Origin of the sequence: Actinomadura sp. BRA 177 (assembly GCF_013372625.1) — a bacterium.
In the GTDB taxonomy this organism is placed as follows: domain Bacteria; phylum Actinomycetota; class Actinomycetes; order Streptosporangiales; family Streptosporangiaceae; genus Spirillospora.
On record NZ_JABXFD010000082.1, the window covers coordinates 1 to 47,657 of the forward strand.

Below are 47,657 nucleotides of genomic sequence, written 5' to 3' on the forward strand. Positions count from 1 at the left end.
CGGAAGGCCAGTGCCGGCGGCCCCGCGGGGGCGGCGGGGCGGGGCGCGGCGGGCGCTCTCGCCGCGGCCTCCCGCAGCATCCATTCGGCGTCCGGCCGTGCGGCGTCCCGTAAATCGACGGACGGTACGAGCCGGAGCAGGCCGGGCGGCTCCCCTTCGATCAGCAAGGGGACGAACCGGTACGGCTCGTACGGGGTGGCCCGGTGCAGCAGGTGGTCGCGGTCGGCGAGCCCTTTCTCGTCCGCCAGGTAAGCGGGGCTGACGAGGGCGAAGACGCGGCCGCCGGCGTCCATGTGCGTTCGCAGCTCGTCCGTCCGAGGACGTTCACCAGGCAGGTTCAGGCGGACGTCGTGGCCCGCGGAGGCGAGGACGTCGCCGACCCAGCGGGCCCGCTCGGCGTCCTGTTCCGACCAGCTCAGCAGGATGGGCGCGGCAGCGGCGCCGGCGCGGGTCCGCAAGGCCTCGGGATGCGGACCGCCGGTCACCGCACCGGCAATGGCCGAGATGGGTATGCCTTGGTTGACCGCACCGGTGAAGTAGTGGTGGAGGGCGACCAGCCTGCCCCGGCCGTCGATCAGCGCCGCACCGGACGAGCCCATGGCCGTGTTGGTCTGGTAGGTCACGCGGGTTCCCGACGCGGACGACCGGGCGGCGAGGAGGGTCTGGCAGACCCGCTGCGACTGCCCCAGCGGATGCTGGACGACGGTCAGCGGCCCGGCCTTGGCGAAGGCGTACTCGGCGGGGTCCAGGCGGTAGTGCCCGCGCGGCGTGCGGGAGCCGTCCGACGCCGGGACCTCTGGGACGGGGTGTGCCAGCCGCAGGAGCGCGAAGTCGAGCCAGTCTTCGGGAGGTGGTTCGCCCTGGTGGAAACGACTCAGATCCGCGGCGCTCAACGGCGCGCCGTCTAGGTACTCGACCACGGGGACGCGGACACCGGCCTCCGCGGGGCTGACGCCGGGAACGGTGTGATGGTCGAACACGGCGACGACGCCGGCGACCGGCGGATGCGGCTCCCCCGCCCCTAGCACGTGCGCCGCGGTGAGCAGGAGGTCAACTCCTACCAGGACCCCGGTGCCCGCGGGCCGGCCACCGATCTCCACCATCGCCACGCGGTTCCGCGCGTCGGTGAGGACCTGGATCGACTCCGTGGTCTCGCGCATCCCGGCGTAAGGTGTCAATATCCCTTGCAACGCGGGCTTGGCCTGCGCGGAGGCGGGTCCGCCGGGCGGCTCGGGCCGGGGAGGCGCGGCATCGTTCACGGCCTGTCCCGTCAGCGGTTGTGGGTGCGGACCAGACGTTGGACGACGGACGCCCGCACCGCATGGTTGCTCATGCCCGGTACGCCGGCGAAGTGGAGTGCGACCGCCTTGCCTGTCGCGAGGTCAATCACCGCCGAGCCCGAGTTTCCGCCGAGCGTGGTCGCGTCGTGGGCGACGAGGCCGTCCGGCGTGAAAGAGGTCAACTGCCCGGCGGCGAGCCGTTTGCATTCGTAGACACCGTCGAAGATGCGCTGCCGGTCGGCTGTGGAGTCCCTCCAGTTGCCTCTGCCGGGATAACCGATCACGCCGATCCACCGACCGACGTCGGCCGGGGCAAGTTCCTCCGTCATCAGGGGAATGGGCGGGGGAAGCGGCTCGCCGTCCTCGCCGGTCTCGGCGATACGCAGCAGGGCCACATCGTGGAGCGAGGCGTCCGGCTCCATCCAGACGACTTCGGTCACCCGGAAACGCGACTCCTCCGGCTGGAGATGCTCGTGGTACCAGTCGAGGGTGGCGCGTATCGTCCGGCCGGAGATGTGCCGGAACGCGAACCCAGCCGTCCTCTCGGCGAACACCTCGGCCACATGCCGGTTGGTCACGACCGTCCCGGGCTCCACCATCCAGCCCGTCCCCACCCAATCGTTCCGGTGGTTGTGCAGGTCGATGCGGCCGACGCTGGGGATCACCGCCTCCAGGGCGGACCGCGCCTCTTCCAGCACCGCGGCGATCTCCTCGCTTTTCGGGAGACCGTCGGCCGCGGAACGGAATGTGCAGCGCTGAACGAGGTGCACCGGCCGGAGGAATGCCTCCACGATCGCCTCCAGCCCCGGGTCCTGCGACGCCCAGGTGCCCTCGTTCATCTGGGCGACTGCGTCGGCCGCCCGGTCGACGGTGAGGCCGCCCTCCAGCCCTTCGAACCCGGGGATGGCGGCCGCGCTCGCAGCGAGTTCGTCGAATCGGTCCAGGAACTCCTGCTCGATGGCCTTGCTGGAGAACAGCCGCCGATAGTCCATCCGTGTTCCGTCCATCCCGGGCAGGCGCCGTGTTGCACCACCGACTACGACCAATCTTTCAGACGAACCTCATGGAGACGTATCGTCCCGCCTATCGCGGCAGATTCCCTTGAAGTCACAGTTCGCACAGGTCTTGCACCAGGTCGCCAGTTTGGGCAGATGGTTGTCGCGGAGGGACTGGCCTGCCGTGGCCACCCGGGGGCTGAGGGTGGTCAGCATCGCGTCGTCCACCTCCTGGCGGTGGGACCTGCCGTCCTTGTCCAGGTTGTGGATCTCGACGAGGTCTGCGTCGGAGCCGGTGAGCTCCCGGTAGCCCAGCGCGTACATGTGGAGCTGGTCGAGCGTGACGCCTTCGGCCTGGGTGCGCTCGGACGACTTGAAGTCGACTATCGAGACCTCATCGGTGTCCAGGCGCCTGATGAGGTCGACGCGGCCGGTGACGGTGACACCGGGCGCCGGGTGGATCTCGACGGGCTGCTCGGAGTACTCGGTCTGGTGCAGCGTCGAGCCCTTCTCGCGCAGGTAGCGGCGGACGGACGCGATCGCCGCCGGGCGCAGCTGGTCGCGGGCGGCGGGGTTCGCGAACGGGAGGTTCAGGTGGCGGTCCACCAGGTCCTCGGCGTCCGAGACGTCCACGATGTCGCCCTTGATGGCGCGCTTGTGGATCTCCGCCATCATGTCGTGCAGCGACTTGCCGTAGCCGAGTTCCTTCTGGAGCGGTGAGTCGAACCCGTAGAGCAGCCGGAGCTTGAACGAGTAGGGGCACTCGAACAGGTACTTCAGGTCGGAGAAGGAGAGCACGACGTCCGGGGTCCCGTGCTTCGGGACGGGCTCCAGCCGCCGCTTGGACGCGGGTTGCTTCTCGCGGGTCAGCACCCAGTCGTTGCGCGTCGCGGCGTCGAAGAACTCGGACGGCCGGCGTCCGGTCTGCTTGCCGTTCGGGGCGAAGCTGAGCATCAGGTACTTCTGCGCCCGGGTCACCGCGACGTAGAAGAGGCGGCGTTCGTCGTCGATGCCGCCCTCGTAGCGGGCGGCGTCCGGGACGAGGGCCCTGTCGATGACGTGGAAGATGTTGAGGCCCCCGGCCCGGCGCATCGGGAAGGTGTTGCGGCGCATGGCCGGGATGAAGACGGCGGGCCACTGCATGCCCTTCGCCTGGTGAACGGTCGCGATCACGACCGCGTCGGGCTGCGCGTAGCCGTTGTCGCCGTCGGACTCCTCGTAGTACGCGGGAGCCTGGAACTCCACCCACTTCGCGAAGCCGTCGAACCGGCTCGGCGGCGCGACGGTCAGGTAGATCGCCTCGTAGTCGCCGATCGCGGTGGAGAACCGGCCCAGGTTGTAGAAGACGATCTCGCCGCGGCCGCCGCCCCGGCCACGGGACGGGACGGTCTCCTCGCGGAGCCCGATCTCATCGAGGAAGCGGAGGAACACGCCCTGCAGGGTGATCGAGTCCCAGGGACGCGAGTCGTCCCAGTCGATGGCCTCGTCGAGGACCGCGAGGCCGCGGTCGAGCGCGCGGTCGTCGCAGCCGACGTCGGCGGCACGCCAGGCGTCGCGGACGGTGTCGGCGTCCACGTAGCCGGCGACGTACCGGAAACAGGTGACGGCCGCCCTGACCTCGGGCGTCTCGAAGAGCTGGGTCAGCCCCTTGATGATGTAGGGGATGCCGCGGCGGCGGAACTCCTCCACCAGCGGCCCGGCGTCGCCGCGCACCGACCTGAACAGGACCGCGAAGTCGGCGTAGCTGAGGCCGCGTTCCGGGCCGTCGGCGTCGTCCTGGAAGGGGACGCCGAGGAGCGTCTCGATCCGGTCGGCGATCCGGCGGGCCTCCTCCTGCGGGTCGCCGAACTCCAGGGCGAGGAGGTCTCCGCGCTCGAACTTCTGGTGCCCGCCCGCGACCATGGCCTTGGCCAGGCGGACGGACGCCGGGATCTCCTCGATGGCGGCACGGGCCAGCTGCGTGATGGCGGGGCTGGAGCGGAAGTTGTCGTTCAGGGTGATCCGCTTGACGTCGGCGTAGCGGTTCTCGAAGGTCAGGATGTTGGCGACCGCGCTGCCGCGCCACTGGTAGATGGTCTGGTCGTCGTCGCCGACCACGCAGAGGTCGGCGCCGTACTGGGTGAGTCCGCGGATCAGCCGTTCCTGGACGGGGTTGATGTCCTGGTACTCGTCCACGATGACGTGCCGGACGTTCTCCCGGACGTGCTGCTGGACGGCGCCGGCGGAGGCATGCCCCTCGTCGTCCTCCAGGTAGTCGACGGCCCTCGCCAGGATCGCGGAGTAGTCGAAGTAGTTGCGCTCGTTGAGGAGCGTCTCGTACGCCTCCAGCGCCTGCGCGAGGTCCGGGCGCAGCAGGCGTCGGTCCACGTCGTCCTCCCGCAGGACGGACATGACCTGCTGGTAGAGGCGTGAGTGCACCCAGCGGCGCAGCGGCTCCCGCACTCCCCGCACGGACTTGGTGGTCGCGGTCAGCCCCGACTTGGCGCTGTACCTGTCGATGATCAGCCGGGCCTGCGGGTCATTCAGGACGTTGAACTTGAACGCCTCGGGCGCCTGGCTGTGCAGGAGGTCGAGCGCGTAGCCGTGGATCGTCCCGATGAACATCTCGGCGAGGCCGTGCATCTCGCCGTAGCGGTCCTTGATCCTGCGGTGGACGCGCTCCGCCAGCTCGCCGGCGGCCTTCTCGGTGAAGGTGAAGGCGACGATGTGCCGGGGTTCGACGTCCGGCCGGGCCAGCAGCGCGACGATGCGCTGGGCGATCACCTCGGTCTTGCCCGACCCGGCGCACGCCAGGACGAGCATGTTGCCGGTGTCGGCGTCTATGGCCTCCGCCTGCGAGTCCGTGAACTGCATGGCGCCCCTCCTTATGTACACAGACGATCCGTCGTCTTCCGTACACAACTCTGAGACTAAACGATGACTCATGTCAAGTGAGTTCACAGATAGGCCGGGTATGTAGACATGGGGACGCTGTGTGTACGCTGACCCGGGACGGAAGGGAGAGGGGCAGATGACCAGGGACGATCGGGTGACCGCGGCGGAGATCGCCCGAACCGTGGGCGTCGGCCGGGCGGCGGTCTCCAACTGGCGGCGGCGGTACCTCGACTTCCCCAAACCCGTCGGCGGCACGCCGTCCAGCCCCACCTTCTCGTGGGACGAGGTCGAAGCCTGGTTGAAGGCGAACGGCAAGCTGTCGCGGCCGGCGGAACGCCCCGCCGACGCGGACGTCGACACCGCCTCTCCCGCGCCGATCGACGATTCTTCGCTGGCCAAGATGGTGGCCTCTCTCGTCCCGGCGCTCGACACGGGACTCATCGTCGACCCGGCGTGCGGGCCGGGCCGCCTGCTGGTCGCGGCGGCGGCGACCGTCAAGGCGGGCGTCTCCTTCGCCGGCCAGGACCCCGACAAGGCCGCCATTGAGATGGCACAGGACGGCTTCGACGACGCGGCGCGCGTCCCGGTGGCGCTGGAGCCCGGGGAGCCGTTCACAGGCGATGCGCTCGCGGAGCTCCGGATGCGCGCGGACGTGGTCGTCTGTGCGCCGCCGATCGGGGCGCAGGGATCGGCCCGTCCCGTCCCGCTGGACGCGCTGACGCTGGATCCGCGCTGGGAATTCGGCCTTCCCTCGTCCGCCGACCCGGTCGGGGTGTGGACGCAGATCTGCTACTCGTATCTGAAACCGGACGGGATCGCGATCCTCCTCCTGCCGGCCGCGTTCACGACCAAGGCCGCCGGCCGCCGGATACGCGCGGAGCTGGTGCGCAGAGGAGCGGTCCAAACCGTTGTCGAACTACCCCGCCGGTTCTCGCTGCGAATCAGCGGCGGACTTCACATCTGGGTGCTGCGACGCCCCAGCGGCCCGCCGGACCACCAGGTCCGGATGGTGGACCTGTCGGAGGCCGACGACCTCCCGGAGCGGCGATCCGAATGGGCGGCGGTGTTCAAGGACCCGGCGAGGACGAGGACGGTCGGCGCGATCGACCTTCTCGACGACGAGGTCGCCATCATCCCGACCCGCCACGTCAGGCTGCCGTGGTCGGACATCGCCCGGCGGCACGCGGAAAGGGCCTCCGCCGTCGAGCCGCTGCTACGCAAGGTCATCGCCGAGACGCCGGCGTTCCAGCCTGTGCAGAGCAGAACCGACCTCCCAATGATCAGCATCACCGAACTCCAGCGAGCCGGGGCGGTGGAGCTGCTCAGCCGCGACGCCGGAATCCGATCGGGCGATGTCGTCATTCCCGCCGATGCCGATCCCCTCGTCGTCAGCGAATCCAAGGATCTGGACGAGGTGCACCGCCGCGGCGGCCCCGTCGACATCATCAGATGCGATCCCGAGCAGATCGACCCGTTCTTCATCGCGGGCTTTCTGACCCGCCAGACGCACGATCGCCCGGGAACGTCCTCGACCGGCGCGTCCTTGCGGTCGACGGTACGGAAGGCGCGCGTCCCGCGGATACCGCTGGCGGAGCAGCAACGCTACGGAACCGCCTTCCGGTGGATCGGCCAATGGTCCATGCAGTTCGACATCGCATGGCGGGCCGGACAGGAGGCCACCCGCTGGGCGATTCACGGCCTCACCGCGGGTGTCCTGGACCCGGACCCGGCTGCCGAGTACTGACGCCAGGCGAGGCCCCCGTCACGGGCCGAGCCGCTCCAAGCGGTCACGTACCCGGATGGCCGACGGATGGTCGGGGCCGGCCTCGCGGCTCAGATCGTCGTGCAGGTCGGCCAGTGTTTGCCGGGCCGCGTCGTGATCCCCCACGGCGTCCTCCAGCTCGCCGACGCGGCGCCGCAGTTCCAGGACGCGAGGGTCGTCGCCGGAGCGGACGGCGAGCTGGTCGGCGAGCAGCCCGCGCAGGAGCCGCAGCGCCAGCCCGTCGTCGCCGAGCCTGGCGTGGCAGTCGGCCTCGCCGAGGCGGCACTGCACGACCCGCTCGTCCTCGGCGCCGAAACGCTCGGCCAGGTCGTCGCCGAGCCGCAGGAAGGCGCCGGCCGCTCTGCGGTCACCGGCGTCCGCGAGGATGTTGGCGTAGGACATCCGCAGTTTGACGGCGTCGGGGTCGTCCACCGGGAGAGGCCGGCCGCCCGGTTCGACGACCGCTTCGAGGGCCTGGGCCGCCTCGGCGTGCCGCCCCTCCCTGGCCATCGCGGCCGCCTCCCGGCGGGCCCGGCTCATCTCCGTCCTGCTCACCCGTGGCGCGTCGTCAGTGCCCGGCGCCCGCTTCGCCGCGTCTCCGGCGGAGCGGTGCAGGATCCTGGTCAGCACGTCGGCGTACATCCGGCGCGGGCTCGCCTCCTGGTCCGCCATGCCCGGCAGCGGACGCGCACCCGACACGTACTGGAGGAGCCTGCGATGCACGACGGCGGCGTCCACGGGCCGCTTCGCCGGGTCCTTGGCGAGCAGCTCGGCGACCAGGTCCGCGAGGTCGGGCGGTACCTCCGCGCGGAAGTCGCCGAGCGGGGTGGGCTTCGCGCCGACCTGCTGTTCGAGGATGGCGTACTCGGTATCCCCGACGAACGGCGGACGGCCCGCGATCATCTCGTACAGGACGCAGCCGAGGGTGTACAGGTCGCTGCGCGCCGTGGCGGTCTCGGACCGGACCTGCTCGGGCGGCATGTACAGGGCGGTGCCGAGGATCGCGCCACTGCGGGTGAGCTTGCTGACGTCCGGATCGTGCAGCAGGGCCAGCCCGAAATCGATGACCTTCACGGCGCCGTCCCGGCACAGGATGAGGTTGCTCGGCTTCAGGTCGCGGTGCAGGACGCCCTTCACGTGCGCGGCGGCGAGCACGGCGGCGACCTGTGCGCCGATGGCGGCGGCCCATCCGAGCGGCACGGATTCGGTCTCGGCGATGACGTCGTCCAGCCGGACGCCGTCGACGTACTCCATGACGATGAACATCCGCCGGGCGTGGGACGCGTCCTCGCTGACGCCCGCATCGTGGATCGCGGGCGCGCCCGGGTGGCCGAGCCGCGCCATGACGCGCGCCTCCCGCAGGAACCGGCGCTCGAGTTCGGCGAGGTCGTCGGGCACGTCGGTCAGCCGGACGAGTTTCACCGCGACGCGCCGGCCGAGCACGGCGTCGTGCCCGCCCCACACCTCCCCCATGCCACCCCGGCCGAGCGGCGCACGGTCGAGCGTGTAGCGGTCGTTGAGGACGATGGGGCCTGACGTGGTCACGCCGCCGAATGTACTGCGAATGTCAGCGGTGGTCAGCGTCCTTCGTCGGGAAGCCATAGCTCGGGGCCGAACCGGCGGAGCCGTTCGCGGCGTTCCTCGTAGCCGGTCATGGCGCGGTCGACGATCCGCCAGAACTCGGGGCCGTGGTCGGCGCGTTCCAGGTGCGCCAGTTCGTGGACGAGGACGTAGTCGATGAGGGTGGGCGGGAGTTGCATCGTCGCCCAGTGGATGTTGAGCCGTCCGCTGGACGAGCAGGATCCCCAGCGGTAGCCGAGCGGCATGACGCGCAGGCCGGTGACCTCGACGCCCACGCGGGCCGCCCACGGCTCGACGCGTTTCGCCAGCCAGGGTTCGCCGACCCGCTGGTACCAGCGGACGAGGTCCCGCGCGCCGCCGCCTTCGGTGAGCAGCAGCCTGCCCCGGACGAGCTTCACGGGCGTCTTGTCGTCCACGACCTTCAGCCGGTAGGAGCGGCCGAGGTAAAGGAACCCTTCGCCGGAGACGATGCGGCGCTCGGGGTGCGGTTCGCCGAGTTCGCGGTGCTGCGCGAGCTTGCCGTAGAGCCACGAGCGTTTGGACTCGACCATCTTGGCGAGTTCGTCGCGGGTGGTGGACGGCGGGACGACGGCGGTGACGGAGGCGTCCCGTTCCACGGTGAGCCGGACGGTGCTGCGGCGTGCGCTGACCGCCACCGCCACGTCGAGCTCGCCGACGCGCAACGTCCCCGGGAAATCACTCACCCGCCCAGGATGTCAGGTGACCCCGTCAGCGCAGTTCACTGGACACGCCGCCGCCCGGTCACGATCGCGGTATGCGTTCGCGGTTGGCCTTGATGACCTCGAACAGCTGTCCGGCGAGCTTCTCCACGTTCTTTTCGTCGGCGAGGTGCCGGCCGTAGAGGATGCCGCAGATCTCACCGCGAAACTCCTCGCGGTCGGTCTCCTTGCTGGAGTGCCAGTAGTCCTTGCGGTGGATGACCTCGATGGCGCGGTGGTAGACGTCCTGTGCCGCGTCCACGCAGTCGGGGATGCGCGGGTCGTCGTCGGAGGTGGCGACCTCCTGAGCGAGGACGCCGTAGAGCGCGCTCTCGACGGGGCTGAGGCCGTGCGGGTTCTCGGGCGCGTCCTCCCGCAGCTCGGTGATGAGGCCCTCAAGGGCGAGGATCTGCTGGTTCCAGTCGTCCTTGAGCTGCTGGAGGATCTCCTCCAGGCGTTCGCTGAGCTGCTGGTAGTAGGCCGGGTCCTTGGCCTTGTTGACGGTGATGTGGTGCCGGATGGCGTGTTCCATCTCGGACGCCTTCGCGCGCGACCCGCCGGGCAGCGCCTCGACTTTTTCCGTGAAGTCGGGCGCGGTCAGCGCGACCGGCGGCAGCATCTGCTCGATGCCGAGCGAGGTGACGTGCTCGTCGATCAGGTGCTTGATGCGCCCGCCGTACGCGGCCGGGTCGAACTCGCCGTCGTCCACCCGGTACCGGCGGGACGCGGTGATCTTCACGACGGTGAACCGTTTGAGGTCGGCCTCGAACGGCTTCACTGCCGGGTCGGGCAGGACGGCGTTGTAGGTCTTCGCGAAGAGCGCGAAGTCGGCGTTGAACTGGTCGCGCAGCTCGGTGTCGGCCAGCTCCTCGACGCAGCTTTCGACGTCGTCCGGGTTGCGGAACATCAGCCGGACGCGGTTGCAGCGCGGTTCCAGCTTCGCCATCTCGGCCTTGACGTCCTTCAACGCCTGCTCGACGTCGGCGGCGTCGTCCTCGTCGTACGACTGGTGCGCGTAGACCTTCAGCGCTTCCACGAGGTTCTGCGCGACGCCCTGGTAGTCGACGACGTAGCCGTACTCCTTGCCGTCGGCGGTCCGGTTGACACGGGCAACGGCCTGGAGGAGGTCGTGTTCCTTGAGTCGCCGGTCGAGGTACATGACCTGTTCGATCGGGGCGTCGAAGCCGGTGAGCAGCATCGCGTTGACGATGACGAACCCGGTGTTCGATTCGTTGAACGGCTTGAGGAAGTCGGTGACGCGGGCGTCCTGCTTGGGCTTGTTCGTCCACTCGGCGAGTTCGGCTTCGTGCTCGGTGTCGCCCTCGGAGATGACGGGGGCGAACTCCATGCGCTTCAGCAGCTCGAGGTGGTGGTGGGCGCCGACGAGGTACTGCTGGCGGGGTTTCAGCTCTTCGAGCGGCTTGTCCAGGACGCGTTTGGGGAGGGCCTCGACTTCGGCGACCAGCTCATCCCGGGCCGCCATCAGGGCCTCGCGGTACTGGACGGTGGTCTTCCGGTCGAGCGCGACGACCTGCGCCTTGAAGCCTTCGGGAAGGACGCGCTGGACGTAGTGGCGGAGCATGTGCTTCGCCTTGGCGGCGACGAGCTTCTCGGCCACCGACACCTTCGACTTGGTGGCGTGCCGGCGTTGCAGCTGGTCGCGGTCCTCCGGGGTGAGTTCGTCGAACATCTCGTCCACGACCTCGTCGAGGTCGCGGCCGTCCTGCACGGCGCCCCGGACTTTCAAGCCCTCGTACAGGATGGGGACGATGACGCCGTCCTCTTCGGCGTCCTTCAGCCGGTACATGTCGATGTACTCGCCGAACAGTTCCAGGCTGGTCTTGCGCCGGCCCTTCTTCGTCATGATCGGGGTTCCGGTGAACCCGATCCGGGCCGCGTTCGGCAGCGCGACCTGAAGGTTGGTGCCGAGGGAAGCGGTGTGCGACCGGTGCGCCTCGTCCACCAGGACGACGATCGAGTCGTCGGCGTTGGCCTCTCCGAGCGAGGTGTCCGCGGCCATCCCCGATCCCGGCGCGCCACCGCTCCCCTGCTTCTGGATCATCACGAAGACCAGGCCCGGCCCGTGCTTGCCGAGGATCGCCCGCGCCCGCGCCGAGGACTTGGCGACGTCCACGGTTTCGTTGCTCAACTCCATGGTGCTGCTGAGCTGCCCCTGGAGTTGGGTGCGGTCGGTGACGACGACGACCTTGAAGTGTTTGAGGTCGTCGCTCGCGCGGAGCTTGCGGACCAGGAACGTCATGGTCAGGCTCTTGCCGGACCCCTGCGTGTGCCAGACGATCCCGCCCCGCCTGTCCCGCTCCCCGTCTTGCTTCTTCGTCCTGCCGCCGCGCAGCCGCCGGACGGCCCGGTCCACAGCGCGGAACTGCTGGTAGCGGGGAGCGGCCTTGATGGTCTTGCCGTCGTCGGTGACCATGAACGTCACGTAGTTGTGGACGACGTCCAGCAGCCGCGCCTTCTCGAACAGGACGGCCGCGAGGATCTCCTGCCGGCTCACCGCGTCGGCCGGCTTGTCGAAGCGGTCGCCCAGGTCCTCCCGCGTCATCGGATACGGGTCGCGCCACGGGACGTAGTGCTCGTAGCGGGCGGTGATCGTGCCGAGCTTCGCGTCCTCGCCACTGCTCACAACGGTCAGTTGGACGGTGTGGAAGAGCCGCTGATTCCCGAGCCTGACTTCGCCCTTGGTCTGCTCGGAGTACCGGAGGAGCTGCCCGACGGCGTTGATCAGACTGCTCGTCTGCGGCTTCTTCGCCTCCAGCACGACGAGCGGGATGCCGTTCACGAACAGGACCACGTCCGGGATGATCGGGTGCCCGTCGTTGCCGGGCACGTCCACCCGGAACTGATTGACGACCGTGAATTGGTTTTTCTCGGGGTTCTGCCAGTTGATGTACTGGACGGGACGGCTCTTGCCGCCCTCCCAGCCGACGACCCCGTCCACCACGGTGCCTTCGAGGAGAAGCTTCGTGGCGGTCTGGTTCGCCTCGATCAGGTTGCCGGACGCGGGGATGCGCTTCAGTTCGTTGACGGCCTGGTCGATGCGGTCATCATCGAGCCAGGGCTGGCCGTCCGGGTCGAGGTTGATCCGGTAGACGGCATCTCGCAACCGGTCTTCAAGGAAGACCTCATCAAAGCCGGCCCGCCCGGAGTCAAAGGGATTGAGCGGCATCACCGATTCCGGCGGAGCCCCTTGGAGATGGCCCCAGCCCATCCTCTTGAGCTGCTCGATGAGCGGGCGCTCGACCAGCCGGTACTCCCAATCCACCATGACGCCACTCCCGCCTCGAGAAGAGGATCATCGCTTCGTCTACAGACGTCCGCCCTAGCAGACCAGGACGAACCCCGCCGCCCAGGCAGGTCTCAAAGGCTCTCCACCACGGCTTCGGCCTCCGGCACCCGCACCCGCCCCGTCAACAAATCCTCCGCCAGCCCGTCCTTGATATTCAGCAATGCGCTCCGCACTGCCTCTTCGGCACTTATGCGGGCACGAGACGCGCCAACGATGTTGAGGATACGATCCTGTGTCGCCAAACTCGGTATCTGAACTTTCAATCCTTGAACAACGGAAGAGCTGATCTTCACCATGCTTTCCGAGGTACCTTGCGCCATACTTTGAATCTGACGCCGAACCTTCCAACTCTGAAGCACCAGCTCCAAATACTGGGTGCGGCAATTCCTTGTGGGTATCAGACGCATCATTAGGTCTGGATAAATGCATGGGCTGCCGACACTGCGAAAGATTCCGACAAGGCCGACCAAGTCACGAGTGTTAGCGCGACTCATCAACAGGTCGCCATCGCGAAGCATTGCCGCATCATTTCGACCTTCGTCAGCCGGAACATTTTTTAGCTGCCGAGGCTGGAACCCGCGCGGCGTCAGGCAGCCCAACCCAAGCGCAACCATTCCGGTCCACTCATCTACCTCTTTTGGTGAATACCCATTCTTTGGCGAAGAGGATAGATAACCGGCGAGCACATTAGAATCTGCGTCCACCTCGCTAAGCAGGCCAGCTGTCAATCCGTCATGGACAGCAACAAGCTTCTCAATCACCTGGCGTTGACGCCCGATCTGAGCATCGAGAGCATCGAGAATCTCTGCGATCCGCCGCTGCTCCTCCAGTGGAGGCACTGGGATCGACGTTCTCGCCAATTCAACGCGTGATAGTTCTATTTGATTGGTTGACCCTGTGTAGCAGTGCGTCTCCAAGTGACGCTGACCCCATGGAGAACGAAGGGCGAGGTTAAGCCAGCGGGGATCAACCTTGGAAGGTTTAGCACGTAGTACAGTTACATGACCGTCGATCATGAACGACCCAGAGTGATCGAAGACACAACTCCTACCAATAGTGCCTGTTCCAGTGGAGTTGAGGAGAACATCACCCGGCTGTGCCCACAGGACGCCTGTCACACGAGCGTCATGCGCCCGAGCCTGAGTTGCATCAAAACCCGCATTCTGCACGCAGCGCTGGCCAATAGCGTTAATAGAACTGTAGGCAACATAGGATGGCGCAGTGCCACGCGATAGCTTTAGACACAGTTCCCCAAAGGGAAGCTCTGTCCAATTTGCAAAATTTGGCACGCCCATAGAATGATCAGACATAGCCGAGCTCCTTCAGGTATTGCTCCACCCGAATGGCAGCCGCATCACAATGAGCTTCGAGGTCATGAAGGGTGACGCCATATCTTTCCCCCCACGCACCAAATACATTCTCCACACCATGGCGTCCCACAGAGGCACGAGAGTCGAGACGATCAGCGAGTGACTCTCTGAAGACTTCAAGCACGAGAGAGATTCGGGAACTCCCATCCAAGGTGGCAGCGGCCGCAGTAAGGCGAGCGATAAAAGCTCCCTCGACCGTAGCGAGTTCACGTCGAACCTTCGTCGCCTCATCCCTGAATCGCTTCACTTCAGCCGTGTTCAGGAACGACTCGGACAGGTCAACGCTCTCGTCCTCTTCGGTCACTTTAGCGGTGGCAGACTTATACCTCGCGCTAAGCTCAGCATACTTGGACTCGGCCTGTTCTAGTTCGAGCAGATAGTCAGGGAGCAGAGCTGGCACCACCCGGTGGTCGCGCGCCTTACGTTTCTCGGCCGCTATCTTCTGTTTATCCCAGTACTCGGCTCGCTCCTCGTCCAACTCGAAGGCCGTGCTGATAGTGGTCAACCATCCTTCGACCACCCCTTCGAAGCCGTGAACCGAGAGCGTCTTGAGGTCGTGCTTGTTCTCACCCCACCAGGCGGCAACGACGCCGGCCAGTTCGTGGCGATCGATGAGGCCGAGGGGTTCGAGTTCAGCGATGAAGGAGTCGAGGAGTTCACGGCGGGCGTCCATGACCGCGTGGGATTCTGGTAGTTCAGTCAGGCGCTTGCTGTGGCGGCTCCACCAGTCCTCAAACGCCCCGTGTAGCCGCTTCTCAGCGGGCTCGGCCAGCTCGGAGATGCGCTCGGCTGTGCGCTCCCAGCCCTCGGGAAGGAAGTCGTAGTAGTCGGCATCCCGCTCGGAGAACAGGGTGCTGGGATCGACGCCGAAGGCTTGGAAGAGGTGAGCCTTGTCCGCCACTTCCTTCTTCGGGACACCGCCGTGAAGGTGGGCACGGACGTCCTGCGGCTCCGGCGGCGGGGTGTTGTCGACGTACCGGCGGATGTTGAGGTTGAAGTCGTTCTCGCGAAGCTCCGAGATGCCCACGACTCGGGCGAAGCCGGGAATGTCGCGGTACTCCTCGAAGGCCGAGACGATCTTCTCGGTGTGCTCTGGCTCCAGGTAGTTCTGGGCACGGCCAGCGGTGTACTCGCGGTCGGCGTTGATGAAGAGGACCTTGTTACGACGCTCCTCCGGACGTTGGGCACTGCCTCGTAGGACGAGGATGCAGGCGGGGATGCCGGTGCCATAGAAGAGGTTCGCCGGAAGGCCGATGACCGCTTCGAGGCGGTCATCCTTGATGATGCCCTCGCGGATCTCCTTCTCTTTGCCACCCCGGAAGAGAACGCCGTGGGGCATGACAGTTGCGCCGATGCCGTCCGGCATCAGGACCGAGAGCACGTGCTGGGCGAACATCAGGTCCGCCTTCTTACCCATCTCGGGGGCGAAGCCGTACTTGAAGCGCTCCGGGTGCTCCATGCCCGAGGTGCTGTAGTTCAGCGAGAACGGCGGGTTGGTTAGCACGCGGTCGAAGCGCATCAGTTCGCCGCCCTCCTTGTGGAGGGGGTTGGCGAGGGTGTCATCGTTGCGCAGGTCGGCGTTCAGTACGCCATGCAGGATCATGTTCATTTTGGAGATGGCCCACGTCCCGCCGTTGTACTCCTGGCCGGCGAGGGTCAGGTTCCGGGCGTCATGGCCGTGCTCCTCGACGTACTCCTTGGCGTGGATGAGCATTCCGGCCGAGCCCGAGCACGGGTCGTAGATGCGCATGTCGGGGCCGGGTTTGACGAGGCGGACCATCATCCGGACGACTCCGCGCGGAGTGTAGAACTCGCCGCCCTTCTTGCCGGCCGAGTCGGCGAACTGGCCGATCAGGTACTCGTAGGCTGCGCCGAGCAGGTCGGGGAACTCGAAGTCCTCGTTGCGGAGGCGGTACCGGTCGAAGTGGTCGACCAAGCTCTGGAGTCGCTTGTTCGGGATGGTGGACTGGCCAACCTTGCGGGTGAAGTCGATGTGTTCGAGGACGCCTTCGAGCGCACCCGTGTTGGCCTTCTCCAGCGCGTCCAGGGCCTTGTTCAGGAGGCTACCGACGCCTCCGGCCCGCGAGTTGTCCTTGATGTACTGCCAGCGGGCCTCTTCGGGGACGAAGAAGCTCTTGCCCCGGTAGATCCACGGGGCGTTGGTGGCGGCCTCGGCCTCCTCCTCGGAGCGGCCCGCCTTGATCTGCTCAGCCTTGAGGCGCTGGCGGACGGAGTCGAACTCGTCCGATGCCCGCTTCAAGAAGAGCATCCCGAAGATGTACTCCTTGAACTCCGAGGCGTCCATCTTGCCGCGAAGGATGTCGGCTGCCCCGAACAGGTGTCGTTCCAACTGCGGCAGGGTCAGTCTCGCCACGGGGCAGTCTCCTCGGCTTCGGTCAACTCCAGGGCACAGCACGTCACCAGACCAGCGACGCCGCACTAGTCTCCCAGCCCCCTGTGACACTCGGCGAGGACTTTGCCCAGCCTCGAAGCCCACCCGTTACGAACGCCACAGCGATCTGGCTGTGAACTTAGTTTATACCAGTCGTCCAGTATCTCCTCAACGCCGGGAGTGTCCAGCGCCGCGTCCACCAAGGTCCACCCGGTGCGTTCACTTGCGGCGTGTTGTTATGCGACCGGCGATAACAACAACACGCCGCAAGTGAACGAGGTGCTGGCCCCGGCTACCGCACCAACGCCGTCCGACATAGCACGACACGCCGCACCTCAGCCCGAGGTACGGCGTGCGACTGTGGTGGATCAGAGGTCGTAGGCGCCCCGCTTGATCTGCGAGACCATCGCGGCCCACACGTCTCGTTCGAGGGACAGGACGTCGCCGTCCGGGTTCTTGGAGTCCCGCACGGCCTTCTTCGAGCCGACCCATGCGACTTCGACGCAATCCGACTGGGTGGGCTGGCTGTAGGAGCTTTTACGCCACGCGGCGCGTTGCATGTCTGCGCTCTTCACTTGAGCCCTCTCTTAGCGGTCACAACCGGGATGCAACGGCGTCGATCATGGGGACGACCTCCTCTGGATCGGTCGCCTTGGCCCGGAGGTAGTCGAAAACCAGGCTATAGCGGGACAGGTCCGTCGCCTCGTCAAGATACAACTCGCCTGTGAGGTGTTCCAGGTAGATCGCGCTGACCGGGGTTGGGCCGTCGAAGTCCAGAATCACGAAGGGAACGCCCATCGCCGAGTGCGATCCGGCGCTGAACGGCAGTACCTGGAGCGTCACGTTGGGGAGGCGGGCAGCCTCGCGGAGTCGCTCGAGTTGACCGGCCATGATGTCGGGGCCGCCGACCAGCCGGTGGAACACCGCCTCGTCCAGGATGGCCCACAGGTGCGGTGCGTCCTGCTCACCGAGTCTCTCTTGCCTGGCCGCGCGGGCCTCGACTCGCCGATCGATCTCATTCCGGGGCAGGGCTGGACGCACCGAGGACAAGAGCGCCCGAACGTAGCCTTCGGTCTGGAGCAAGCCGGGCACCAGTTGGCTCTGGTAGCTCCTCACGCCCGAGGCTTCGGCCTCAAAGCTGACGTAGGGACTCGCGATGATGTCCGAGTAGTTGTGCCACCAGCCTTGCTTCCGCGCCCTCCGAGCCAGGTCCATCAGAGCTTGGCGCTCCTGCTCGTCCGTCACGCCGTACTCCTCGACCAGGAGGCGCACGTCGCTCGGCGTGACACGCGTTCGTCCGGTCTCGATGCGGGAGATCTTGGCCTTGGACCAATCGAGCCGCTGCGCGACATCCTCCATCGACAGGCCGGCCACCTCTCGCAATCGAAGCAGCTCCCTGCGCAGTTGCCTGCCGCGGAATGTCTCCATCCTCGCCGTCATGGGTGAAGTCTCCCGTAGTCGTTCGGGTCAACCTGAAAAGAATCTTGAAACGTCTCGATGTGAAACGTTGCACATCGTCTCGTTACCGGCAACACTATCAGCGACCTAACACACACCGAACGCGATCAGGCGGAAGAGGTCTACGTCTGCCCCGAATCGCTACGGCTGTGGACGAACTGGACTGACGGGAGGCATGGCTCGATGGAGGTCAAGGGGGCGTGGGGGCTGGTGACCGGGGGGCTGTGCGCGTGGCGGCTGCCCGAGGACGAGAGCGGGCCGGCGACGGCGCGGCGGCTCGTCCGCCAGACGATGTCCGAACTGGCGCTCGACCGGGACGTGATCGAGGACGGCAAGCTCGCCGTGTCCGAGACTGCGACGAACGCACTCCGGCACGCCAGATGCTCGCGAGGCGACCGTCCGCCCACCCCGCCGGAACTGTGGATCTGGGCGCGGACCGTCCCATCGCCCCAGCTCATCGTCTCCGTCTTCGACGGCGCGCGAACCACCACACCGCACACCTCCAAGGCCGGGCTGCTGGACGAGCACGGCAAGGGCCTGGAACTCGTCCGCCAAGTCACCGCCGCCTGGGGCAGCAACCCCACCCGCTCCCGCCTCGACACCACGTCCGTCCTCGGCAAAACCGTCTGGTTCGCCCTACCGCTCCCCCACGACTGGCCCGGCCTGCACTACCGCGTCCACCCCGGGACCGCCGCACACCACCTGCTCCTCAACCTCACCCACCGCGGATTCAAAGGCCAACGCAACACCACCGACGACGGCCTCTCCGTCCTCATCCTCCCCACCCTCAACGTCTGGGTCCACCGCCGCACCTTCTGCTGGTGGTCCACCCCGCACCGCTACCTCCGCCGCCCCCTCATCGACCTCCAAGAAACCACCGAACTCCTCACCCACCACCTCGACGCCACCACCCCCACCTACGCCCCCACCCGGCGATAGCAACGGAAGAGCCGCGACGCGTTCAGCCGATGCCGCGCATTGTCGGTCAGCGCGATTCGCCGGGCCGCCGCCACCGGCCGCGACTGACCGATGATCTTTCAGGCAGGCCGCGTCCTTACCGTCCTGCTTTCTTCACCGGCATGTCCTCGATCCCCACATCACTACCAGTGCTCCCGCATGATGTTTTGCCGGGAAGAATCCTGGATCGATCCATGTGTCTATTTTTCCACATATCGGCACGCGACGCGGTTGTGCGACGTCGACAAACCGGCATTAGGTCGCGCCGTTATCTCATCTACGTGGCAGCGAGCCATGCGCGCCGCTAATCTGTCGGAAGCGCCCCGAGAGAGGGCCTTTCCAGGAAGGCAGACCATGAAACTGGTCATGCTGTACAAGGATCAAGGTTCCGGCGGGAACGGATGCCCGTCCGTCTACCTGGCGGAGAACGGAGACCTCGTCGTCCAGGGGCACGCGGTGGACGACGGCACCTTCGCCGAGCTGGCCAACGTGCTGCCGGGTGAGAACGCCGTCCGGATCGCGCCGGACGTCCTCGAGGGAGCCATCGAGCGGCTGCGCGCCGTGCGGGAGGAGCGCTAGGTGGGACGGGTCTTCCACTCACTCGCCGACAAGGAATTCAACAGTCTCTTCAGTGACTTCGAGTACACCGCTTACCGCCTGGAGTCCCTGCAGAGCTACGACGTCTCCTACGAAAAGGACGAGTTCTCACTCTTCCTCGCCGGTCAGGAGCGTGGAGAATTCCCGGGAATCGCCGACTGGATCGAAGGCAGCGTGCGACCGGCGAAGAAAGCCGGAAAGCGCATGCACCGAGTCCATGTCGTCGAGGAGCCGCTGTCCGATTACGTCCGGTTCGAGTGCGCCTGGTCGTACGAGCACACCGTGCCGGCCGGAGAGGACGTGCGGATCATCCCGGTGCGGCGGGGCGAGTGGCCGGAAGGGCTGCCCCACTACGACTACTGGCTCTTCGACTCCTGCCGCCTCGTCACCATGCACTACGAGGACGACGGGGCGTTCGCGGCGGCGGAGATCGTCGACGATCCCGAAAAGATCGTCCAGGCGAACTACTGGCGGGACCTCGCGGTGAACCGTGCCGTCCCGTACCAGGAGTTCGCCGCCCGGTACGACGGACGGTTCCTGCCGACGTCCGGCTGATGTCCAGCGAGGACCCGATCGCGGCGAACCAGTTCGAGGGAGACGCCGGCACCGTCGTCCAAGCTCAGAGCGTCCAGGGCGGTATCCGCATCGGCGGAGGCCGAGACCTGCCGCCGCCGCGGCAGCTGCCGCTGGACGTCTCCGGCTTCGTCAACAGGGAGGCGAGTCTCCGGGCATTGGACGTCCTGCTCGCGGACAGCACGACGGAGGCGACCGTGCCGACCGGACCGGCGGGCACGGCCGCCGACGGCGTCCCCGCCGTCGTGGTATCCGCCGTGTCCGGCGCGCCGGGTATCGGCAAGACAGCACTCGCCCTGCACTGGGCGCACCGGTCCCGGTCACGGTTCCCCGACGGCGACCTCTACGTGGACATGCGCGGCCACGGCCCCGGCCGTCCGATGACGGCGGGCGAGGCCCTCGACGGATTCCTGCGGGCCCTCGGCGCACCGCCGGAGGCCATCCCCGACGACCCGGGCCAGCGGGCATCCATCTACCGGACGCTTCTCGACGGCAAGCGCATGCTGGTCGTCCTCGACAATGCCGCGTCGTCCTCCGACATCAGGCCGCTGCTCCCGGCGTCGCGCGGGTGCTTCGCGCTGATCACCAGCCGAAGTACACTCGCGGGGCTGGTGGCCAGGGAGGGAGCGGCGCGCGTGACCTTGGACGTACTGTCGCCCGAGGAGTCCGTCGCCCTGCTCGCGACCGTGCTCGGAACGGACCGAATCGCGGCCGACCCCCTGGCCGCCCTCCGCATCGCCGAACTCAGCGGCCACCTTCCGCTCGCACTGCGCGTCGTCGCCGAGCACGCGGCGGGCCGACCGGAACTGTCCCTCGCCGACCTGGTCGCCGAACTCGAGGACGAACGGCACCGGCTCGACGCCCTGGCGACCGAAGAAGACGAACTGAGCGACGTGCGCGCGGCGTTCTCCTGGTCCTACCGCGCCCTGAGCGAACCCCGGCGCCGCGCCTTCCGGCTCCTCGGCCTGCACACCGGACCCGACATCGGCATCGGCGCCGCCGCGGCGCTGCTGGACACCGACCCGGCCACGGCGCGCCGCCGGCTGCGCGGCCTCACCGCCGCCCACCTGCTCCGCGAGACCTCGAACGACCGCTTCCACCTCCACGACCTGCTGCGCGCCTATGCCCGCGAGCGACTGGACGCCGAGGATCCCCAGCGAGAGCGGACGCGTGCCGTGCGGCGGATGTTCTCCTGGTACCTGCTCACAGCCGACGCCGGACGGCGGCTCATCCTGCCCTACTCCCACGCGGTCCCGCTCGTCCCCGCCGAGGGCATCGACGTGCCCCGATTCGGGGGAGCGCAGGAGGCCGCTCGGTGGTTCGAGGGTGAGCGGCCCAATGTCCTCGCCGCGCTACGTCTCGCTGTCGACCTCGGGCAGTACGACATCGCCTGGAAACTGCCCGTGGTCGCCGACGGCTTCTTCGAACTCGGCTCATACTGGTCCGACTGGGAGGACGTGCACCGGCTCGGGCTGCGGGCTGCGCAGGAGCTCGGCGACGCCCTCGGCGAGGCGTCCAATCTCTTCTGCCTCGGTGACGCGGGCTGGCGCGGCGGCCGGCACGACGAGGCGCTCACCGACTACCGGCGGGCCGCCGAACTCAGCCGGGAACTCGGCGACGCCTGGCTCGAGGGCTTCGCATCCCGCGGCATCGGCCTGATCTATGAGGAACGCCACGAGACCGAGGCGGCGGCCGAGCATTTCCGGTCGGCGCTGCGGGTCTTCCAGGAGAACGGGATACGGCGCGGCGAGGGCATGGCACTGCTGAGCCTCGGCCACTGCGCCGCCGATACCGGTGAGGCCATCGAACTCGGTGAGCGCGCCCTGGCCGTTTTCGCCGAACTGGGCGACGAGTGGAGCCGAGCATGGGGGACGCTCCCGCTCGCGTCCGCCCTTCTCGCCCAGGGGCGGGCATCGGACACCGAACCACGGCTGCGGCACGCGGTCGAGACCTTCGAACGGTTCGGTGACCGCCGCAGCATGGCGATGGCGATGGCCTCACACGGTGAGGCGCTTCTCGCGATGGACGACGCCTCCGGCGCGGCCGCCCGCTGGCGCGCGGCCGCCGCGATCTACGACGAGCTCGGCGACGACCGGGCAGAAGAACTGCGCACGCGGGCCTCGGACCTTGAGCAGGGGCAGGGGCAGGGGCAGGCCGATGGTCGCTGACCCGACCGTCCGGACCGGTGCCCGGGCGCTCGCGGAGCAGTGCTTCACCGCGGTCTGCGACGTGCACGACGCGGTCTTCGCCCAGCCGCCCTTCGCATGGGCACCGCAGATGGCGACCGAGAACAGCGAGTACCTGCGGCGGCTGATGGACGATCCGACTTTCGGATTCGTGCTGGCCGAACATCGCGGCCACCTGATCGGTTACGCCTTCGGTCACCGCCTCCCGGCCGACCACGGTTGGTGGAATGACTTCACCGAACCACTCCCCGACGACCTCACGGCCGAATGGGACGGCCGCACCTTCGCCCTGATCAGCCTCGCCCTGCTGCCGCCCTGGCGCGGCCTCGGCATCGGCGGGCGCCTCGTCCGAGAACTGCTCGCGGCACGGAACGAAGAACGCGCCATCCTCTCGGTGCAGCCGACCGCCGTCGCCACCCAAGCCTTCTACCGTCATCTCGGATGGCACAAGGTGGGACGCAAAGGCCCCTTGGAGGGTGTCGTCCCGCCCTACTGGGACATCTTCATCTTCACCGTCGCCCCGCCCCCTTCACATCGACAGTGAGGGGCAGTTCCGCACCTCATCGGCTCAGCCTTCGGTGTCCTTCGGGTGACGAGGGGAGGCGTAGACGAGCCATACGATGCGCTTCTCGTCGTCGACGAGGTAGCGCACCCGGCCGCCGCTGGTGACCTCGTACTCCCACTGCTCCAGGTCACGACCATTGTGCCCGCGAGTTGCGAGATCTCCGCGAAGCCGGTGCTGGCGTTGATGGTTGGCGCGGGAGCGCGGCTCGGAACGAAGATTCTCCAAGCATCGCCGACTGTTGGCCACGGCAAGCCGGCAAAGCTCGTCCCAGCCGTTGGCGGCTTCGCCCGTTCCGAACCGCACATCCCACTGGTCATCCGGAGGCGGGACCGTGACGCGATCCCCCCGCTTCGGACTCACGGGTGGACTTCCACCTGGCCGAAGTCACCGCTGGCGGGCAGAACCGCATCCGCGTGCTGCTCAGGGTCAGCCTTGATGCGCGCGGTGGCACGCCAACCGGTGATCACCTCGTTGATGGACGCGTCAAGGTCGAGCTCGGCCGCGTCCGAAAGCGCATCGACCAGCTCCACGGTGAAAGCGCGCACCTCATCGGTGCTGAGGTGGCGCACCCAAGGGAACACGTCCGGCATGGCGAGAAGCAGCTCGCGAGCGCCCGGGTCGTGCTTCATCAACGCGATGAAGATCCGGGAGGCCGTGGCCAGCGTCTCGTCACGCCGCTCTTCACGATCGGCCGCCGTCAGGAAGAAGTCGGGTGCATCACGATGGGTGACGCGCACCCGGCCCAGCTTGGAGGCACGTTCGGCGACGGCCCGCGGGTTGCGGGACAGGTCGGAGAAGGTGACCGAGTCTGGATGGATCGTGGTGCTCATGACCGCAGGTTATCAGATCGTATTCTGAAGTCGACTGGCCGAGCTCACCGTCCATCGCTTGAACACCGCCCGGAACCTGCTCCCTACTCCCTGAGGAACTGGTCTCTCTGTTCAACCGCGAGCCCTAGCAGCTCCCCAGCGATCGGGCCGGCCGCGTCACGGCTCACATCAAGCAGATTGATCACCTGGCGCCGAAGGTTCCTGCGGAGGTTCTGCTGAAGATGCTCGTTCCCTGGGAAGTGGGGAGGACCGACCTGGTCCCTGATCTCGACCGCGAGCCGTCTGGCGACCTCGACCAGGCGGTCCCGTGTGATGGGCCCCTGAGCGCTGATCTCGGCGGCAAGCTGCTCCTCGAGAACGCTGAAGATACGTCCTTCCGTTTGCGGGTCGAGGTCGAGCGCAAGGATCTCCGCGTCGTCCACAACGATCTGGTCTACCAGGTCGCCGAGGGCGTCCGCGAGTTCCCGCCACTGCTGGTCCAATTGGGTGAGCAGGAGGTCGAGTTGACCGCTCAAGCGCCCGATACGGCCGGGGTCGCTGCGCCGGCTCTCCTCGATGAGCCGTCGTAGGGCGTACTCGTACTCGCGCGCTCGGGCGCGGTCGCTGCGCAGCGCGTCCACGCGGTCCCGGAAGCTCGCGCCGGTGATCTCGACGGGCGGAACCTGCTGGACGTGCACGTTGGCGCGAATGTGATCGTCCAGCAGTTCCCGGAGGAGCGGGCCATACTGGTTCGGGTCGGGGCGGCCGGTGCCGGTATCACGGAAACGCCGTCGCACCCGCCACTGGAGCAGCCCGACATCCTTGGCGAGCTCCAGTTGAGGGCCCACCTCACGGCGTGGTAGCAGGCGTTCGACGGCCGACAGGAATGCCCGAGCCGCGCCGTCGAACCGGGCGCGCAGGGCCGGATCCTCCAGCCGCGCGAGCAACTCTTCCTGAGCGTCCGGATCGCGGGCCTCGGATTCGCTGATCCCCAGCTCGGCGAGGGTGTCCCGCATGGTCTGCGCATGTGCGGCGAGACGGGGCAGCTCGTAGCCGAGCAGGTCCTCCCGCATTCCTTCCAGGTCGTCCAGCTCGTACTCGGCGAGCGCTTCGTCCAGGTGGTCGGCAAGCGCGACATAGTCCACGACCAGGCCGTAGGGCTTGTTGCGCGCCGGCCGGTTGGTCCGGGCGACTGCCTGGAGCAGTTCGGCCCCGCGGACGGGCCGGTCCACGTACAGGGCTTGCTGCAGCGGCGCGTCGAAGCCGGTGAGCAGCATCCGCTGCACGATCAGGAATCCGACCGGGGTCTCTTCCCGCGGCCGTCCGGAGAACATGGTGTCGGGTTCCAGGCCGCCGAACCGGCCGTCCCACGGACCGTCCGGGCCTTCGTTGGGGTCGATCGGGGGCGGCTCCAGCGGCGCCGACGGCGACCACGGTTCCTCCGCATCATCATCCCGCTCGCCGGCGACCGGACGCGGCAGCGGCAGCAAGTAGCGGGCAACGTGGGTGTCGTGGGCAGAGCTGTCGGTCCATTGGCGGAACTCCGGCGGGTCCCCGGCCGACGGTGAGATCACCGGGATGAAGTCGAGTTGCCGGAGCGGATACAGGTGCCGTGCCGCGGCGGCGAGAAGGCCCTCGTCGTATCCGTCGTGCGGGCCCGGCCTCGCCAGGTGCTTCTCGGCTGCGCGGACCAGGTCGTCCCTGGCACTCAGGAACGCGTCCCGGTAGCGGACGGCGGCGCGGCGGCTGACCGCGACCACCTGGGCCTTGAAACCGGCGGGCAGCACATGCTCGACCCAATGGGCGAGCATGTCACGGGCCTTCGCCCTGATCAGGTCCGTGGACTCCAGGACGTCCCGGAGGTTGAGCGGCACCTCGTCCGCCGCGTCGAGCTGGTAGGCGGCGTCCAGCCCCGCGCGGTCGACCAGCGAGGACGACACATACCGTCCCTCGTAGCGGATCGGGACGGTGGCACCATCCTGTTCGGCCTCCCGCAACGTGTAACGGTCGATCTCCGAGCCGAAGATCTCCGTGGTGGTCCGGCCTCCGGACCGGACGATCGGCGTCCCCGTCAGGCCGATCTTCACCGCGCGGGGCAGCGCGGCGGTCAGCCGGGCGTGCCACCATCCGGTATGCGTCCGGTGTGCCTCGTCGATCAACAGCAGGATCTGGTCGCTGTTGTTCAGCACCGAGTCGAACAGGCCGCCGAACTGGTCGTCCGCTTCCTGACCCGCGCCCGCGTCCGTCCTTGCCTGCTGAATCATCAGCTGGATCACGCCGGGCGTGGTGCTCGTGAGCAGCCGGCGCGCGGCGGCGCTGCTCTCGGCCACCAGCGGCATCTCCCCGCTGAGCCGCAGCACCGGGGTGAGCTGCGTCTTCAGCGCCCGGCGGTCCGATACTACGACGATCTTGAAGGTGCGCAGGCCGTCGGTGTTGCGCATCTTCCGGATGAGGAACACCATCGTCAGGCTCTTGCCGGAGCCCTGTGTGTGCCAGAGCAGGCCGCCACGGGCGCGGGGGTCCTGCTCGCCGACGAGCCGACGCACGGTCTTGCTCACCGCACGGTACTGCTGATGGCGGGCGACGAGCCGGACGGTCCTGCCGTCCAGCCACTGGAACACGCTGAAGCTTCGTACCAGGTCCAGGAGGCGTTCCCGCTGCAGCACCCCCAGCGCGAGCGTGTGCAGCGTGGTGGGCTGCTGCCCGGCGGGGAGGTCGAGCCGGGCGGCCGCGGTCTCCAGAGTGTCCGGATAGGTGCTGCGCCATTCGGCGAAATGCTCTGGAAGGGACGTGACCGTGCCGAGGGCGGCGCGCTCGTCGTCGACGGCGACAAGGAACTGGACATAACGGAACAGCTCCGGCACCGATCGGTCGGGCAGCAGACGGCGTTCCCCCGACAGAACCCGCAGCCGGTCGATCGCACCGGTGACACCGTCGGTCTCTTGTGGGCCGGATGCGGCACCGACCACGAACGGGATGCCGTTGCACAGGACCACGAAATCGAGCTCGACCGCCGGGATCCCCGCACTGCGGCGGCGTATCGGCACGTGGGTCGCGACGACCCAGTCGTTCGCGTCCGGGTCGTCCCACTCGACCAGCTTGACGGCCCGACTTCGTCCATTGTCCAGCCACGGCGGGGCGTCCACGGCCACACCGGAGTGCAACAGTTCGAAGAACTGCTCGTTGCCCGTGACCATGTCGCGGTCGATCCGGGCAACGGCGTCCCAGACCTGCGCAAGTTGCGCGTCGTCGAGCCAGAGCTCGCCGCCGGGCCCCGGGTTGATGCGGCGCACCGCGTCCAGGAAAGCCGCGCGGTCGATGCCCTCGGCCAACCCCTCGCCGCTCAACGGCCCGGCCTCGTCGGGTGAGCAGTCGACGGGCGCCGGCCAGCCGAGGCGGTCGGCAAGCAGTGCGGCAAGCCGATCGGTCGCCAACGTTTCCCGGCTCACGCACGCCCCCTTGGAGATCCCCCGGGTAGGTTAGCTACTCCGGGGCAGACCTTTCGGGCATTCCTCGACTTTTGCGGCGAGGGTAGGCGAGTTCGCTCAGGAGGCCCCGCACCCGGTCAGTGGCCGCATCTCGGTCCACCTCCAACCGCTCCAGCGAGACCTCGTACTTGACTGTGAGGGAACGGTAGCGGTCGATGACGGTACGCAAGGCGTCCATCACACGTGAGTCGTACCGGGCGACCAGATCCTCACCCATAACGGTAAGGACGATTTTCCGGGCGTCTTGTTCAGAGATGTCGGCGACGGCTTCCGCGAACTTCGCGGGCAGCTCACGCTCCAACTGCTCGAGAACCTTGAGGGCCGCTTTCCGCTCCCCCTCCAGGCGCTCATACTCGGGCGACTGAGCTGGGGACGTCTCTTCGCCCGCTTCCGTGTGTTCCTCTTGAGCCGCCTTCAGGGACCTGAGGTGAGCATCCAGGGCCACGAATGCCTCATCGGCCTCCCGCAGCACGTCTCGGAAACCGGGTAGGAGGGCAACAGTCAGCGGGTGCTCGCGAGCATCCCGCAAGTCCGTCGCGTGACTGCTCGATCTGCGTCCGCCTTGGGTGCGCCGTGCAGGGAACAGGGCCGCCACGGACGCGGCCCAGCCCTCCACGACCCGGCGGGGTCCGCCCGCGGCGAGCGCCTGCACCTCCTCCATGTGATCGACCCACCATTGCGCGACGAGCCCGGTCAGGACGAACTCGCCGATCACCCCCTGCGAACCGAGGGCTTGGGCGAACGTGACGATGAGCCGCTCCTTGACCGCCATCGACCCTTGGTTCATCGGCTCAAGCAGGACGTCACCTTCCTCGGCCCACCAGGTGGCGCAGCGGTCATGCAACTCGGTCACGGTAGGGGCGGCCAACTCCTCGATCCTGGCCACTGCCCCAGCCGGACCATCTGACGGCACGTCCAGGTATCCGTCGTCCAACGAGACGAAGAAGTCACCGACGTCCAGTCCGAATGTGCCGAAGATGGGACGGAGCGGCTCGACCTCCGCGGCCGGAACGCCTCCATAGAGGTGTGCGCTGACATCCTGAGGCTCGGGCGACGGAGTGTTGTCAACCCAGCGCCGAATGTTGAGATTGGCGTCATCGGCCAGCACGTCCTCGACGGCCACGATCCGGGAGAAGCCCTCGACCTCGCGCCATTCGCGGCAGACCGCCCTGATCTTCTCGAGGTGTTCTTCGTCGAGATGGTTGCCGGCCCGACCGGGCCGGTACTCACGATCGGCGTTGACGATGAGGATTTGACCGCGTCGCTCCACCGGTTTGCCGCCAGGAGCCCGCAGCAGCAGCAGACACGTGGGGATCCCGGTGCGGGAGAACAGTTGCGGCCCGAGACCGACGATGGCCTCGATGACGTCGTTCTCCAACATGGCCCTGCGGACGACCTGTTCTCCCTTGGACCGGAACAAGACCCCGTGCGGCATGACGGTGACCGCGAGGCCGCCCTCGGCAAGAGATGCGAGCATGTGCTGGACGAACAGAAGATCAGCGGATCCGACCCCCATGCCGTACCCGAATCTGCCGTAAGCCTTCGCACTGACGGCTGCGGCGTCGTACTTGACGGAGAACTCCGGATTCGCGAGGACGCGGTCAAACCGCTCAACGCGTTTCCCGTCGACATGCCGCGGGTCGACGAGCGTGTCACCCATTTGCACGTCGGCGTCCCGGATGCCGTGGAAGACCAGGTTGAGTCGCGCGCTCACCCACTGAACGGCGGCGAGCTCCTGCCCGGCCAGCGCGAGATACCCGGCACGGTCGGGATGATGGTCGGCAACGTGGCGGCGTGCCTGGATGAGCAGGCCACCCGACCCGGCACAGGGATCGTAGACCGTGTGACCCGGTGCCGGATCGGCCAACCCGACCATCAGCCGAACAACCGAGGCCGGCGTGTACATGTCGCCGCTCTTGAACCCTGAGAAGCCGGCGAAGGTGGCCAGCAGCGACTCGTAGGCGTCACCGACGAGTCCCGGGAACTCCAGGTCGGCGTCCCGGAGCGATACCTCGTCGAACCTCCTGATCAAGGAGGTCAGCGCCTCGTCACGGAAGCGTGTGCCACCCAGACTCTTGTTGAAGTCGATATGGGAAAGGACACCGGCAAGATCAGAATTGTACTTCTCCAGCCCTTTCAGAGCCTCATGAAGCGCATTGCCCACCTGGCTCGTCACGCCGAGCAGCCCCGACCAAGCCGATTCCGGTGGAACGAAGATCACGTCGGTGTACTCTTCGGGATCGCCGGCGGCCTTGACAGCCTCGGCATCGTCACCCGTCCGGGCAAGTTCCCGATCGTACACACGGGCACTGGCCTCGTCGAAGACGTCCGAGCTTCGTTTGAGCAGGAGGAGCGCGGACACATAGTTCCGGGACGCCGCCACGTCGATCTTCTTCAACTGCGCTGCGGCATCAAGGATCAGCGAACGGACCTGGTGGAGGGTCGTGACCGGGGGCGCGCTCAACCACGCCTCCCGGACCGTCGGTCCGATCGATCGTCGACACGGAGCAACTCCATGAGCCGATAAAAATCCGTCTGCGTGTCACGTCTCAACGGGTCGCAATTATCAGCGTGGCCAGGTTCCGCAGGCTTCTGCTTAGCTTCGCAGTGCCCCTCCCAGCAGCGGTCAACGAGCTTACGCGCAAGTCGCACGGCATCGCCACGCTGTTCCCACAACGCGGTGCTCTGCTTGTCGTTCAGCCGCTTCGGATTCGAATTACTGCCTTTCCCTCCACTTTTCTTCCCGTAATGCTCGAACCCGGCCGCAGCGTTGAGGCTCCGCAAAATCTGATCGTTGCTTGACTGGGAGGGCAGACCGGGCGCGAAGTGCAGCCAGAGCCACAGATCGAAGGAGGGCGTCGAGAAGGCCACTTCGATGTTGTGTGCATCTGCCAGTCTAAAGGCGCGAGGGATGTCCGTGTTCTCGTCACGGTCGAATACGACCCAAACCTGTTTCTTGTCAGCAGCGGACAGCTGCTTCTTCGCCTCGACCGCCTGCTGGACAGCCCTCTCCGGCTTGAAGCCCTGGTTCGGCTGGCTCGCAGGCGCCAGATTGATGAAGAAGCGGCCCTCCTGTCCAGCCTCGTCGTTGAGGCAGGACAGGTAGTCCCGCTCTGTCTTCCCCTCACATACGACGGTCACAACAAGACTTCGCCTGTTCTGCCCATATTGGTCTCGTGGGCGCGATGCCGTATTTCGAGCGGGAGCGCCGCGCTTCCTATTCTTACCCTTGGAGGTCATGCGCAGACCTCTGCCTCGTCCGAGCTCAAGGCGTCGGCCGCCTCGCCGGCGGTCACTCGTGGAACACCCCCGTAGCCGCCGGCCAGGTAGCGACGGTCAAGCGGTTCGTCCTTACGAGGGCGCGCATCGGTCAGCGGGTAGAGTTCCGACCTCCCCAGCCGGTCCTTGATGACGAGGCGTACTTGGTCGCGCTCAAGCGGTGGGAACGGGTGAAGGTTGCCCAGCAGTGTTACATCCTGCGTCGCACAGATCAGCTGTGCGTGGTTCTCGTTCGCTTGCGGATCTTGAAAGATGCGCAGAGCTTCCGCCGCAAGGGTCGGATGCAAGCTGGCGTCGAGTTCATCGAACATGAGAACCGCGCCCTTGTCCAACGCTTCGATCATCGGTCCGAGGAACGCGAACCAGCTTCGAGTACCTTGAGATTCGAGGTGGAAATTCAGCGGAACGCTTTCGTTCTTGCCTCGATGCAGCAGCCGGATCCGCGTTCGGCCGTCGACCACTTCCGACTCGGCCCCGTCGATGCCCAAATCGGCGACCTTGAGGAGCTTGATGATCCGATCTGTGGTGGCTGGATCACGGAGCTTCTCCGCGGTGAACCCGCCAAGAACACTTTCTCCTTCGCCGGGCGCGACGAACCAGAGGTTCTGCCTGAACCAGGCGTGGATCGGGCTCAGGTACGGTTGATTGAACGCGGCGGCCACGGTGAGGAACAGTGCATTGGGGCGGGTCCTCGGGACAAGACGTTCCTTATCCCCCTTCAGACCCTCACCCGGGAACTTGAACGGGTCCTTGCTGTCGGCGTCCCGCTCGAACCACACCTGTCTGCGAGACCGCCCTTCGGGGTAGGCGTGCAGCCACTCTGACTCGACCCGCTCGTCGGACACCTCGAACCCGTAGACGTAGCGGTCACCGTCCAGGACGATGTTGACCTCGAACAGCGAGGTCTCGTCGCGCGCGTCCGGATCGAGAGCGAAGGGCTCGCGGGGGATGGCCGCCAGGGACGACCACTTGTCCACCGACCCCAGTACCGCCCGCCGCATCCATCTCATGGCATGGAGGACGCTGGACTTGCCGGACGCGTTGGCCCCATAGATCACTACGGTCGGCAAGTATGCCGATTCCGGGTCGGCGGCCAAGCCCGCGGGGCGGCCGGAACCTACGTTGAACCGGCTCGCGGCCGTCCAGAGTTCGAACTCGTCACGGAACGACCTGTGGTTCGCTCCGCGAAACCTCAGCAACATGCCAACCCCTTAGAGTCGGGATCTGAATCCATCCTAGCCCTGTTCATGCAGGTTTCCTACATGGGTGGCGTTCAAACAGGACCGTGTACTCTACATGCAGTCTGCTCGGCCACCTGGTAGGACCATGTCCATGGGTCTGTGGCTTCAGTGGGGCCGGATCGCGGCTTAGAAGCGGAAGCCGAAGAGGCCGCCGTCGGGCTGGTCGGTGAGGTGCGGCTCCAGGACGTGACCGGCCGGGCTGAACCCTTCGGACTCTGCCTTGGTCAGGTCGTCGGAGTTCATGGTGACGATGTACTGCATGCCCTCCTCCTCGGCCACCTCGGCACCGAGCGCGAGCGCCGCGGCGAGTTGCCGGGCGTCCACGCCGTCGTAGAGGTGGCTGTCGTGGACGAGGAAGTCGGGCCCGCGTCGGTCGCGATGCGCGATGACGGCAAGAGCGAGGTCGAAGCAGAAGATGACCATGTTGTGCACGCCGCGGCTGCTGTCGGTATCGATGTGCGCCTCAATCTGGATCTTCTGCTTGCCGGGATTGAACGCGAGATAGGGAGTGCGGGCGTCGCTGTAGAGCCGGCGCGCGTAGACGTTGAACAGCCGGTTCGCCTCGTAGGTGAGCGATGCGCGGTACTCGAGGTCTTCGGCCGTGGCGGTCTCGAGCTCGATCCGCTTGCCCTCGATCTCGCGTCGGCTGGCCTCCAGGGTCTGGGCCGCCTGGAAGCGGTGCCGCAACGCCTCCAGGCGCGCCTGCTCTTGAGCGAGGACATGCTGAAGTGCCGTCAGGGCGTCCAGTGCACCACCCTCGCTGAGCATGGTCAGCAGTGCCGACTGGCGTTCGCCGAGGCGCTCGCGTTCACCTGCTCGTTCCGCGAGACGCTCCTCAACGCGGGCGACCTCGTCGCGCAGTTGCCGCTCCCTGTTGCGCACGACCGTCTGGTGGAAGGCGCGCACGTCCTCGAATCGCCGCCGTACCTCCTGGCCCATCAGGACGCCAAGTTGCTCGTACGCCTCCTCCAGATAGCGGCCATCGGGTTCGGCGACGTCGGCGGTGGCCTCGCGCATCTCGAGAAGGTTGTGGCGGTCCACCGTGTCCTGGTCCCGCAGCCGACGGATCTCCTGCTCCAGTTCGTCGGCCTCCGCCCGGATGTTCTCGTACTCGGGGAGCACCCGGAACTCCTTGACCTGCTCCTGCAACTCCCGGACGCGCTGCTCCACGGCACCGATCTCGCCGCGCAGCTCCGCGGAGCGCCCGACGATCTTCCCCCAGACCGGATCCTTGGTCGCCTGTACCAGCTTCCTCCGGGTCGAGTCCTGTGTCGCGAGCGTCCGGTACTGCTCGGCGAGCCCGACATCGAGACCGAACAGGTGACTCAGATTGACCATCGCGTCCTGAGCGGACTGTCTGGCGTGCGAGGCGATCGGGCTGAGCAACCCGTCGAGACCCCGACGTATGGCGAAGGACAGCATCGTGCGCCCGCTGACCGGGGATTCCGGGGAGGGCACTCGGTAGAGATCACGTTCGATGGCCCACTGCCACTCCTTGAGCGACACGTCGCCGGCGAACTCGTCCGCCCAGAGCTGCTCTTCTCGTGATCGGCGAGTGACGTCCGGTTGGAGGAAGACCTTTGGGTTCGCTGGGCCGCGGCGGATCTTCACGAGATCGTGCCTGCCCGGCCAGTCCATGAGCAGCTCGAAGGTATGCCGGGTCAGTGCCTTGTGCGCCCATACCGATGTCCGCTGCGTCGTCGCGCCGAGGAGGAAGTGGAGCAGCTCCACCATGCTGGTCTTCCCGGTCCCATTGCGGCTGTCGGTGTCCGTGGACCGGCGTTCACGCTCGGCAAGGACCAGGTTGAGCCCCCGCTGGAAGTGCAGGGTCTTGAACCGCTCGTCGTCGGACCCGAGCCTATGGAACATGGGGCCTGGCCTTGAAGATGAGGAGATCGCTCTCCGCGTCCAACTCGACCAGGCCGAGCGCGTACAGCACGTCCAAGGCGAGAGCGAACCACCAGAACGGAATCGGCGCCTTGTGCCGGTTCTCCTCCCGCCAGGTGAGGAGACGCCGCCACGCCTGCGTGATCGTGACGGGCTGCCTGCCCGTGGCGAGGACGATCTGCGCGCCCACGGCGAGCAGTGCCCGCTGCGGGGCGATCCCCTTGGTCGGGACGATCATCCTTCGCTCCTGGGCTCCGGGACGGACGGCCAGCCGTCAGGCGGCAGCTTGAAAATGTCGCATTCCTCGAAGAAGTACATCAGCACGACCCGGGCGTTCAAGCTCATCCGGAAGTCCGCGCGCTCGTTGCCCAGGATGTAGCACTCGAGCTCGTCGAAGATGTCGTCCGGCGAGTCGTGTATCTCCGCGAGCATCTCGTAGTGGTCCCTGAAGGCTGCGGCCACCTCGTCGCGCTCACCCGGGTCACGGCAGTTGTCGTAGTAGGTGTGCACGCACGGGACGTACTTGAGCGCCTGCCTCAGCAGGTCCTCGACGTCCGGCGAGAAGGTGTTGTACTCGATCTTCCTGGCGGACGGCACGGGGATGTCCGACAGGCCGCGGGTGGGACGCCGCTCCTCGGCCAGGTGCTTCAGGAGCGGCAGCACGTCCTCCAGGGCGACGCCGGTGACGACCTTCCGCGCGGGGAGGGGGCCGAGGAGGTCCTCGATCCGGTGCCGCTCCAAGCGGCAGAACTCGTTGTAGAAGCGCCGGTGGCCGAAATTCTCGAACGTGATGCCGGGGTTGTCCTTCCGCAGGCCGCTGAGGGCCTTGCTCACCTGCGGGTGCATTCCTCTGCGGTTGTTGTGGACGAACACGTAGGTGTCGAAGTCGCCGCCGCGCTTCTTCATAGCCTTGGCGAAGTCCTTCTTGACCTTGTCGCCCACCTTCGCCGGCTTGTCGACCTCCGGTCCGTTGCAGGCGTAGAGCCGCCGTTCGTGGAGCATCAACCCGTCCGCGCCGAGGTCGCCGAGGTTCCCATGGGTGGCCACGGCGAGGTAGCCGTCAAATCGGGCAGACATCACGTCATGGAAGAACTCTTCGAAGGCATTGCCGTGCAATTCGGACAGCTTCGCGCTGAGCAGGTGACGCAAGATCGAACGTTCCCATAGCTCAAGCCCACATCCCAGCACCCTGACACCCTAGCGATGAGCAGCGTCATTCTGAGGGTCATGATCGAATTCATGCGATTTGTGTATCGATGACCTTCTGGACTGATAATTCGGTCGCGATCTTGGACCGGGGGCGACGGTTTCCCTGGGGGGTCGACCAGTAAACTCAGTCAACGCCGGAAGGACCGGCAGGCTGCGACAGACCGCGCGATCCCACCGCGCGTGGAGGACGGATGCCGGAGACCGACGAGCCGGCGGTGTCGGTGACCCTCGCCGAGATCGCGCGCATCGCCGGGGTGGGGCGGGCCGCCGTCAGCAACTGGCGGCGGCGCCATGACACCTTTCCCGCCCCCATTGGCGGGACCGACAGCAGCCCGCAGTTCTCCCTGCCGGAAGTCGAGACCTGGCTACGCGCGAACAACCGGTTCAAATCACCCGCCAGCCCGCTGGAACGACTGTGGCCGCGATTCGACGCGCTCGGCGACCGAGACGCCATGGGACGAGTCATCGCCGCCCTCGGGCTCGGCGACGGTGACAGGAACCTCGTAGCGCCGGAATTGCAGCTAAACCCGGCTGAAGAAGCACTGCTCGAAGACTCCCGGGTGGTGGCGCGGGAGGAGGGGACCGCCGAGGTCTTCCGGTTCCTCCTCGACCGCTGGCTGACCGCTCACGTCCGGCAGATCGCCACCACGGCGGAACCGCTCGCCGCGGTGATGGCCGAGATCGCGGCTGCGGCCACCCGGCAGGTTCGAACCGTCCTGGATCCTGCGTGCGGAACGGGGGCACTACTCCTCGCGGCGGCCCGGCAATGGGAGAACTCGCGGCTCCGGCTCGTCGGACAGGACTCGGACGCGGTTATCGCCGCAGTGGCCGCCGCCAGGCTCCGCATCGAGAATGGCAATCGGCGGGTCGAGGTCAAGGCCGAGGACTCGTTGCGCGGCGGTACGCACGCCAACGCGGTGATGGACGTCGTGCTGTGCAGCCCGCCGACCAACGAACGCGACTGGGGCCAGGAGGAACTGGCCACCGACCCGCGCTGGGCGTTCGGGCTTCCGCCGCGTTCGGAGTCCGAACTGGCGTGGGTGCAGGAGGTCATCGCGTCTCTCTCACCGGACGGGGCGGGCGTCCTGCTCCTGCCCCCCACCGTGGCGACGCGCCGGGCCGGCCGCCGGATCCGCTCCAATCTGCTGCGCACTGGGGCATTGCGAGCGGTCGTCGCACTGCCGGTCGGGGCGGCGGCCCCCTACGGCGTCGGCCTGCACCTCTGGGTGGTGCGCCGACCGCCTGAAACGGGCACCGATGATGGCGTGCTGCTGGTGGACACCGGCGACTGCCGTGCGACATCGTCCGGCACTCGTGCCGTGATCGGCTGGGAAGCCGTCCGCGACCGTGCCGTGGCCGCGCTGCAAGGCGAACAGGTGGACGCGGCCCGCGTGCTCCCCCCGATCGAACTGCTCGGCGGCGACGTGGACCTGTCGCCCGCACGACATGTCGCCGACGCGGAGCCGGCCACATCCGGCGCCGAACTCCGGAACGCGTGGACAGGATTCCACGTGCGTCTGGATCGGGTGACCGAACTCAGCCGGATGCTGTCGGCAATCGAACCGTCCTCCGGAGTCCCCTTGTCCTCGGTGTCGGTCGCCGAGCTGGAACGGGCCGGGGCGGTGACCATCCGGCCCGGCCGTCCGGTGCCGGACGAGCTGCTCGGCCGCGGCGACCGCCCCGAGGACGCGGTGCAGTTCCTTTCGATGCACGACCTCATGACCGGTGACCAGGCCCGGAACTGGGTCGACACTCGCGACCTCCCGGACACCGAGCTCACCGTCGCCGAGCCCGGCGACATCGTCGTGGTAGGCGCCCAGCGCGCCTTCGACGCCTGGGTGCAGGAGCCGGAACACGTGGTCCTCGGCCCGCAACTCATGGCCGTGCGTCCCGACCCCGAGCAGCTCGACCCCTGGTACCTGGCGGGCTGCCTGCGGACGCCGGCGAACGCGCGGCGCGCCGGCGGGCACGCGTCCACGTCGTCCCGCATCGACATCCGGCGTCTCGAGGTGCCCCGGCTGCCGCTGGACGAACAGCGGCACTACGGGGAGCTCTTCCGCGAGCTGGCCGCGTTCACGGGGACGCTGCGCGCGCTGGCCGAGACCGGGACGGCGCTCGGCGACACGCTCGGCGGGCTCCTCGCGGCCGGACACCTGCGCCCAGGCGGCTCCTAGGCGCCGGGAAGCCGGTCCAGGAGTGCCCGGATCTCGCGCCCCCGGCCGCGTTCCTGGAGTTCGAGCGCGACCTCCCGCAACCGTCGGACAAGTACGGCCGGGACGGGGACGAGGGCCAGCACGTCACGGGCGACGGCCGACCAGGCGGCAACGGCCTCATCGACGTGGTCCTCGGGTATGAGGCATTCGGCGAGGCCGATCCGCGCCTCCAGAAAGATCTCCATCCCCTCCCGGGTCTGGTTGCCGGCCGCCTGCCGCTCGGCGTCCCGGTAGCGGGCCCTGGCGCGCGCGATGATGCCTTCGAGGCGGGCCGCGTCCCCGCAGCGCAGGCACGCCCGCGCGATGGGCAGGTAGCTGATCCCCCAGGCGCGCCGGGCCTCCTCCAGCGTCGCGTCCAGCCGCTCGGTAGCCGGACCTGGTTCGCCCGCCTCGATCTCGTCGGCGGCCTGAGCAATGAGATCGTCGTATTCGTCGCGGCTCGGGCGATCCACTTCCGGACGGCGCCGTCCCCGGCCGCGGCGGGGTGCCCGCTCCGTCTCGGCGGGACGTTCACGGCCGTCCGGGCTGCGGAAGGGCAGCGTCGGGTCCGGGTCGAGCGCGGGGTTGGGGGCCGCGTCTCCGGGCTGCGGCAGATGCGGCGCCAGTACCGCGATGACCTCCTCGGCCGTCGGGCGGGACTCTGGGGCCTTCGCCAGCATCCGATCCACGATCGCGTCGATGGCGGGGTCCACGTGGTCGACGAATTCGCTGACGCGCGGCGGCGGGTCGTAGAGGTGCTGATCGTCGTAGCTGCGGTCGGACCGTTCGAGGAACGGAGGCCGTCCGGTGAGGAGCAGGAACATGACGCCTCCGGCGCCGTAGAGGTCGGCCGCGAAGGTGACGGGGTCGCTCGACCTGATCAGTTCGGGGGCTCGGTAGCCGAGGCTTCCGGGCGTGTGGCCGTCCTCGGTATAGCGGGTCGCGTCCGGGTCGGTGAGGAAGGCGATACCGAAGTCGATCAGGTAGACGTTGCCGTCCTTGGCCACGATCGCGTTGTGCGGCTTGATATCCCGGTGGACGACGCCGTTGGCGTGCGCATAGGCGATCGGTTCCAGGAGCTGTGTCATGAGTGCGGCGACGGCCCGGGGAGACAGCGTGTGCCGCCGACGGAACTCGTCCATGTGGACGCCGTCCACGTGCTCCATGACCAGGTAGGGGTCGAGACCATCGTTGCCTCGCGACAGCAGGCGCGGAATCCGGTGATGCCTGAACCGCTGGAGCAGACTGCATTCGCGTTCGAATCGGTCCTCCAGCATCTGCACATGCTTGTTGCGTCCCCTGGACCGCCGTCCCGCGCTCACGCGCGGGGAACGGAGGATCTTGACCGCGACCAGGCGGCCGGTCTTCTCCTCCCGCGCGGTCCAAACCTCGCCCATGCCTCCGCTGCTGAGGAACTCTTCCACCCGGAACCTGCCCTGGAGCAGATCGTTCGGCTCCATGTCTTCTCCCCGTGACGTGGCCTTGTCGATTTCCATCCCGATCTCGGTAAGCAGTGTGGCACACTAGGCGACGTACACACGACTTAACTAAGTTCACAGTTGACAGAGGAGCGGGCGTGAGCGAGCTACCTCCGGGCACCGAGGGTGATGCCGGGCTCGTCCGGGTCGGGTTGCCGCTGCTTCGGGACGAGCCGCGCGGCTGCCCGCACGGACGGTCGGTCCGTGCTCGGCCGCTGGTGGTCGATCCGGACCGCGTGCGCCGCAAGCCGGTCGTCGACTTCGCGCTCAAGCCGGTGATGGACGTGCTCGATCTCATCGAGCACAGGAAGAAAGAAGTCGGCGCGGCGCTCGCGGAGCCCTGGACGTTCCGGAACTGCCACCCGTCCCACCGGGCCTGGGCGGAGACCGCCGTGACGAACTACCTGGCGGCACGCACGGCCGAGGAGGAGTCCCGCCGGGCGGCGGGCCATCCCGCCACCTTCCCTGTGCGGGACGAGTGGGTGGCGATCAGCAAGCTCGCCGCGGCCGACGCCCGGGGGGCGCGCCGATACGAGCGCACCGCGTGGGGGCGCCGCTACGTCTCCGCGGACGGCGGTGTACGGGAACTGTGGCTGCCATCTGTGAACTCGGTCAAGGAAGATCGTGCTCCCGCGGAGATCGCCGCCGCGGCGTCCGTGGCACTGTCCGGCGTCGCGGCCAAGTCCGGCTTCGGCCGTCCGTACCAGGAGGTCGGCGGGCATGCGGCCGCTCCCGCCCGAATCAGGGTGATCGCGGTCGGATGCGGGGACGGCGAGGTACGAGTGCTCGCCGATTGGGATGCGCACGAGGTCTCCCGGCGGTACGAGTCGCTGGCGCAGCCGGTGCTGAGGCGTCTGATCGGACGCACGGAACTCAACGCCGGTTCCGACTGTGTGAACTGCGAGTGCCTGGCCGGCTGCGCGCAGCCGACGCGCGCGCCCGGCCTGCTGGAGGTTCCGGCACCGTCCCGGCCGCGGAGAAGGCGGAGTGTCTCGGCCGCGGATCTCCGGGTTCATGACGATTGCCCGGCCAGGTTTCACCTTACGCGCGTGCTCCACCTCAAGACGCGCCAACCGGAGAACCTTGCGATCCGCCGCGGCAGGGCCGTGGACGCCGTCCTCAACGAACGACATGGCGGGCAGCGCACCGGGCGCGGCTGCCGCGATCTGCCGCCGCCGACGGCGCTGCCCGGGCTCGCCGAAGGCGAGACGGGTCCGGCGCTGCGGATGCTGGCGCAACATCGCGGCGTCTGCCCGCTGGACGGATTGCCGGCCGGGGAGCAGGTCCGGGCCCAGCCGAGGCTTACCGCCTACGACCCGGTGGCCGACGCCGTCGTCATCGCCGATCCCGACCTTCTCTACAGCGATGCCGGGGGCTGGGTGTGGCGGGAGACCAAGACGTCCGCCGCTCCGCTGTGGGAGGGCCGGCCGCTGCTGGAGAACTATCCGCAGCTCGCCCTCGCGGTCGTCCTGATGGCGGCTGGCGTCCTGGGCGGTGACCCCCGACGATCGCGCATCGAGCTGGAGGTCCTCTACGAGCACGGGGCGGCCTGCGAGGTCATCGACCCGTTCGACGAGCCGACGCTGGCCCAAGCGCGGACCGTCGTGGCCCGGCTCGCCGAGCCCTGGGCGTCGGACGAGACCTACGCCCCGTCCCCTGGGGGCCACTGCACGAGCTGCGAGGCGCTCGCCTGGTGCGAGGCCGGGCGAACCCGAACGAACGGAAATCGAACATGACCACGAACAGCCCGGAGCCCACCGGCTGGGCCCCGCATGACGGCGTCGTCCTGCTGCACACGCTCACCAAGGGCCTCATCGACCTGGAGGAGATGACCGACCTCGACGCGTTCGCGATGCCGTACCCGGCCGAGGCGCAGCGCGCGCTGGACCGGACCGTGCTCACCTGCCTGCTGCGCGGGGCCGACCCACCGCAAAGCCTCGCTCAGTTGCTCGACTGGTGCGCGAACCGGCCGCTGTCGGACTGGCCGCTCGACCTCCCCGACGACACGGTCGGGCCGGACGACCGGCTCCTTGACGGCGATTCGGCCCGGCCGACGGAGCTGTGTCACGAATGGGCGAAGCGCGGCCCCGACACGGCCGGGGAGCACCTCGACCGGGAGGTGATCCACACGGCCCTGCGCATATGCCAGGAGTACGGCGAGGAGCAGAGTTACAGCGCATTCCGGGAACTGTTGGTCGACCGGCCCGTGCTCACGTCCGCCGAGGCGTTCGAGGTGGCCGCTGACCTGCTGATGCAGCCGGTGCGCGACCTCATCGGCTGGATCTACCAACCGGTGCCGGCAAGCTACCTGCACGACGGTGCCTACGCGACCTGCGGCCGGTGCCGCACTCTGCTCACACCAACCCGTGATGGGACGTGGTGGTGTGAGCGGGACCGCTGCCGCCGCCAGGGGCCGCCGCCGGTCGGCCGGCTGCTGTACCCGGAGGAGATCGGTGAAGTCCTCCAGCTGCGGCGGCCACTCCGCCAGTTCGTCACCGGCCCCGGCCGGGCCGAGATGGACCTGGCGCGTGCGCTCATCGAACTCGGCCTGACCGTACGGATGTGGCCGGGATTCGACAGTTACGACCTGCACGTCACCTTCCCGTCCGGGATGGTGTGGGCGGTGGACGTGAAGGACTGGGCCAGTCCGCGGCTGCTGGGGCTGGCGGCCCGTCCCGTCCGTCCGACACCGCCCTATGACGAGGCGTTCTGGGTGGTGCCACGGCATCGCGTCGCCGATCGCCCCGGGTACGTCGCCGCGTTCGAGCGCAACCGGCCGGCCGGGGCCCGGGCCGTCCGGTTGCTCACCGACGACGACCTGGTCCGACTCGCTGCCGAACTGCTGCGCCGTCACCGAACGCCCGAAGGAGACCGGCATGCGTGATCGGACCACCTGGTACCGGGGTATCGCCGCGGATCTGGGACGCCACTGGAGCGCACTGCCGCTCGAACTGCAGGAGACCAGGCCGTCCCTGTTCTGCCAGGTCGAGCTCGCACTGCGACTGCTGGAGACGGTGGCTCCCGGCGAGGCGGGTGAAGGCGCGTACACGCTGCTCGGCGGTTACCCCTTCGCCCGCGCCATGGGCTTCGCGGTGACGGAGCAGGACGAAACGGCCCTCGCCTCCGGCAGGCACCTGCTCTGGACGCTGCGGCGTCACCGCACGTGGGTCCAGGCATTGGAGACCTACCGACGTTTCCCCGAGAGGCTCCGCGCCTATGAGGTGCCGCCCAAGGAGCAGCCTCGCAGGCTGAGCCTGACGGTCGCCGACGACAGGTTCACCGTCTATGACGCCGCGCTGAACGCTCTGCCCCCATTCGCCTCCGAGAAATTCAAGCTCGCCCCGGCCGGACGCAGCAGCTTCGTCGAGCGGCGGCGGATGGCCTCGGTCACGGTTCCCGCCGAACTCGTCCGGCCGCGCCCGACCGGACACGACCTGGCGGCGAGCCGGCACGGGGACGGCTCTCCCCTCACCGTCGCCCGAGGCGACCTGCTCGAAACGGCGCGGTGGATGGACGCCCGTGAACGCGACGAAGACGTCGAAAAGCCGGGCCACTGGGAGAGCCGCCTTTCGGAAGTGCACATCGCGTTGCGCGACGACGACGGAAAGTCGTTCACAGAACGGGAGCGGTTCCGCCTCGACGGCCTCGTGCACATGGCCGGCATGGTCGGGGCGGGCAAGAGCACGCTGATGATCCTGGTGGCGGTCTGGGCGGCGCGGCTGGCCAAGCCGCTGCGCACCACTCTCGTCGTCGGTGACGTGGCGGAGCAACTGCGGCTCAGCGCGCTGCTGGCCGGGATCGGCGTGCCCGCCGTCCCGGTGCTCGGCGCGAGCACCCGGGAGAACCACGTCCAGCGGCTGCATCGGCGGCTCGCCTCGCAGGGGCAGGGCTCCCTGCTCGAACATCACGACGAGAGGTTCGACCAGATGAGCACCGTCTGCGTGGTGGACGCCCTCCGCGGTACCGAAGCGAGCCGGCCACTGCGCTACGCCGACGCGCCATGCGTCTCGCTCCGCCCGGAGGAGCCAGGTGCCGAAGAGGAAGCCGAGGATGCCCTGCCGAGGCGGTTCCGTGCACGCGTGCCCGAGCCGGAATCTCCCCGCGTCCCCAGCGAGGAGCTCGGCAAGGCCCATGGGTGCCCGCTGTGGGGCGCCTGCCCCCGCCATCAGAGCGCACGGGGACAGGTCGAGGCGCTCGTGTGGATCGCCAACCCGGCGAGCCTCGTGCAGAGCGCGGTGCCGCGGCATCTCAACGACGAGCGGCTGCGCCAACTCGAACTCGCCTGCCTCCAGAGCGACATCGTGTTCGTGGACGAGGCGGACGCGGTGCAGATGCGACTCGACCAGATCTTCGCCCCGTCCGCGACGCTCGTCCAGCCGGGACCGGACTCGTGGCTCGACCAGTTGCACACCCACAAGATCGAGGAGCTGTCACGGCGGGCGAGGCTCCCGCTCACCGACGTCGAGATCAACCGGTGGAACTCGGCGCTCGGCGTGGTGAGCACCGCCACCGACGTCCTGTACCGGACGCTGATCGCCGACGAGGAACTGCGGCAGTGGGCCGACATGGATTACTTCAGCCCGTGGACGCTCCAGGAGAAGCTGCTGGCCGATTGGTTCCAGAAGCGGACGGCGCCGGAGGAGACCTACGGCGTCCCCGACGAACACGCGCTGTTCGAGGCGTATGAGAACGACGTGGTCGAACCCGAGCCGGTCACGGCCGTTGCCGATGCCCGGCGGCGCGAGCTGACCGAACTGTTCGATGCGTTCCGCGACGATCCACTCGGGCGGCGCGGCCCCTACGGGACCGCGACCGACGGCATGATCGACCTGGCCCGAGACCTCCTGCACAGCGACTCGATGAAGGAGACCCGCGCCCGCACCAGGACGTTCCTGGAACGACTGCTGGACGACACGCCCGCGCCAGTCGGCGACGGGGACTGGGTGGAGACGACGTCCCGGCGGCTGGAGTTCATGCTCCTGCTGTCCGCGCTCAACCACCGGCTCGACCGGCTCACCTTCCTGTGGCCGCAGGTCGAGGCGGCCCTGCGGCTCGACAACACGGGCAACGAGCTGGCCCGCAGGCCCCCGCTCGACTACGCACCGGTCATTCCCGAGTCGCCGATGGGCAACGTCCTCGGCTTCCAGTACCTGCCAGACGAGCGGGAACGGGACGAGGACGGGCGGCACAGCGGAACCCTGCGGTTCTTCCGATGCGCGGGCGTCGGCCGCGAACTCCTGCTCGCGCTCCCCCAGCTCGGCGGCGGCCCCGGCACCGGGCGGCCCGGGCCCCATGTGGTCCTCATGTCCGGCACGAGCTGGTCCGGCGCGTCCACACGCGCGCACGTGACCGCACCGGTCAGCGTGGTCCTGAAGCCGTCGGAGCGCGCGCTGGCGGCCGTCCGCCGTACCACGTTCTCCACCCGTTTCCTCTACGACGGCGAAGGCCACGCGATGAGCTTGTCCGGGACGCCGCCGAAGGCCCGTCCCACCGCGGCGCGCGCCCTGGCCGCCCGGCTCGGCGGCCCCGGCCGGGCCGGATCCGCCAGCCCGCTCGCCCAGGAACTCATGCTCGTCGAGGACGACACCCGCCGCCGCGCGATCCTACTCGTCGGCAGCTACAAGGAGGCCGGCGCGGTCGCGGCCGAGCTACATGCCATGGAACGGTGGTACGGCCGCGTGCGCGTCCTCGCGGCCGACGACTCGGACCTCGACGCTGCCACGCCCATTACCGCGGCGCCCGCGGACCAAGACGGGCCCGTCGGCGTACTTCGCCGCGGCGACCTGGCGACCTTCGCCGAAGACCCGAACGCGGAGGTCCTCGTCACCCCGCTGATGGCCGTCGAGCGGGGGCACAACATCCTGAACGCCCAGCGCAATGCCGCGTTCGGCACCGCGCTATTCCTCGCCCGGCCGCATCCCCGCCCCGACGACCTGTCCCTCGCGGTGTTCGCCATCAACGACTGGACGGCGCGATTCGTCCGCGACCAGGCCAGAGCGGACGACCGGGCCGGGCCCGCGACGTTCACCGAGCTCGTCGGCAAGGCGGCGGGACTGAACCGGGCCGGGCTCGACTTCCGGTACGAGGCCAGACAGGAGTGGCGGCGATTGCTGTCACGCCGGTACGTCTACTCGCGGCTCTCCGATTGGGAGAAGCGCTGCTTCGCATGGGACCAGCTCGTGACCATGTGGCAGGTCATCGGGCGGCTCGTTCGCGGCGGTGTCCCGGCCCGCGTCGTCTTCGTCGACGCCAAGTTCGCGCCGAAGACCGCCGCCGCACTCGCGCCCGGCAGGCGATCTGGTCCCGCACCCGCGCGGGACGGCCTCCTCGCGGGGCTGCGCGACGTTCTCACCCCCTACTTCGATCCGGCCGCCGACCCGGCGTGGTTCGCCGACTCCGCCGATCCGGCCCTGGCTCGCCTGCTCTACGAGCCGCTGTACGACGCGCTGTGCAACATCACCCACCGGACTTGACGGAGCCTCATCATGCCTGTTTACGACCGCGTTCAGGCCGCCGCATGGCTGCCCGCCTCCCCCGATGCGTCCCTCACGGCGCGCTACCGCGCGCTGCCCTTCCCAGAGCAGTGGTGGGACGTGATGCTCGACCTGTGCAACACCGGCCGCCCCGATGCCGCGGAGCCGTACCGCACCGTCCCCACCTATCGGATGGACCAGGTGCTGCAGACCCTCGCCCCCGATCACCTCGTCCTGGGACGCCCGTTCTCCGGACGGGGCGAAACCGGGTACTGGCTTCTCGTCCCAGAAGGCACCGCCCCACTCCCCGAATCCACGTTCCGGGCGCTCCGCGACACCTGGCTGGGCGACCTGCGCCCCGACATGGCCACGTCCCCTGAGTACCGCGAACTCCTGCGCGACGCCCGGAACCTACTGAACGAAGCGCCGCCGTCGTGGCGTCCCGCCGAACTGGAGCTCCTGCGCTGCCCGGTCACCGACGGCGGCACAGCGGCGCCACTCGACCATATGTACCCGCTGACCACCGACCAGGTCGCCCGCCGGGTGCTCGCGCTGGAGCCCTTCGACTTCGGCGGCGGCCGGCTGCGTTTCCACGCGGTGCCGCGCGGCCCCAAAGATCAGGGGGCCGAATTGGTGTCAGAACCGCTGCCGTTCGAGACGCGGGGACGGACCTGGTGGTACTCGGTCGTCCTGAACATCACGCTGCATACCGTTCCATTCGACGGGCTTCCCCGCATTCATCTGCACATCGGAATCCGGCGGTGGGCCACCCGGGTCGGCGCCAGGACCGGACGGCTGCACCTGGCCCGGGGCCGGAAGTCGACAGTGCTGCTGCGCCCCCGCGTGCCGTGGCTGCGCGGCGCGCCGGTCTCCGACCGGTTCGCCGTCGCGCATCTGGAACGCCGATGGGACAGGGAAGCCGGGGCCTGGACGACCGGCTGGGCCGGCGGCGGCCCCACCGGGATACTCCGCAAGATCTCGCTGGCGGAGCCGTTCCCGGACACCGAAGAGATCCTGGCCTCCCCGGAGAAGTGGCTGATCGACGACATGAGGGCTGCCGTCGTCCATAGCACGGCCATGGGCACGCACGGGGTCGGCGCAGGCCTCATGTCGGACCAGCGCTCGCAGATCATGGAGTGGGCGCAGGCGGCCATGCCGGCCGAGTTGCGGCCCGTTCCGGAGCGTGTTCGCACGCGCCTGGGATCTTCGGCGCCGTCCGCTCCCAAGGGGACGCACCGGGACCAACGCACGCGCAAGGCCACCGCCTACGCGATGACCTGTCTCGATGCCGCCACACCCGCCGACGGGCGGCCGGTCCTGGAAGCACGCCTGCTCTGGCAGACGCCGGAAATGCGGGACACCGCGATCGATGCGCTGACGACTCACCTCGGGCTGGTGGACGCGGACCACCCCACCGACGCGAAGTTCCGGGACGCCGTGCCCGGCACTCCGGCCGTCCTGGAATGGGTGACTCCGGAACTCACCGTGCGGCTGCGCTGCATGAAGCTGACCGGCGGACTCGGTACCGACCTGCCGATAATGGACGGTGCGCGCCCCACCAGGGCGACGGTGACGACCGCGATCGCGACCCGGCGGGACGAGGCGGCCGCGTTCCTCGCGGCGGACCGTCCCGGTGCCGTCCCGTCGATCGCACTGGTCGAGCTGGACCGAGCCGCCGACTTCGCGACCCCGCACCACGACCCCAAGTTCGCACTGCGGCTGGGATTCGCCAAGGCCGGTGTGCTCACCCAGTTCCTCGCGGTGCCCAAAAAGGTGAAGGGCTACAACACGGTCGGCAACGCCGGGCATCGCGCCCTGATGGCCTGGGACGACGCACTGCGTCAGCTCGGCGCCCGCTACCACACGCGGCCGAGCCCCGACACAGGAGTGCCCGCCGAAATGCGGTACGCGGCGATCTGGATGGTCAGGAGGAATCAGAAGAGCCGCACCCGCTGGTCGGGGTACGTCCCTGTCGCGGTGCTCGTGACGCCGGGTCCTGAGGACGGCACCGCCCGCGTCCAGGGGTGGGACGCCGCGGCGGACGCCGGCGCCGGCGACTGGATCTCCTATCCAGCCATGCTTCTGCGGCTCACCGAGTATGCCGACGTGTCGTCCGCGGCGCCGGACGTGGCGGACGAGAACGACGGTCCCGTTCGGCGGCCGCGCAGGCGGAAGAGCATGGACGAGCAGCGGAGGGCCACCGAAGAATGGCTGCAGAAGGTGCAACGTTCGCTGCGTGGCGTGCCGACCATGTTGCTCGCACAGGCGCAGAACGCTCGCTCCCATTGGACCTGGCTGCAGGACGGAAGGCTCGAGGCCGACCGCATCCGCACCGGGCACGCTCCGGCTCGCCGGCTTGACCCGGACCTGCGGCTCGTGCGCGTCCGCAACGGCCGGGACCGGGAGACCGCGCAGTGGTGGGGTGTCAACCGCGATGACGGTCCCAACGGCCTCCCGTCCCATTTGTGGGTGCCTCAGCATGGCGGCGGCCGGGTTTTCTGGAGTACCACTCCGAAGCCCGTGCAGTTCCAAAGCTCGGCGGTCGTGGCGGACAAGCTCGGCGGGCGACGGCTCACCCAGGGCCCGCGAGCCGGAGAACTGACCGTGGACACCGACAAGCCGGCCTGGAATCCGAGCCTGGTAGAACTCGCGGTGCTCGGCTGCCACGAGTCCGACGGCGATGTTCCGGAGGCTCTGGCGCTCGCCGTGCACCATCTGCGCCAGCCCGCGGACTATCCGGAGGCACTGAGCCTGCCTCTGCCGCTGCATCTGGCCGGGCTGGCCCAGCAATATGTCCTACCACTTCCCTCGGAAGGGTCAGGAGGCTAGGGAGTCGCGGGTGGTCATGAGGGCGAAGCCTAGTACGGCAGTCGTAGAACGTGACCTGAGCGGCAGGCATCGGTCGTAACGTAGGACAGCCGCCCGATGATCTTCGAGTTGTGACGCAAGAAGATTGGGCGGCTGCTGCCGTCATGGTAGAGGCCG

The 47,657-nt window shown here is 68.0% G+C and carries 31 protein-coding genes; 11 read left to right on the forward strand and 20 right to left on the reverse strand.

The window, feature by feature from the left end:
• The 3 genes from HUX53_RS01710 to HUX53_RS01720 form a co-directional block, all read right to left on the reverse strand.
• The coding region (locus HUX53_RS01710; protein WP_176401405.1) for a trypsin-like peptidase domain-containing protein at nt 1-1,160 on the reverse strand (1,160 nt) is incomplete at its 3' end.
• A gap of 110 nt (nt 1,161-1,270) precedes the next feature.
• Complete coding sequence (locus HUX53_RS01715; protein ID WP_176401406.1) at nt 1,271-2,287, reverse strand: serine protease; 1,017 nt, start codon at nt 2,285-2,287, stop codon at nt 1,271-1,273.
• A gap of 54 nt (nt 2,288-2,341) precedes the next feature.
• Nucleotides 2,342-5,128 (reverse strand): ATP-dependent DNA helicase, encoded by a 2,787-nt coding sequence (locus HUX53_RS01720; RefSeq protein ID WP_176401407.1) that lies wholly within the window; start codon nt 5,126-5,128, stop codon nt 2,342-2,344.
• A 157-nt stretch (nt 5,129-5,285) separates the two neighbouring features.
• On the opposite strand from HUX53_RS01720, the gene HUX53_RS01725 reads away from it, so the two are divergent.
• Nucleotides 5,286-6,893 (forward strand): N-6 DNA methylase, encoded by a 1,608-nt coding sequence (locus HUX53_RS01725; protein ID WP_176401408.1) that lies wholly within the window; start codon nt 5,286-5,288, stop codon nt 6,891-6,893.
• An 18-nt stretch (nt 6,894-6,911) separates the two neighbouring features.
• Here the strand turns inward: HUX53_RS01725 and HUX53_RS01730 are convergent, their stop codons facing one another.
• The 7 genes from HUX53_RS01730 to HUX53_RS01760 all read right to left on the reverse strand — a co-directional run bounded on the left by HUX53_RS01730 (nt 6,912) and on the right by HUX53_RS01760 (nt 17,720).
• Nucleotides 6,912-8,456, reverse strand: coding sequence for a serine/threonine-protein kinase (locus tag HUX53_RS01730; RefSeq protein WP_176401409.1), 1,545 nt, complete (start codon nt 8,454-8,456; stop codon nt 6,912-6,914).
• 32 nt (nt 8,457-8,488) lie between these two features.
• Nucleotides 8,489-9,196, reverse strand: coding sequence for a M48 family metallopeptidase (locus HUX53_RS01735; RefSeq protein WP_217918975.1), 708 nt, complete (start codon nt 9,194-9,196; stop codon nt 8,489-8,491).
• Nucleotides 9,197-9,254: 58 nt separating this feature from the next.
• Nucleotides 9,255-12,497, reverse strand: a complete 3,243-nt coding sequence (locus tag HUX53_RS01740; RefSeq protein ID WP_176401410.1) for a type I restriction endonuclease subunit R — start codon at nt 12,495-12,497, stop codon at nt 9,255-9,257.
• Between the two features lie 92 nt (nt 12,498-12,589).
• Entirely contained in the window at nt 12,590-13,828 is a 1,239-nt protein-coding gene (locus HUX53_RS01745; protein WP_176401411.1) for a restriction endonuclease subunit S, read from the reverse strand.
• Nucleotides 13,821-16,262, reverse strand: coding sequence for a class I SAM-dependent DNA methyltransferase (locus HUX53_RS01750; RefSeq protein WP_176401412.1), 2,442 nt, complete (start codon nt 16,260-16,262; stop codon nt 13,821-13,823). The genes HUX53_RS01745 and HUX53_RS01750 overlap by 8 nt, the downstream gene beginning before the upstream one ends.
• Nucleotides 16,263-16,648: 386 nt before the next feature.
• The gene (locus HUX53_RS01755) at nt 16,649-16,855 is read right to left on the reverse strand and encodes a DUF397 domain-containing protein (protein ID WP_309236998.1); all 207 of its coding nucleotides are present in this window, start codon (nt 16,853-16,855) and stop codon (nt 16,649-16,651) included.
• A gap of 19 nt (nt 16,856-16,874) precedes the next feature.
• Complete coding sequence (locus HUX53_RS01760; protein ID WP_176401413.1) at nt 16,875-17,720, reverse strand: helix-turn-helix transcriptional regulator; 846 nt, start codon at nt 17,718-17,720, stop codon at nt 16,875-16,877.
• A 201-nt stretch (nt 17,721-17,921) separates the two neighbouring features.
• Here HUX53_RS01760 and HUX53_RS01765 point away from each other — a divergent pair, with 201 nt between their 5' ends.
• From HUX53_RS01765 to HUX53_RS01785, 5 genes are all read left to right on the forward strand, one after another.
• Nucleotides 17,922-18,677, forward strand: coding sequence for an anti-sigma regulatory factor (locus HUX53_RS01765; RefSeq protein ID WP_176401414.1), 756 nt, complete (start codon nt 17,922-17,924; stop codon nt 18,675-18,677).
• Nucleotides 18,678-19,049: 372 nt separating this feature from the next.
• Nucleotides 19,050-19,274: a hypothetical protein gene (locus HUX53_RS01770; protein ID WP_176401415.1), complete on the forward strand. Its 225-nt coding sequence runs from the start codon at nt 19,050-19,052 to the stop codon at nt 19,272-19,274.
• Nucleotides 19,275-19,847 (forward strand): DUF6879 family protein, encoded by a 573-nt coding sequence (locus HUX53_RS01775; protein ID WP_176401416.1) that lies wholly within the window; start codon nt 19,275-19,277, stop codon nt 19,845-19,847.
• Nucleotides 19,847-22,033 carry a tetratricopeptide repeat protein gene (locus HUX53_RS01780; RefSeq protein ID WP_176401417.1) on the forward strand — a complete coding sequence of 729 codons (2,187 nt, stop codon included), beginning with the start codon at nt 19,847-19,849 and terminating at the stop codon, nt 22,031-22,033. The genes HUX53_RS01775 and HUX53_RS01780 overlap by 1 nt, the downstream gene beginning before the upstream one ends.
• A complete protein-coding gene (locus tag HUX53_RS01785; RefSeq protein ID WP_176401418.1) occupies nt 22,023-22,595 on the forward strand; it encodes a GNAT family N-acetyltransferase in 573 nt (190 codons plus the stop codon). The genes HUX53_RS01780 and HUX53_RS01785 overlap by 11 nt, the downstream gene beginning before the upstream one ends.
• A 24-nt stretch (nt 22,596-22,619) precedes the next feature.
• Here HUX53_RS01785 and HUX53_RS39820 read toward each other — a convergent pair whose 3' ends face one another.
• The 9 genes from HUX53_RS39820 to HUX53_RS01830 all read right to left on the reverse strand — a co-directional run bounded on the left by HUX53_RS39820 (nt 22,620) and on the right by HUX53_RS01830 (nt 34,469).
• Nucleotides 22,620-22,841 (reverse strand): hypothetical protein, encoded by a 222-nt coding sequence (locus HUX53_RS39820; protein WP_217918976.1) that lies wholly within the window; start codon nt 22,839-22,841, stop codon nt 22,620-22,622.
• Nucleotides 22,842-22,972: 131 nt separating this feature from the next.
• On the reverse strand, nt 22,973-23,446 hold the full coding sequence (locus HUX53_RS01795) for a hypothetical protein (protein ID WP_176401420.1): 474 nt from the start codon (nt 23,444-23,446) through the stop codon (nt 22,973-22,975).
• A gap of 83 nt (nt 23,447-23,529) precedes the next feature.
• Complete coding sequence (locus HUX53_RS01800) at nt 23,530-26,874, reverse strand: type I restriction endonuclease (RefSeq protein WP_176401421.1); 3,345 nt, start codon at nt 26,872-26,874, stop codon at nt 23,530-23,532.
• Nucleotides 26,875-26,908: 34 nt separating this feature from the next.
• Nucleotides 26,909-29,377: a class I SAM-dependent DNA methyltransferase gene (locus HUX53_RS01805; RefSeq protein WP_176401422.1), complete on the reverse strand. Its 2,469-nt coding sequence runs from the start codon at nt 29,375-29,377 to the stop codon at nt 26,909-26,911.
• Nucleotides 29,374-30,054 (reverse strand): RloB family protein, encoded by a 681-nt coding sequence (locus HUX53_RS01810; RefSeq protein WP_176401423.1) that lies wholly within the window; start codon nt 30,052-30,054, stop codon nt 29,374-29,376. The genes HUX53_RS01805 and HUX53_RS01810 overlap by 4 nt, the downstream gene beginning before the upstream one ends.
• Nucleotides 30,055-30,149: 95 nt before the next feature.
• Nucleotides 30,150-31,394: an ATP/GTP-binding protein gene (locus HUX53_RS01815; RefSeq protein ID WP_176401424.1), complete on the reverse strand. Its 1,245-nt coding sequence runs from the start codon at nt 31,392-31,394 to the stop codon at nt 30,150-30,152.
• A 165-nt stretch (nt 31,395-31,559) separates the two neighbouring features.
• Nucleotides 31,560-33,167 carry an ABC-three component system protein gene (locus HUX53_RS01820; protein WP_255204826.1) on the reverse strand — a complete coding sequence of 536 codons (1,608 nt, stop codon included), beginning with the start codon at nt 33,165-33,167 and terminating at the stop codon, nt 31,560-31,562.
• Nucleotides 33,168-33,291: 124 nt separating this feature from the next.
• Entirely contained in the window at nt 33,292-33,558 is a 267-nt protein-coding gene (locus HUX53_RS01825) for an ABC-three component system middle component 6 (protein ID WP_176401426.1), read from the reverse strand.
• Nucleotides 33,555-34,469: an ABC-three component system protein gene (locus HUX53_RS01830; RefSeq protein WP_176401427.1), complete on the reverse strand. Its 915-nt coding sequence runs from the start codon at nt 34,467-34,469 to the stop codon at nt 33,555-33,557. Before HUX53_RS01830 ends, HUX53_RS01825 begins: the two co-directional genes overlap by 4 nt.
• A 251-nt stretch (nt 34,470-34,720) precedes the next feature.
• Here HUX53_RS01830 and HUX53_RS01835 point away from each other — a divergent pair, with 251 nt between their 5' ends.
• Nucleotides 34,721-36,703: an N-6 DNA methylase gene (locus tag HUX53_RS01835; RefSeq protein ID WP_176401428.1), complete on the forward strand. Its 1,983-nt coding sequence runs from the start codon at nt 34,721-34,723 to the stop codon at nt 36,701-36,703.
• On the opposite strand, the gene HUX53_RS01840 is transcribed toward HUX53_RS01835, so the two are convergent.
• Nucleotides 36,700-38,181, reverse strand: a complete 1,482-nt coding sequence (locus tag HUX53_RS01840; protein ID WP_176401429.1) for a serine/threonine-protein kinase — start codon at nt 38,179-38,181, stop codon at nt 36,700-36,702. The two genes, HUX53_RS01835 and HUX53_RS01840, sit on opposite strands and share 4 nt — an antisense overlap.
• 116 nt (nt 38,182-38,297) lie before the next feature.
• Here HUX53_RS01840 and HUX53_RS01845 point away from each other — a divergent pair, with 116 nt between their 5' ends.
• The 4 genes from HUX53_RS01845 to HUX53_RS01860 are packed head-to-tail and all read left to right on the forward strand — an operon-like array spanning nt 38,298 to nt 47,501.
• On the forward strand, nt 38,298-39,935 hold the full coding sequence (locus HUX53_RS01845) for a PD-(D/E)XK nuclease family protein (protein ID WP_176401430.1): 1,638 nt from the start codon (nt 38,298-38,300) through the stop codon (nt 39,933-39,935).
• Nucleotides 39,932-41,083, forward strand: coding sequence for a hypothetical protein (locus tag HUX53_RS01850; protein WP_176401431.1), 1,152 nt, complete (start codon nt 39,932-39,934; stop codon nt 41,081-41,083). Before HUX53_RS01845 ends, HUX53_RS01850 begins: the two co-directional genes overlap by 4 nt.
• The gene (locus tag HUX53_RS01855) at nt 41,076-44,672 is read left to right on the forward strand and encodes a hypothetical protein (protein ID WP_176401432.1); all 3,597 of its coding nucleotides are present in this window, start codon (nt 41,076-41,078) and stop codon (nt 44,670-44,672) included. The genes HUX53_RS01850 and HUX53_RS01855 overlap by 8 nt, the downstream gene beginning before the upstream one ends.
• Nucleotides 44,673-44,684: 12 nt before the next feature.
• Nucleotides 44,685-47,501 carry a DUF3962 domain-containing protein gene (locus tag HUX53_RS01860; RefSeq protein ID WP_176401433.1) on the forward strand — a complete coding sequence of 939 codons (2,817 nt, stop codon included), beginning with the start codon at nt 44,685-44,687 and terminating at the stop codon, nt 47,499-47,501.
• The last annotated feature ends 156 nt before the right edge of the window (nt 47,502-47,657 follow it).

Bases quoted from the DNA above. Each gene is read 5' to 3' on its own strand.
- HUX53_RS01855 (WP_176401432.1), top strand. From the start codon at position 41,076: ATGCGTGATCGGACCACCTGGTACCGGGGTATCGCCGCGGATCTGGGA.
- HUX53_RS01820 (WP_255204826.1), bottom strand. From the start codon at position 33,167: ATGGTGGAGCTGCTCCACTTCCTCCTCGGCGCGACGACGCAGCGGACA.
- HUX53_RS01760 (WP_176401413.1), bottom strand. From the start codon at position 17,720: ATGACGGCGAGGATGGAGACATTCCGCGGCAGGCAACTGCGCAGGGAG.
- HUX53_RS01835 (WP_176401428.1), top strand. From the start codon at position 34,721: ATGCCGGAGACCGACGAGCCGGCGGTGTCGGTGACCCTCGCCGAGATC.
- HUX53_RS01815 (WP_176401424.1), bottom strand. From the start codon at position 31,394: ATGTTGCTGAGGTTTCGCGGAGCGAACCACAGGTCGTTCCGTGACGAG.
- HUX53_RS01825 (WP_176401426.1), bottom strand. From the start codon at position 33,558: ATGATCGTCCCGACCAAGGGGATCGCCCCGCAGCGGGCACTGCTCGCC.
- HUX53_RS01740 (WP_176401410.1), bottom strand. From the start codon at position 12,497: ATGGTGGATTGGGAGTACCGGCTGGTCGAGCGCCCGCTCATCGAGCAG.
- HUX53_RS01770 (WP_176401415.1), top strand. From the start codon at position 19,050: ATGAAACTGGTCATGCTGTACAAGGATCAAGGTTCCGGCGGGAACGGA.
- HUX53_RS01795 (WP_176401420.1), bottom strand. From the start codon at position 23,446: ATGAGCACCACGATCCATCCAGACTCGGTCACCTTCTCCGACCTGTCC.
- HUX53_RS01725 (WP_176401408.1), top strand. From the start codon at position 5,286: ATGACCAGGGACGATCGGGTGACCGCGGCGGAGATCGCCCGAACCGTG.
- HUX53_RS01745 (WP_176401411.1), bottom strand. From the start codon at position 13,828: ATGTCTGATCATTCTATGGGCGTGCCAAATTTTGCAAATTGGACAGAG.
- HUX53_RS01720 (WP_176401407.1), bottom strand. From the start codon at position 5,128: ATGCAGTTCACGGACTCGCAGGCGGAGGCCATAGACGCCGACACCGGC.
- HUX53_RS01860 (WP_176401433.1), top strand. From the start codon at position 44,685: ATGCCTGTTTACGACCGCGTTCAGGCCGCCGCATGGCTGCCCGCCTCC.
- HUX53_RS01765 (WP_176401414.1), top strand. From the start codon at position 17,922: ATGGAGGTCAAGGGGGCGTGGGGGCTGGTGACCGGGGGGCTGTGCGCG.
- HUX53_RS01715 (WP_176401406.1), bottom strand. From the start codon at position 2,287: ATGGACGGAACACGGATGGACTATCGGCGGCTGTTCTCCAGCAAGGCC.
- HUX53_RS01850 (WP_176401431.1), top strand. From the start codon at position 39,932: ATGACCACGAACAGCCCGGAGCCCACCGGCTGGGCCCCGCATGACGGC.
- HUX53_RS01780 (WP_176401417.1), top strand. From the start codon at position 19,847: ATGTCCAGCGAGGACCCGATCGCGGCGAACCAGTTCGAGGGAGACGCC.
- HUX53_RS01840 (WP_176401429.1), bottom strand. From the start codon at position 38,181: ATGGAGCCGAACGATCTGCTCCAGGGCAGGTTCCGGGTGGAAGAGTTC.
- HUX53_RS01785 (WP_176401418.1), top strand. From the start codon at position 22,023: ATGGTCGCTGACCCGACCGTCCGGACCGGTGCCCGGGCGCTCGCGGAG.